This is a genomic window from Burkholderia sp. WP9 (assembly GCF_900104795.1).
Taxonomy (GTDB): Bacteria; Pseudomonadota; Gammaproteobacteria; order Burkholderiales; family Burkholderiaceae; genus Paraburkholderia.
The window spans coordinates 1,027,302-1,083,786 of record NZ_FNTG01000002.1 but is presented as its reverse complement, the minus strand read 5'-3'; the positions used below and the strand labels follow the sequence as shown (position 1 = coordinate 1,083,786).

Annotated in this window: 55 protein-coding genes and 2 pseudogenes (2 of these 57 only partly in view); 31 read left to right on the top strand and 26 right to left on the bottom strand. The window is 64.4% G+C overall.

Features of this window, described 5'->3' with window-relative positions:
• The 9 genes from pqqC to BLW71_RS26095 all read right to left on the bottom strand — a co-directional run.
• A protein-coding gene (gene pqqC, locus BLW71_RS26135) for a pyrroloquinoline-quinone synthase PqqC (RefSeq protein WP_091803606.1) crosses the window boundary here: on the bottom strand, positions 1-222 show its 5' portion. It extends 531 nt beyond the left edge of the window; 222 of the gene's 753 nt are visible here — the first part of the coding sequence; the start codon lies at positions 220-222; its stop codon lies off the left edge, out of view.
• Between the two features lie 78 nt (positions 223-300).
• Positions 301-1,221 (bottom strand): pyrroloquinoline quinone biosynthesis protein PqqB, encoded by a 921-nt coding sequence (gene pqqB / locus BLW71_RS26130; protein ID WP_091803603.1) that lies wholly within the window; start codon positions 1,219-1,221, stop codon positions 301-303.
• Complete coding sequence (locus BLW71_RS26125; protein ID WP_091803600.1) at positions 1,218-2,231, bottom strand: alpha/beta fold hydrolase; 1,014 nt, start codon at positions 2,229-2,231, stop codon at positions 1,218-1,220. The genes pqqB and BLW71_RS26125 overlap by 4 nt, the downstream gene beginning before the upstream one ends.
• On the bottom strand, positions 2,228-2,794 hold the full coding sequence (locus BLW71_RS26120; RefSeq protein ID WP_091803597.1) for a cytochrome b: 567 nt from the start codon (positions 2,792-2,794) through the stop codon (positions 2,228-2,230). The genes BLW71_RS26125 and BLW71_RS26120 overlap by 4 nt, the downstream gene beginning before the upstream one ends.
• A gap of 78 nt (positions 2,795-2,872) precedes the next feature.
• Positions 2,873-3,718: a formylmethanofuran dehydrogenase subunit C gene (locus tag BLW71_RS26115; RefSeq protein WP_091803594.1), complete on the bottom strand. Its 846-nt coding sequence runs from the start codon at positions 3,716-3,718 to the stop codon at positions 2,873-2,875.
• Entirely contained in the window at positions 3,715-4,674 is a 960-nt protein-coding gene (gene fhcD / locus BLW71_RS26110) for a formylmethanofuran--tetrahydromethanopterin N-formyltransferase (protein ID WP_091803591.1), read from the bottom strand. The genes BLW71_RS26115 and fhcD overlap by 4 nt, the downstream gene beginning before the upstream one ends.
• Before the next feature lie 21 nt (positions 4,675-4,695).
• On the bottom strand, positions 4,696-6,396 hold the full coding sequence (locus tag BLW71_RS26105) for a formylmethanofuran dehydrogenase subunit A (RefSeq protein ID WP_091803588.1): 1,701 nt from the start codon (positions 6,394-6,396) through the stop codon (positions 4,696-4,698).
• Complete coding sequence (locus BLW71_RS26100; protein WP_091803585.1) at positions 6,393-7,769, bottom strand: molybdopterin-binding domain-containing protein; 1,377 nt, start codon at positions 7,767-7,769, stop codon at positions 6,393-6,395. The genes BLW71_RS26105 and BLW71_RS26100 overlap by 4 nt, the downstream gene beginning before the upstream one ends.
• A gap of 286 nt (positions 7,770-8,055) precedes the next feature.
• Complete coding sequence (locus tag BLW71_RS26095; protein ID WP_091803582.1) at positions 8,056-8,814, bottom strand: HisA/HisF-related TIM barrel protein; 759 nt, start codon at positions 8,812-8,814, stop codon at positions 8,056-8,058.
• A gap of 14 nt (positions 8,815-8,828) precedes the next feature.
• Here BLW71_RS26095 and BLW71_RS26090 point away from each other — a divergent pair, with 14 nt between their 5' ends.
• The 3 genes from BLW71_RS26090 to BLW71_RS26080 all read left to right on the top strand — a co-directional run bounded on the left by BLW71_RS26090 (position 8,829) and on the right by BLW71_RS26080 (position 11,787).
• The gene (locus tag BLW71_RS26090; protein WP_091803579.1) at positions 8,829-9,908 is read left to right on the top strand and encodes an ATP-grasp domain-containing protein; all 1,080 of its coding nucleotides are present in this window, start codon (positions 8,829-8,831) and stop codon (positions 9,906-9,908) included.
• Positions 9,905-11,044: a hydantoinase/oxoprolinase family protein gene (locus tag BLW71_RS26085; RefSeq protein ID WP_091803576.1), complete on the top strand. Its 1,140-nt coding sequence runs from the start codon at positions 9,905-9,907 to the stop codon at positions 11,042-11,044. Before BLW71_RS26090 ends, BLW71_RS26085 begins: the two co-directional genes overlap by 4 nt.
• Before the next feature lie 152 nt (positions 11,045-11,196).
• Positions 11,197-11,787, top strand: a complete 591-nt coding sequence (locus BLW71_RS26080; RefSeq protein WP_091803572.1) for an amino acid kinase family protein — start codon at positions 11,197-11,199, stop codon at positions 11,785-11,787.
• 80 nt (positions 11,788-11,867) lie between these two features.
• On the opposite strand, the gene BLW71_RS26075 is transcribed toward BLW71_RS26080, so the two are convergent.
• The 3 genes from BLW71_RS26075 to pqqA form a co-directional block, all read right to left on the bottom strand.
• Positions 11,868-12,611, bottom strand: a complete 744-nt coding sequence (locus BLW71_RS26075; RefSeq protein ID WP_091803569.1) for a (5-formylfuran-3-yl)methyl phosphate synthase — start codon at positions 12,609-12,611, stop codon at positions 11,868-11,870.
• Positions 12,612-12,637: 26 nt separating this feature from the next.
• Positions 12,638-13,237: a DUF447 domain-containing protein gene (locus BLW71_RS26070; protein WP_091803567.1), complete on the bottom strand. Its 600-nt coding sequence runs from the start codon at positions 13,235-13,237 to the stop codon at positions 12,638-12,640.
• 101 nt (positions 13,238-13,338) lie between these two features.
• The gene (pqqA, locus tag BLW71_RS26065; protein WP_013342881.1) at positions 13,339-13,413 is read right to left on the bottom strand and encodes a pyrroloquinoline quinone precursor peptide PqqA; all 75 of its coding nucleotides are present in this window, start codon (positions 13,411-13,413) and stop codon (positions 13,339-13,341) included.
• Between the two features lie 473 nt (positions 13,414-13,886).
• Here pqqA and BLW71_RS26060 point away from each other — a divergent pair, with 473 nt between their 5' ends.
• From BLW71_RS26060 to rpe, 10 genes and pseudogenes are all read left to right on the top strand, one after another.
• Positions 13,887-15,386: a form I ribulose bisphosphate carboxylase large subunit gene (locus BLW71_RS26060; RefSeq protein WP_091803564.1), complete on the top strand. Its 1,500-nt coding sequence runs from the start codon at positions 13,887-13,889 to the stop codon at positions 15,384-15,386.
• A gap of 109 nt (positions 15,387-15,495) precedes the next feature.
• A complete protein-coding gene (locus tag BLW71_RS26055; protein WP_091803561.1) occupies positions 15,496-15,924 on the top strand; it encodes a ribulose bisphosphate carboxylase small subunit in 429 nt (142 codons plus the stop codon).
• 55 nt (positions 15,925-15,979) lie between these two features.
• Entirely contained in the window at positions 15,980-17,029 is a 1,050-nt protein-coding gene (gene cbbX, locus BLW71_RS26050; RefSeq protein WP_177205120.1) for a CbbX protein, read from the top strand.
• A 26-nt stretch (positions 17,030-17,055) separates the two neighbouring features.
• Positions 17,056-18,183 (top strand): class 1 fructose-bisphosphatase, encoded by a 1,128-nt coding sequence (locus BLW71_RS26045; RefSeq protein ID WP_091803558.1) that lies wholly within the window; start codon positions 17,056-17,058, stop codon positions 18,181-18,183.
• Between the two features lie 64 nt (positions 18,184-18,247).
• Entirely contained in the window at positions 18,248-19,120 is an 873-nt protein-coding gene (locus BLW71_RS26040) for a phosphoribulokinase (RefSeq protein ID WP_091803556.1), read from the top strand.
• A gap of 46 nt (positions 19,121-19,166) precedes the next feature.
• Positions 19,167-20,564 (top strand): annotated as a pseudogene (locus BLW71_RS26035) (transketolase family protein); the annotation flags it as partial.
• Positions 20,565-20,616: 52 nt separating this feature from the next.
• Positions 20,617-21,594, top strand: a complete 978-nt coding sequence (locus BLW71_RS26030; protein WP_091796501.1) for an IS5 family transposase — start codon at positions 20,617-20,619, stop codon at positions 21,592-21,594.
• Between the two features lie 133 nt (positions 21,595-21,727).
• Positions 21,728-22,390 (top strand): annotated as a pseudogene (locus BLW71_RS26025) (transketolase-like TK C-terminal-containing protein); the annotation flags it as partial.
• A gap of 64 nt (positions 22,391-22,454) precedes the next feature.
• Complete coding sequence (gene fba, locus BLW71_RS26020) at positions 22,455-23,492, top strand: class II fructose-bisphosphate aldolase (RefSeq protein WP_091808884.1); 1,038 nt, start codon at positions 22,455-22,457, stop codon at positions 23,490-23,492.
• A 29-nt stretch (positions 23,493-23,521) separates the two neighbouring features.
• Positions 23,522-24,241: a ribulose-phosphate 3-epimerase gene (gene rpe, locus BLW71_RS26015; protein WP_091803552.1), complete on the top strand. Its 720-nt coding sequence runs from the start codon at positions 23,522-23,524 to the stop codon at positions 24,239-24,241.
• Positions 24,242-24,263: 22 nt separating this feature from the next.
• Here the strand turns inward: rpe and BLW71_RS26010 are convergent, their stop codons facing one another.
• From BLW71_RS26010 to BLW71_RS26000, 3 genes are all read right to left on the bottom strand, one after another.
• Entirely contained in the window at positions 24,264-25,646 is a 1,383-nt protein-coding gene (locus BLW71_RS26010) for a DUF6513 domain-containing protein (RefSeq protein ID WP_091803548.1), read from the bottom strand.
• A 111-nt stretch (positions 25,647-25,757) separates the two neighbouring features.
• On the bottom strand, positions 25,758-26,336 hold the full coding sequence (locus tag BLW71_RS26005) for a flavoprotein (protein ID WP_091803545.1): 579 nt from the start codon (positions 26,334-26,336) through the stop codon (positions 25,758-25,760).
• Positions 26,333-28,423, bottom strand: coding sequence for a sigma-54-dependent Fis family transcriptional regulator (locus BLW71_RS26000; protein ID WP_091803542.1), 2,091 nt, complete (start codon positions 28,421-28,423; stop codon positions 26,333-26,335). The genes BLW71_RS26005 and BLW71_RS26000 overlap by 4 nt, the downstream gene beginning before the upstream one ends.
• Positions 28,424-28,862: 439 nt before the next feature.
• Here BLW71_RS26000 and BLW71_RS25995 point away from each other — a divergent pair, with 439 nt between their 5' ends.
• The gene (locus tag BLW71_RS25995; protein ID WP_091803539.1) at positions 28,863-29,387 is read left to right on the top strand and encodes a dihydroneopterin aldolase; all 525 of its coding nucleotides are present in this window, start codon (positions 28,863-28,865) and stop codon (positions 29,385-29,387) included.
• Between the two features lie 79 nt (positions 29,388-29,466).
• Here the strand turns inward: BLW71_RS25995 and BLW71_RS25990 are convergent, their stop codons facing one another.
• From BLW71_RS25990 to BLW71_RS25950, 9 genes are all read right to left on the bottom strand, one after another.
• Positions 29,467-29,874: a hypothetical protein gene (locus tag BLW71_RS25990; RefSeq protein ID WP_091803536.1), complete on the bottom strand. Its 408-nt coding sequence runs from the start codon at positions 29,872-29,874 to the stop codon at positions 29,467-29,469.
• 87 nt (positions 29,875-29,961) lie between these two features.
• On the bottom strand, positions 29,962-30,471 hold the full coding sequence (fae, locus tag BLW71_RS25985) for a formaldehyde-activating enzyme (protein WP_091803533.1): 510 nt from the start codon (positions 30,469-30,471) through the stop codon (positions 29,962-29,964).
• A 101-nt stretch (positions 30,472-30,572) separates the two neighbouring features.
• The gene (locus tag BLW71_RS25980) at positions 30,573-31,511 is read right to left on the bottom strand and encodes a triphosphoribosyl-dephospho-CoA synthase (protein WP_091803530.1); all 939 of its coding nucleotides are present in this window, start codon (positions 31,509-31,511) and stop codon (positions 30,573-30,575) included.
• Positions 31,504-32,538 carry an ATP-grasp domain-containing protein gene (locus BLW71_RS25975; RefSeq protein ID WP_091808882.1) on the bottom strand — a complete coding sequence of 345 codons (1,035 nt, stop codon included), beginning with the start codon at positions 32,536-32,538 and terminating at the stop codon, positions 31,504-31,506. The genes BLW71_RS25980 and BLW71_RS25975 overlap by 8 nt, the downstream gene beginning before the upstream one ends.
• Positions 32,535-33,575 (bottom strand): methenyltetrahydromethanopterin cyclohydrolase, encoded by a 1,041-nt coding sequence (gene mch / locus BLW71_RS25970; protein WP_091803526.1) that lies wholly within the window; start codon positions 33,573-33,575, stop codon positions 32,535-32,537. Before mch ends, BLW71_RS25975 begins: the two co-directional genes overlap by 4 nt.
• Positions 33,550-34,752 (bottom strand): ATP-grasp domain-containing protein, encoded by a 1,203-nt coding sequence (locus BLW71_RS25965; protein ID WP_091803523.1) that lies wholly within the window; start codon positions 34,750-34,752, stop codon positions 33,550-33,552. Before BLW71_RS25965 ends, mch begins: the two co-directional genes overlap by 26 nt.
• Before the next feature lie 43 nt (positions 34,753-34,795).
• Positions 34,796-35,737, bottom strand: a complete 942-nt coding sequence (locus tag BLW71_RS25960) for an NAD(P)-dependent methylenetetrahydromethanopterin dehydrogenase (protein ID WP_091803520.1) — start codon at positions 35,735-35,737, stop codon at positions 34,796-34,798.
• A 116-nt stretch (positions 35,738-35,853) separates the two neighbouring features.
• Positions 35,854-36,882, bottom strand: a complete 1,029-nt coding sequence (locus BLW71_RS25955; protein ID WP_091803517.1) for a beta-ribofuranosylaminobenzene 5'-phosphate synthase family protein — start codon at positions 36,880-36,882, stop codon at positions 35,854-35,856.
• Positions 36,883-37,061: 179 nt separating this feature from the next.
• The gene (locus BLW71_RS25950; protein ID WP_091803514.1) at positions 37,062-37,460 is read right to left on the bottom strand and encodes a 4a-hydroxytetrahydrobiopterin dehydratase; all 399 of its coding nucleotides are present in this window, start codon (positions 37,458-37,460) and stop codon (positions 37,062-37,064) included.
• 423 nt (positions 37,461-37,883) lie between these two features.
• Here BLW71_RS25950 and BLW71_RS25940 point away from each other — a divergent pair, with 423 nt between their 5' ends.
• From BLW71_RS25940 to BLW71_RS25870, 15 genes are all read left to right on the top strand, one after another.
• Positions 37,884-39,701, top strand: coding sequence for a methanol/ethanol family PQQ-dependent dehydrogenase (locus tag BLW71_RS25940; RefSeq protein WP_091803508.1), 1,818 nt, complete (start codon positions 37,884-37,886; stop codon positions 39,699-39,701).
• A 170-nt stretch (positions 39,702-39,871) separates the two neighbouring features.
• Positions 39,872-40,291, top strand: coding sequence for a c-type cytochrome (locus BLW71_RS25935; RefSeq protein ID WP_091803505.1), 420 nt, complete (start codon positions 39,872-39,874; stop codon positions 40,289-40,291).
• Between the two features lie 30 nt (positions 40,292-40,321).
• The gene (locus tag BLW71_RS25930) at positions 40,322-41,233 is read left to right on the top strand and encodes a substrate-binding domain-containing protein (protein WP_091803502.1); all 912 of its coding nucleotides are present in this window, start codon (positions 40,322-40,324) and stop codon (positions 41,231-41,233) included.
• An 11-nt stretch (positions 41,234-41,244) separates the two neighbouring features.
• Positions 41,245-41,994: a hypothetical protein gene (locus tag BLW71_RS25925; protein WP_408482406.1), complete on the top strand. Its 750-nt coding sequence runs from the start codon at positions 41,245-41,247 to the stop codon at positions 41,992-41,994.
• A gap of 15 nt (positions 41,995-42,009) precedes the next feature.
• Positions 42,010-42,972, top strand: a complete 963-nt coding sequence (locus BLW71_RS25920; protein WP_091803496.1) for a LysR family transcriptional regulator — start codon at positions 42,010-42,012, stop codon at positions 42,970-42,972.
• Complete coding sequence (locus BLW71_RS25915) at positions 42,969-43,553, top strand: DUF3280 domain-containing protein (protein ID WP_286162104.1); 585 nt, start codon at positions 42,969-42,971, stop codon at positions 43,551-43,553. Before BLW71_RS25920 ends, BLW71_RS25915 begins: the two co-directional genes overlap by 4 nt.
• A gap of 210 nt (positions 43,554-43,763) precedes the next feature.
• Complete coding sequence (locus tag BLW71_RS25910; RefSeq protein ID WP_091803493.1) at positions 43,764-44,783, top strand: AAA family ATPase; 1,020 nt, start codon at positions 43,764-43,766, stop codon at positions 44,781-44,783.
• 3 nt (positions 44,784-44,786) lie between these two features.
• The gene (locus tag BLW71_RS25905; RefSeq protein WP_091803490.1) at positions 44,787-45,650 is read left to right on the top strand and encodes a DUF58 domain-containing protein; all 864 of its coding nucleotides are present in this window, start codon (positions 44,787-44,789) and stop codon (positions 45,648-45,650) included.
• A 119-nt stretch (positions 45,651-45,769) separates the two neighbouring features.
• A complete protein-coding gene (locus BLW71_RS25900; protein WP_286162103.1) occupies positions 45,770-46,606 on the top strand; it encodes a calcium incorporation protein MxaA in 837 nt (278 codons plus the stop codon).
• Positions 46,603-47,589, top strand: a complete 987-nt coding sequence (locus BLW71_RS25895) for a vWA domain-containing protein (protein WP_091803484.1) — start codon at positions 46,603-46,605, stop codon at positions 47,587-47,589. Before BLW71_RS25900 ends, BLW71_RS25895 begins: the two co-directional genes overlap by 4 nt.
• Positions 47,586-48,170 (top strand): MxaK protein, encoded by a 585-nt coding sequence (locus BLW71_RS25890; protein ID WP_091803481.1) that lies wholly within the window; start codon positions 47,586-47,588, stop codon positions 48,168-48,170. Before BLW71_RS25895 ends, BLW71_RS25890 begins: the two co-directional genes overlap by 4 nt.
• Complete coding sequence (locus BLW71_RS25885) at positions 48,167-49,120, top strand: vWA domain-containing protein (protein WP_091803479.1); 954 nt, start codon at positions 48,167-48,169, stop codon at positions 49,118-49,120. Before BLW71_RS25890 ends, BLW71_RS25885 begins: the two co-directional genes overlap by 4 nt.
• A 271-nt stretch (positions 49,121-49,391) precedes the next feature.
• A complete protein-coding gene (locus BLW71_RS25880; protein ID WP_091803476.1) occupies positions 49,392-51,125 on the top strand; it encodes a pyrroloquinoline quinone-dependent dehydrogenase in 1,734 nt (577 codons plus the stop codon).
• Positions 51,126-51,127: 2 nt separating this feature from the next.
• The gene (locus tag BLW71_RS25875) at positions 51,128-51,748 is read left to right on the top strand and encodes a c-type cytochrome (protein WP_091808878.1); all 621 of its coding nucleotides are present in this window, start codon (positions 51,128-51,130) and stop codon (positions 51,746-51,748) included.
• A 15-nt stretch (positions 51,749-51,763) separates the two neighbouring features.
• Positions 51,764-52,426 (top strand): ankyrin repeat domain-containing protein, encoded by a 663-nt coding sequence (locus BLW71_RS25870; RefSeq protein ID WP_091803474.1) that lies wholly within the window; start codon positions 51,764-51,766, stop codon positions 52,424-52,426.
• A gap of 102 nt (positions 52,427-52,528) precedes the next feature.
• Here BLW71_RS25870 and BLW71_RS25865 read toward each other — a convergent pair whose 3' ends face one another.
• Both BLW71_RS25865 and BLW71_RS25860 read right to left on the bottom strand, forming a co-directional pair.
• On the bottom strand, positions 52,529-52,795 hold the full coding sequence (locus BLW71_RS25865; protein WP_091803471.1) for a hypothetical protein: 267 nt from the start codon (positions 52,793-52,795) through the stop codon (positions 52,529-52,531).
• A 383-nt stretch (positions 52,796-53,178) separates the two neighbouring features.
• The gene (locus BLW71_RS25860; protein ID WP_091796501.1) at positions 53,179-54,156 is read right to left on the bottom strand and encodes an IS5 family transposase; all 978 of its coding nucleotides are present in this window, start codon (positions 54,154-54,156) and stop codon (positions 53,179-53,181) included.
• Between the two features lie 182 nt (positions 54,157-54,338).
• Here BLW71_RS25860 and BLW71_RS25855 point away from each other — a divergent pair, with 182 nt between their 5' ends.
• Positions 54,339-56,381 carry a TonB-dependent receptor plug domain-containing protein gene (locus tag BLW71_RS25855; RefSeq protein WP_091803468.1) on the top strand — a complete coding sequence of 681 codons (2,043 nt, stop codon included), beginning with the start codon at positions 54,339-54,341 and terminating at the stop codon, positions 56,379-56,381.
• A gap of 1 nt (position 56,382) precedes the next feature.
• A protein-coding gene (locus tag BLW71_RS25850) for a YfiR family protein (protein WP_177205119.1) crosses the window boundary here: on the top strand, positions 56,383-56,485 show its beginning. Its footprint extends 428 nt past the window's final position; only the first 103 of its 531 coding nucleotides appear in the window; the start codon lies at positions 56,383-56,385; the stop codon falls past the right edge of the window.

The following is a 56,485-nucleotide window of genomic DNA, read 5'->3' as shown; positions in this document are numbered from 1 at the left end:
GATCTGATAATAAAAGCGGTTTGCGACCCAGCCGCGTATCTGCTCGCGGGAGCAGCCACCGCTATTCATCTTCACATTGAACGGATGATGAATATGGTAAGCGGTGCCTTTCGCCCGCAACTGTGCTTCGAATTCTTCGCGGGTCCAGGCGGGACTGTCGCCGCGTCCGTTCGTCTGCATGTCGTGCAGCGGCGCCGTGCCCAAAGTGTCTTTCGCGTTCATGCCGTCTCCGTTTTCTGCTTCATGGCTATGCTTTTGAATTGACGCTTCATAACCTGACTTTTGCAGTCATGCTTAACGTCATATTTCGAACGTCATTCCGTCGTACGCTACCTCGATGCCGTGTTCGGTCAGCGTGCGCCGTTCTGGCCCATCCTCGACGAGAATCGGATTGGTGTTGTTGATGTGAATCAGCACCTTGCGGACATTGTGCGCGTCGAGCGAATCCAGTACCTCGATCATGCCGCCCGGCCCCGACTGCTGCAGATGGCCCATATCGGCAGCAGTCTTCTTCGAGAGACCCAGGCGGATCATTTCGTCGCCGGTCCACACCGTGCCGTCGACTAGCAGCAGGTCAGCCTCCCGCATCGCGGCAAGCACGTGCGCTTCGATCGCGCCGAGTCCGGGCGCGTAGAACACGCGCTTGCCGGTCTGCCGGTTCGTGATGACGAGCCCGATATTGTCGCCGCGCTCGGGTGCGTTGCGATGCGGCGAATAGGGCGGCGCCTTGCTCGACAGCGGCAGCGCGTCGATCTGTACGCCGTTCAGTGCGTCCACGGCGAGCGGCGCGCCGTCGAGTGCGATACGGCGATGTTCGACGCCGCAATAGTGCGAGAGGATCGGCGCGACCGGAAAACCGCTGCACAGGTCCTGCCAAACGGCATCGGTTGCGTAGAGCGGCAGTGGCGTGTCGCGCTCGCGCAGCATCAGCAGGCCGGTGACGTGGTCGATCTGCGCGTCGATGACGAGCACTGCGGCAATGCCGCTATCGCGCACGCGGCGGGCCGGCTGCAATTCCGGATTGGCGGCGATCTGCGCGAGCAGATCGGGTGACGCGTTGACGAGCAGCCAGTCCTCACCATTCGCACTGACTGCGATCGACGATTGCGTGCGGCGCGTCGCCTTCAGCGTGCCGCGCCGCACGCCGTCGCAATTGCGGCAATTGCAGTTCCATTGCGGGAAACCGCCGCCCGCCGACGAGCCGAGTACCGTGATTTTCATGCCGCGCGGCGCAGAACGCGCCCCTCGTGAGCGGTTGGAAGGAACATCGTTGCGAGTGCGTGGGCAACACGTTCGTGCAGTCTCGGGTCGCTCGCGAGATGGCCTGCGCGCACGCATTCGACGTGGGCCGCGGGAACGGCACGCACGAGACGTCGCAGATTGCCCGGTGGGCAGACTGGATCGCGTGAGCCATGCACGGCGGCGAGCGGCACGCCGGCCGCGGCAGCTTGGCGCGCCAGCGCGAGCAGACGGGTTTCGCCGAGCCAGCAGCGATGCATCAGGTAGTGGGCCTGAATGCGGTATTTGCCGACCAGCTTGCGTACGTCTCGACGCGAAGTTCTTGCGGGCGAGTGTGCGCGGCGCGAGTCGGCGCTGGCGAGCACGGCATTTTCATAGCCGCGCCATGCGAGCGCGAGCGCATGCTGGGTCGCTTCCTTTGCATCGCCATCCCGTTGCAAGCGCTCATGGCAGCGGGCCAGCAACGCGGCGGGCCGGTCGCAATGCGCGGCCGTACAGAGCTGCGCCCATGCCCGTGGCGCGTGTTTGCGCGCCGTGACGAAGAGCCCGCGGACCTCGCGCAGCGAAGTGAGAAACAGTCCACGCATCACCACACCCGTCACCGACTGCGGATGCCGGCCGGCGTAAGCGAGCGCGAGCGCGGCGCCCCACGAGCCGCCGAGCACGCCCCAACGCTGCACGCCCAGGCGAACGCGGATCGCTTCAATGTCTTCGATCAGCCGATCCGTGCGGTTATGGCGCACGCTGCCGTGCGGCGTCGAGGCGCCCGTGCCGCGCTGGTCGATCAGCACGACCCTGAAGCGCGTCAGATCGAAAAGCCGCAGCGCGCCTGGCTGGCTGCCGCTGCCTGGGCCACCGTGCAATACGACGACCGGCACGCCGTCAGCTGCGCCCGCCACCGTGAACGACACACGATGCCCGTCGCGCGTACGCAGCGTATCGACCTTCAGCGGTGCAGGTGCCGACGCCTGCCGTGAAGCGCGCCGCGTCATGGCAACATCCTCGCGAGCAGATTGTCGCGATCGATCAACTGATGCTTGAGCGCACCCGCCACATGCAGCACGATCAGAACGATCAGCGCATAGCCGATCGCCTGGTGAAGCCCGAAGAAAAGTTCGCGCAAGCTCGCGTCATCCCAGCCCCACTTTGGCAGCGCAATGCCCCAGAAGCGCGTCCCATAACGGTTGAACGACGAACCGAGATAGCCGCACACCGGCATCGCGACCATGGCTACATATAAAAGGCCCTGCGTAGTGCGCGCGGCGGCGCGTTGCCACGGTCGCATCGGCGGCAAGGGCGGCCCTTTGAAGGCCGCACGCGCCATGATGCGCAGAAGCACCAGCAGGAAAACCGTCAGTCCGACCGACTTGTGAAGGTTGAGCAGCGTCGCCTTGAGAGGCAGCCCCTTCGGCAGTCCGACCATATACAGTCCAAGCGCGAGCAGGCCGATAATGCCGACGGCAATCAGCCAGTGCAACGCGATCATCGCGCCGGCATAGCGCGGTGCGGGTGCGTCGGCACCCGCAGATAGGTGGGGAGAATGCGCCATCGTCATGCCTGTCTCCTTCGTTATCCGGTGTTTCTGCCGAACACCGTTTGTCTGGCCGCTTTGCGGGCCGACCGGTTTCGGTGGCTAGCTCACGACCAGTATTTCGCCGCGTCCGTCGACTGCGAGATCACCCGTATGGCGCGCCGGCAAGCTCGCCGTGCGCCACTGTGAGAAGGGCGCGATTTCATCGGCGAGACTGCGCACGAGGAGCGCCCAGAACACGTCGAAACCGCGACCGCCGCCGGTAAACGTCGGCGGCAAGCGCGTGGGCCGCTGGGCAAGCACGAGCGTGCCGCGTCTCATACCATACGCATAATGCGCGCCCAGTTGCCCGGCGACACCAATGGTGCCGGCCACGAGCCGCGACGCGGCAAAATCGCCCGCATTGCCGCCGACCAGCACGAGGCCGCGGCGCATGCGATCAGCAAGCCGTGCGCCCGCGTTGCCATGAATCGTCAGCGTGCCGCCTGTCATGCCTTCCATGTCGCCGGCGAGTGCGCCGGCGGCAAAATCGCCGCTATGGCCGGTCACGGTGAGGCGGCCGCCGCGCATTTCGCATGCGGTGAAATGGCCGGCGTCGCCGTGAATCTGCAACGTGCCGCCCGCCATCTGGAAACCGCTAAAGTCGCCTGTCGAACCGTGCACGACGAGGTGCCCGTCCGCCATCCGCGCACCGATACGGTCGAGCCAGGGTGCCGCGTTCTCGATCACCAGCATGGCGCCAGCTTGAGGCGCCGCGGGTTCAGTGGCGGCCTCATGGCGCGACACGTCGAATATATCGCCCACGATACACCTGTCATTGCCCGCGGGCAGGGCGAGGCGCTCGATCTGCGCCACGCTCATCGCCGCGAGCGACGCCGGCAGCAGCGTCGAAGCGTCGACGCGGAAACCCGGGGCCGATTTCACGCGCAGCGTGGTGTGTTGACTCATGCGCGGCTCCCGTCGAGGCCTGCGGCAAGGCTGTGGAGATGAAAGTGGTAAGGCCCCAGCTTGCCGCCGTAGTTGCCCGCCGAAATCCGCAGCAGGCCCGCCGCCTGCCCGAGTCCGGTGGCCGCGGCGATCCCCGCGCTCATCGCGGCGCCGACATCCGCATCCGTGAGTCCGTCGATCACGATTTCGAGCACGCAGCCGACTTCCGCGCTCAGTTCGCTGCGCGGCGAGAGACCCGTGAGGGTGGGACAGAACGCGTCGTTGGTGGAGGCGCTCGCGCCTTTGTATCTGGAGCCGACCTTCGAACCCGAGCGCACCACGCCGCCCGGGAACGGCATGATCACATTCCGCAGCTTGCGCATGGCGGCGACCGCCGCTTCCGAGGCGGCGAGCGCGGCGTCGATATCGCGCGCGAGCAGGATCAGGTTGCCGCCGCCCACGGCCTTGACGGTCAGCGCGGTGTCTTCGCAGACGAACTCGCCGTCCATGACCGGCACGCGCCAGTAACGCGTGTCGCCGAGCATCTTCGAGATTTGCCAGCCATCGCCGAAAAAACGCAGCCCGCTGCCGAGCGACGCCCGATCGGATAGCGGCGCGCCGCTCGTGTCAGGATCGATGCCGCCATACACGGCGGTGGTCGGACACGTGAGCACGCATTGTCCGACGCGCCGCCCGATCTGTTTGGCCAATTCCTTCGACGACACCGCGAACAGCAGCACCGTCACACCCGGCCGGCCATCGGGCGTTTCCGCGGGCGGCAGCATGCGCTCGACGCCGGCCTCGCAGCCGCAGCCGATCACCGAGGTCGCGAACCCCGTCAGCGAGTTGGCGGCATGCATCGCCCACGCCGGCGTATGGGCGGTGATGACGAGCCGGGTCGCCTTCATCGGAAAAGCTTCCGCGAAGGTGGCGTCGATCGTGGTGCCGTTGATCTGCAGGGTCGCCGGTTCGCTCATTGTGTGCGCTTCACTTTGTGCTCAGCCGTTCGCGAGACTTTCGACCGGCAGCAATCTGCCGCCGCGGCAGCAATTGCAGATCTCGTCGTCGCTGATGGCCGCATGCGCGAAGTTGCTCGCGAGATTAGCGTCGCTGTAGGCGCGCAGCGTCTTCTCGATGCCGCGATCGAATTCGGGCGAGACGAAATGGATGCCGCCCGTGGGCGTGGCGACGAGCGTGCCGTCGCGCGCGACCAGTTCGCCGTCCTTGAACACATAAGCGGGCGACGTAAACATCCGCTCGCGGTCCGCGACATCGCGATAGACGGCAATATCCGCCGCGGCGCCCACGCCCAGATGGCCCCGGTCGCGCAGTCCGAGCAGGCGAGCCGGACCGGCGCGCGTGATGATGGCGATCTCGTACAGCGAGAACTCGCGTTGCAACTGCGGCAACGCGCTCGCCACTTGCGCGTCGGCATTGAGCTTCGCGAGCTGCTCGTCGCGAAACGATTTGTCCATCAGCAGACGGATCAGATGCGGATAGCTCGTAAACGGGCCGCCGTTCGGATGATCGGTTGTCATCGCGACACGCCACGGGTCGTCGACCAGCAAAAAGATTTCGAGCCCGATGATCCACTGCAATGCATTCACATAGCTCTGCTCGCGATAGCGGAACGGCACCACGCCACAGCCCGCGTCGCATTCGATATCGCCGACCACCCATTTGTGCGGCCGCGCGAGCGGCGTGTTGCGGAACTGCATCATGGTGTCACCGGAGGCCGTGACGGTCTGTCCGAAGATGATCTGGCCGACGTCGATCGACACGTTCGGCCGCGCGTTCACCGCTTCCGCGATCTGCCGCGCGCCCGATGAAAATTTTTGCGGACCCTCGGTGCCATAGCTATGAAACTGGATATGCGTGAGATGGATCGGCAGCCCGTCGGCGGCATCCATGGTGGCGATCGTCGAGTCGATATTGCCGGGCACGCCGAGATTGCTCGCGTGCACATGCAGCGGATGCGGCACGCGCAGTTCGGTCAACGCGCGCGACAAAGTGTGCAGCACATCGCGCGGCGTGATGCCGTAGTGCACGTGCGGCTCGTCGACGTTGAGCGAGCGCTGGTTGAATTTGAATGCGGAGATGCCGCCCGGATTGACGACCTTCACGCCGAGCGCCTTGCTCGAGTGAATCGTCCAGCCGATGTAGTCGCGCAGACGCTCGAAGTCATTGCGTGCAGCGAGCATCTGCAGGAACAGTTCGTCGTTGCCGAGCATCACATACGCGCCGTGGTCGATGATCGGCGTATCGCCCATTTCGAGGTGCGTGTGGCGTGCGTTGGACGGCATCATGGCCGGTTCGAACGCGGCCGTGTAGCCCATCTCGGCGTAGCGGTAGCCGGTCGCGAGCGTGCCGGGCGTGCACACGCCGCACGACGGCAGCCGCAGGTAGCGGCCGTTCGCGTCCTGTACCGCTTCGTAGGCGGCGTCCCGCACAGGATCGTCGCGATGATCCTCGGGTAGCAGCAGGCGCGAAAGATTGGTCTTGCCGCCGCCGATATGCGAGTGCATGTCGATACCGCCTGCCATCACGATCATGCCGGTGGCATCGTATTCATGATCGGCCGGCGTGGTGGCGGGCAGGTCGACAACGCGGCCGTCGCGGAACGTCAGATCGCGGCGCTCGCCGTCGACGCCGTTCGCCGGGTCGTAGATCGTGCCGCCTTTGAGCCGGACGAGACTCATGACTGCACCTGTGCGGCGGGCTCGGCGACGAGTCGCGCGGCCAGTTGCGAGACGATCGCCGCCACCGAGGGCAGCGCCGCGCCTCGCGCAGGAGAGAGCGGCATGACGACCGAGCCGTCGACACGAAACAGATGGCCGCCGCTATCGATGCCTGGCGTCGCGACCGGAATGAAGACAGTGGCGCCGCCGCGCGCTTTGGCGGCGTCGGCTAGAGCGGGATGGCCGAGCACGATCGCCGGCACGTTCTCCTCGAGCGCTTGCGGCCATGCCGGCGGCGCGAAGCTGGCGACCCACAGCAGGGCATCGATTTCGCCCTCGGCGAGCAGTCTGGCCGTGCGATAGCGATACGGATCGTAGTCGAGCGGCGCCGCGCCGGCGATGCGTGCGGGCGTCGAGACACGCGTGCGGAGCGGCAGACCCGAGAGCCAGGTCACGGTCTGGTTGACGGTCAATGCGCCGTCGTCGCCGCCGAGCGCGAGACAGCCGGCGCGTACCGTGCGGTTTGCCGCTTTGACGATCCGGTTCAAGGCTTCGATCAGCAATGCGGCGTGCGGGCCGGGCAGTGCGGCAGGCTCGTAGACGAGCACGGTGTAGTGCGCGGCGGCGATGCGTGCCTGCAGCGTGGCCAGTGCTTGTGCCGCACCCGTGCCGTTGTCTTGCAACGTGCCGGCTTCACGGCCTTCGGCTAGCGCGGACCAAAGCGCGAGCGTATCGAAAGGATCGGCGTGCGGCAGGAGCGCTTCGACGTGTGTATTCGCCAGGCCGCTCGCAGCCGGGTCGGGCGTGCAACCGACGAACACCAGCTCGCGTTGCTGCGGCGTGCCTTCCAGCGTACGCGCGAAAAATCGCGGATAACGCTGCGACGGCTGACAGCCGAAAAACACCAGCAGGTCCGCACGCGAACGCACTTCGGAAAGCGTCGTGAAGAACGAGCCGCGATCCTGCAATGACAGCGTGGCCGCGCTCATTGCATCGCCGTGCAGATGGTCGAGGATCGCGCCGCAGCCGGCGGCGAGCGTGTACAGCGCGCGGGTGCCCGCAACGTCCGTGGTCAGCGCACCGAACAACGGGCGGCGTGCCGACGACAGGATCCGCGCCGCGCTCGCCACTGCGGTATCGAGATCCGCGTCGTGTCCGTCGACGCTGTTGCGGCATGCTGCGTCCGCATTGCCGTAACACGCAAGCGCTTGCGCGAGCCGCGGGCATTCGGTATCCGGCACGGCGAGCGTGGCGTCTTCGCGCGACTCGACGACGAGGTCGTCGCACAGCAGTGGGCAGAACGGGCAGGTCCAATCGCGCGTCACTGTCGAGGCGGGCACGTTGGCCGCGGCCGACGGGTTCGGGGACGATGGATCATTGGGCGAGAGATGCATGGCCGCATTTTTAGCAAGCTCCATGCCGATCTGAATACAAGCCGGTGGCGCGGGTGTGCGACGCGTCGCGCGTGGCTTATGTGGCCCTGCGCTTAAAGCAATCGATACGGTCGCGGTTTTCGCCGCATTGCGCAGTCGTGGCGCTGATTCGGCGACGCGCCTGCCGGCTGCGCCGCACAGGTTGTGTGTCAACCTGGAGCAGAGTGTCACGAACTGCCACAACAGCTTGCCGTTCGTTTACATGCACACCCCCTGCGCCGATTGGCATGGAATTTGTATGGCTCGCTTAGGTGGACTCGGTGAGTGGCATGCCGATTCGGCGATCATGCAGCGCGGACGCCACGAGCCACGCAGAAGCGCCAGTGCGGGCTGCTGCCGCCATATCGTCGCGATCACGAATGCCGCCTGCTCCGATCACGGCGGTTTGCGCGGGTGCAGCGGCACGAATGCGTTCGACGGTGGCGAGATCGGGGCCGTCGTAGCTGCCCACCTGATCGAGTGTCATCGCGATCACTCTTCGAGGCCACCATGCGGCGGTGCGTTCGAATGCGGTAGCGGTGAGCAGTTGGCCGGCGCGATGGTCGAGCGAAAGGATCGGCGAGAGTCCGGCAGCGTCGGCGGCGCAGAGCGCGTCGAGGTCGTGGAGCGACTCGGTGCCGAAGACAGGTACGAGAGTCGCAAGATCGTGCGCAGGAGGTGGATTGCCGCTGTGGCTGTTGCGCTTGCCGGTGGCTTCGATGCGTTCGAACAGCGTATGCATCGACGAGTAGTCGGCATAGCCCGCGTCGAGCCAGATGTCAGTGCCGGGCAGGGCGGCACGCAATGCAGCGAGCGTCTCGACATGAGCGCCTTGCTGAAGGATCGCGCCGAGGTCGGCGATATAGAGCGTTCGTGCGCCGCTTGCGGCAAGCAGCGCACGAGCGATGTGAAGCGGCTCGCTGGTGGCGGCGAGCGACGAGCGGATCGGCCGATAAGCCGTGCGTTCGCCGCGCACCGCGCGCACCACGTGTCCGTCGAGCAGATCGAGAACCGGTATCACCTGCATAGGGGCGCGTTCCTTTGACCAAGATCTTTGTCTTCGAGTATCTCACCGGCGGCGGTATCGACCCGGCGCATGCCGGCGCGGCGAGTCTCGCCGACCTGAGCGCGCTGATCGTCGAAGGCCGGGTGATGCGCGACGCGCTCGCGAACGACCTGCGCGAACTCGACGGTGTGCGAGTGAGCTTCGCGAGTTCGCGCTTCGAAACCGTCGACCCGGCGCTCGCTCATTGTAGGGCCGCGCAAGGGGAGTCGATGACGGCTTTCGTCGCGCGTGCGGCGCGTGAGCACGATTACGCGTGGATCATCGCGCCGGAATGCGATGGGCTGCTGCTGCGTCTGTACGATGCGGTGGGCGCGGCGCGCTGGCTCGGCTGCGCGAAAGAAGCGATCCGCGTGGCGTCGAGCAAGAGCGCGACGGCGGCGTGCCTCGCGGCGCATGGCATCGCCACCACGCCTGCGATCGAACCCGGACAGATCGAACCCGGACAGGCCGAACCGGCACAGGCCGATGAGCGGCGCGGCGAGCGTTGGGTCGTGAAACCCGACGACGGCGCGGGCGGTCTCGATACCTTCGTGTTCGACAATTTCGTCGACGCCTGCGCCGAATACGAAGCCCGCGCGGCCGCCGCACGCAAACCCGTACTGCAGTCATGGGTCGAAGGCGAACCGCTCAGCCTTTCGCTCGTCTGCCGCGCCGAGGGCGTGGAACTCGTGAGCATCAACCGTCAGCAAATCAGCTTGAGCGCAGGCGATGCGGGGCAGCAACCGCGCATCGTCGAATTCGACGGCGTGACGGTTAACCAGATCGATCCGGCCGGCGACCAGGGCCGCATGCTCGACGTGCTCGCGCAACGCGTCGCGAAGGCGATGCCGGGCTTGCGCGGCTTTGTCGGCATCGACGTGGTGTGGCATCCGCAGCGCGGGCCGGTTGTGATCGAGGTCAATCCGCGGCTGACCGTCGCGTATGCCGGCCTTTCCGAGGCGCTGGGCGGCAATCTCGCACGCACGCTGCTCGATGCGCACGGCGTGCGCATCGAGCGATCCGGTCCGGCGGCGCGCAACCATGGCGCGCCGTGTGCCTGTGGAGCCCAGCCATGAGCGCCGCGCATGTCACGGTTAAGCATGCAACCCCCACGACGGAACAACGCGCGCCGATATTCGGCTGGGATGTCGGCGGCGCGCACGTCAAGGTTTCGATGACCGATGCCCACGGCGCCGTGCTCGACATCGCGCAATGGGCGTGTCCGCTGTGGCAGGGGCTCGACCATCTCGAGCGAACCATCGACCTCGTCTTCGAACGCTGGCCCGCCGCGCAGACAGCGGCCGCGCAACACGCGGTGACAATGACCGGCGAGATGGTCGACCTGTTCGAGGACCGCGCGCAAGGCGTGCGGGCGATCGCCGCCGCGCTGGCGCAGCGGCTCGGGCCGCGGCTGCGCTTCTACGCCGGCGACGCAGGCTGGCTTACGCCGCAGACCTGCGCGGCCGGCTGGCGCAGCGTCGCCTCGGCGAACTGGCTCGCGACCGCGCGCTGGGTGGCGGCACGCGTATCCGACGCGCTGCTCGTCGACATCGGCAGCACCACCACCGACATCATTCCGCTCGCGGGCGGCTGTGTCGTCGCGCGTGCCGCGACCGATGCCGGGCGGCTCGCCACGGGCGAACTCGTGTACCAGGGCGTGGTGCGCACGCCGTTGTGCGGTATCGCGCAGCGCATCGAATTCGCCGGGGCGGCCGTCAACGTGATGAACGAATGGTTTGCGACCACGGCGGACGTCTACCGGCTCACGGGTGAACTGGCGCCGCAGTACGACCTTTACCCGAGCGCCGACCAGGGACCGAAGACGCAGAGCGCAAGCCGCACACGGCTCGCGCGGATGATCGGCCGGGATGCCCATGAAGCGGACCCGGCCGAATGGCGCAGGTTCGCGCTCCGCTGGCGCGAGTTGCAGATGCGCGAAATCGGCGTGAATCTGGCGCGCGTGACGGCGGCGCACCCTGAACTCGCCGCCGCGCCGCTGGTGGGCGCCGGCTGCGGACGTTTTCTCGCGGCGGCGCTGGCGCGCGAAGAGGCGCGTGGCTACATCGATTTCGGCGCGCTGGCGGCGGTGCCGGCGAGCCGCCTGGACTGGGCCGCGACGTGCGCGCCGAGTGTGGCGGTGGCATTGCTGGCGGCGTTGCAGCAGAGCGATGCCATCGACGGAAACCGCGGCGCGGCGCCGCGGGCGGCGTGAGGCGAACGACTTGAGGCGAACGACTCGGCGTGGCGCAGGTTTGCCGCGCGAGGCGGAAAAGCCGCTGCCAGACGCGGCGCAACAGGCAGACGTGTCACGCAATTGAGCAAACAGCAGGCAAATGCAGTCAATCGGAAGCGAGGACAACGGTCATGTGGGTGGTCAAGATCGGGGGCAGCCTGAGTCACGAGCCGACGCTGCGCCACTGGCTCACCGAGCTCTGTGAAGTGGGGGGCGGGCGCGTGGTCATCGTGCCCGGTGGCGGCGATTTCGCGGACAAGGTGCGGCAATACCAGAGCGAGTGGCGCTTCGACGATCTGGCCGCCCATAACATGTGTCTGCTCGCCATGACGCAATACGCGATTCTCATGCAAGGGGTGTTGCCTGAACTCGTGCTCGCTTCGAGCGAGGCGAAGATCCGCCGCGCGCTGCGCGACGGCCATGTCGCCGTATGGGTGCCGACCGCGCTGATGCGCGACACGCCGGACGCGATGAGCAATTGGGACACCACCTCGGACAGCCTCGCCGCATGGCTCTCGACGATGCTCAACGCCGAGCGGCTGATCGTGGTGAAGTCATGCCCGATCTCCGAGGGCGAGCGGCTCGAGACGCTGGCCGCGAGCGGCGTGGTCGACCGGTGTTTCGTCGACTATGTGAACGAAGCCAACTACGTGGTCGAACTGCTCAACAAGGACAATGTCGCGTTGATGCGCGACCGGCTGCTGAATACGCCGGTGAGCTAGCGCCCGGCCGCGTTGCGTGTCGCCGTCCGTGCAGCGAAATGCGACGACTTGCAACGACATGCGCAAGCGGCAAGCGCGCCTTAGAAATGGGCCACGCCCGCGGCGCTCGCATCCGCTGCGGCAACGGCGCCGCTCACCTCGCCCGCAGGACGATGCAGCGCGGCGGCCCATTGCGCGACGCGTTGCGGATCGAGCCGCGAGCGCCGTCCATCGACACAGAGCGCCGTGCGAAAACCCGCCACATCCGGCGCGAGCGCACGAATCTGGTCGTACTGCGCCCAGCCGAGCGAACCGGCAATGCCGCTCATGGCGCCGCGCTCGCGTGTGATCCGCAGCCACTGCGCGAGCGTGTCGCTATCCACTTGGTCGAACAGCGTGCTGCCGTCTTTGCCGGACGTGTCGAACATCACGCCCACGAAGCCGAGCGTGGCCGCGTAAGCGACCAGCTCGCCGTCCATGCCGCCGTCGCACAGCAGCACGGGCACGACCGCCGCCGGCAGGCTGGCCAGTTGATCGAGGCAGCGCCGCGCGCCCGGTCCGGGCGTCACGCCCACTTTCACATAATCGACGCCCGCGCCGCTGACTTCGATGACGCGTGTGGCGATCTCGTCCAGTGCGGCCGACGGCACGTCGCCAATCGTCGCGCTGATCGGCTTGACCGGGTAATGGGCGCGCAGCCGGCGCGCGATCCGCGTGATGTCGCTAATCGACACACCGCCGAGCGCACCCGCGTTCGGCTCCTTCAGGTCGATCAGGTCGGCGCCGGCCTGGGCGGCGTCGAACGCCTCGTCGTCCGAGCGGACGCTCGCGAGCAATGCGGTCATCGAGATTCTCCGAAACACGGGAAGGGCTAGTGGGATACGAGTTCGGCGGCCGAACCGCCGGAAGCTGCGAGATTGTCGCGGTGCCGCGCGATCGCGGCCGTGAGCCAGCTCCAGGCGGTGAGTTCGACCTCGCCAGCGGTTTTGTCGATGGCGATCTGCAGGTAGGCCATTTCGCGGTCCACCTTGTCGGCGGGCAGCATGAAAAGCCGGCTGACGAGAATCGCACCTTCCACCACCGCGGCCTGGGCGCGGTTAAAGCCGCCGAACGGCGCATGGTTTTCGCGGTGCACGCATTTCATGCGCAGCACCGGGCGCTCCTTGTCGTCGCGCAGTTCGTCGAGTTCGAGTTCCGCATGCGCGAGCGATTCGGCGAGCCTGATGCTAGCCACGCGGCTTGCCGCGAGCGTCGGCCAATCGGTGGCGCAATGCGTGACGCAGCCGGCGAAGATGCGAACGTCCGTGGTGAAGTTCAGTACCGCCGCGCGCGATGCGACGATATTGTCGAGCGTCACCGAAGGACGAAAAGGGGAAAGGATGACGAAGTCGCCCTCATAACGGGCTCCCATCGGCGCGATATGAGGACGGCCATCGCACGCTGCCGTGGTGACGATCGTTTCGTGGATCATGGCTGGGAACGCGTGTCCTGGCAGCGCCGAAAGGCCGGCCGTCTAGCTAGGGATTAACCCACCAATCCGCAGAAGGGCCGCGTCTCGCGGCCCTTGCGGGCTTAACGCGTAGCGATATACATCGTGATTTCGAAACCAAAACGCATATCGGTGTAGCTCGGAGTCGTCCATTGCATATGTGCTTCCTCCATGTAGTGATACAGCGTTGCGCCGTCGGTCCGGCGTGATGCCGAACTGCATTGGCGTTCATTACCACGCAAGCTCCATGCCGGGTTTTCGACCACGCGGCGTGAACCGCGCAGTGACGCGCCGCAATACAGCGTTTGCCGAATTGCACCGGCGCGGCGACCGGGCGGGCGGCACGAAACTGTGACGCCGCGCACTGTTCCGGGAATGCAGCAAAGTGTTCCATGACGGGCAGACGCTTGCTGTCCTCCTGTCACGCCATGCTTGCAGTTCCCATATGAACCATTGTCCACCGTTCCGAGCGCGGGTGTTGAAAATTCGCTTCGCGTTTCCGTGATGGATAACGGATCGGTTAAGTCTGCCAAATAAAATCGTGAATTCTCAATGACTGCGTTCATGCCTACAGTGCACACAAGCGCTTCGTTCTTCCGGCAGCGCGCCTGTTCACACTCGAGGATACGTCATGAACGATTTCAGTCAACCGGTGATCGATTCCATACACAAGCCGCGCGATGCGGCGAACCCTCGCGAACGGTACGCCGCGGGCGTGATGAAGTATCGCGAGATGGGCTACTGGCAGCCGGATTACACGCCGAAAGATACCGACGTGATCGCGCTCTTTCGCATTACGCCGCAACCCGGCGTGGATCCGGAGGAGGCGGCGGCGGCCGTGGCTGGCGAATCGTCCACGGCGACCTGGACCGTGGTGTGGACCGACCGGCTGACCGCATGCGACATGTACCGCGCGAAAGCCTATCGTGTCGATCCGGTGCCGGCCTCGAACGCCGGCGAACCGCAGTACTTCGCATACATCGCCTATGAGCTCGATCTGTTCGAAGAAGGGTCGGTCGCGAACCTGACCGCGTCGATCATCGGCAACGTGTTCGGCTTCAAACCGCTCAAGGCGCTGCGTCTCGAAGACATGCGCATACCTGTTGCTTATCTGAAGACCTTCCAGGGGCCGCCGACCGGTATCGTCGTCGAACGTGAACGACTCGACAAGTACGGACGGCCGCTGCTTGGGGCCACCGTCAAGCCGAAACTGGGACTGTCGGGCAAGAACTATGGTCGCGTGGTGTACGAAGGATTGAGTGGCGGGCTGGATTTTCTGAAGGACGACGAGAACATCAATTCGCAGGCGTTCATGCACTGGCGCGACCGTTTTCTGTTTGCGATGGAAGCAGTGAGTCACGCGCAAGCGCAGACGGGTGAAGTGAAAGGGCATTACCTGAACGTGACGGCCGGCACGATGGAGGACATGTATGAGCGCGCCGAATTCGCGAAGGAACTGGGTTCATGCATCGTAATGATCGACCTGGTGATCGGCTGGACCGCGATTCAATCGATGGCGCGCTGGGCGCGCAGGAACGACATGATCCTGCACCTGCATCGCGCGGGACACAGCACCTATACGCGCCAGCGCAATCACGGCATTTCGTTTCGCGTGATCGCGAAGTGGCTGCGTATGGCGGGCGTCGATCACGCGCATGCGGGCACGGCGGTCGGCAAGCTCGAAGGCGATCCGCTGTCGGTGCAGGGCTATTACAACGTGTGCCGCGAGGCGCACAACGAGGTCGACCTGTCGCGCGGGATTTTCTTCGACCAGCCGTGGGCCGGCCTGCGCAAAGTGATGCCGGTGGCCTCGGGCGGTATTCATGCGGGACAGATGCATCAACTGCTCGATCTGTTTGGCGACGACGCGATCCTGCAGTTCGGCGGCGGCACGATCGGCCATCCGGCCGGGATTCAGGCGGGCGCGGTGGCCAATCGCGTCGCGCTCGAAGCCATGGTGAAGGCGCGCAACGAGGGCCGCGACATCGTTCACGAAGGGCCGGACATTCTCGAAGCCGCGGCGCGCTGGTGTACGCCGCTCAAGCAGGCGCTCGATACGTGGCGGGACGTGACCTTCAACTACGCGTCCACCGACACGCCGGATTTCGCCGCCACGCCGACCGCCGCTTGAGCGGCGGGTATTTGAAGATTCTCCGCGCAGGTCTGACCGCAGTGCCGCCGCACTGCGCGGGAGACTGTCGGCGCCGTTCCGAACGCTGCATTCATCAACGAGGTACGTCATGCGTATTACACAGGGCACGTTTTCCTTCTTGCCGGAATTGACCGACGAGGAGATCGGCTTGCAGATCGACTATGCGCTGCGCCAGGGCTGGGCCTGTTCGGTCGAATTCACCGACGACCCGCATCCGCGCAACACCTATTGGGAAATGTGGGGCCTGCCGATGTTCGATCTGCACGATGCGGCCGGCGTGATGCAGGAAGTGAAGGCGTGCCGCGAGGCGCAGCCGCAGCACTACATCAAGATCAACGCATTCGACTCGGTGCGCGGCTTCGAGACGATGCGGCTGTCGTTCATCGTCAACCGTCCGGACGGGGAGCCAGGGTTCCGCCTGACGCGTCAGGACGGCCCGGGACGGGTGCAGCGTTACGGGTTGTCGGGCTACGCGGGCGACCGGCCGTCGGGTGAGCGATACGGGCCGGCGCATTAGAAGATGGCCTCGCAATGCGAGGCTCGATGAACCGCCATGAGCAGAAGGAGTGGCCATGACCGAAGCTGCCGCCATCGACACGAACGCGCCGGACACGAACGCGCCGTTTTCCGCAGAGCGGGACGCTGCCGCTGTCGCGCTGCACGACAGGCGCGCGCCAGCGCCGCAGGTCGATCTCGCCGCGCTCTATCGCGATTCCGGCATCGGCGACGTGCTCGCCGAACTCGACCGCGATCTGGTCGGGCTCATTCCGGTGAAGACCCGCATTCGCGAGATCGCGGCGCATCTGCTGGTTGAGCGCGCGCGCGATTCGCTCGGTCTCGCGAGCGGCGCGCCCACCTTGCATATGTGCTTCTCGGGCAATCCCGGCACGGGCAAGACCACCGTCGCGCTGCGCATGGCCGAAGTGCTGCACCGGCTCGGCTACATTCGCCGCAATCATCTGGTTTCAGTAACGCGCGACGATCTGGTCGGCCAGTACATCGGCCATACCGCGCCGAAAACGCGCGATGTACTGAAACGCGCGATGGGCGGCGTGCTGTTTATCGACGAAGCCTATTACCTGTACCGCCCGGAAAACGAACGCGATTACGGTCAGGAGGCGATCGAAATCCTGCTTCAGACCATGGAAAACCAGCGCGACGATCTGGTGGTGATTCTGGCCGGATACGCGGATCGCATGGAAGTGTTCTTCGAGAGCAATCCGGGCTTTCGCTCGCGCATTGCGCATCACATCACGTTTCCCGACTACGACGGCGCGGAACTGCTCGACATTGCCGAGCGCATGCTCGCGACGATGCACTACCGTTTCGACGGCGATTCGCGGCGCGCTTTCGCGGACTATCTCGCCCTGCGCACCCGCCAGGCGAATTTCGCCAACGCCCGCTCGGTGCGCAATGCGCTCGATCGCTCAAGGCTGCGCCAGGCCAATCGTCTGTTCGCCACGGCGATGCAAGGCGGCGCGCCGATCGACGCAGCCGCGCTCACCCTGATCGCCGCAGCCGACGTGCGTGCGAGCCGCGTGTTCACTGAACCGCTCGCCGCAAACGCCGGGGCGCCTGCGTCCCCTCATGCAACGCGCGCCGTGCCGGCGCCGCCAGGCTAAACGAAAACAATCCTCAGGAGATCGCCATGCAAGACGGACGTACGACGCTTTCGAAGTTTCTGATCGACACCCTCGACCGCCAGCCCAGTTCGGCGGGGACGGTACGTAACGCCGGCCTCTCGGCGCTCCTGATCGACGTCGCCGCCGCGATCAAGTCGATCTCCGCGATGCTCACCAAAGGCGCGCTCGGCGGCAACTACGGTTCCGCGCAAAGTCTCAACACGCACGGCGAAGAGCAGAAGAAACTCGATGTCGCGACCAACGAAATCTTCGTGCAGCAATGCGAATGGGACGGACTGCTGGCGGCGATGGCGTCCGAGGAAATGGAGAGCGTCTATTCGATTCCGCCTGGCTACCCGCGCGGCGACTATCTGCTCGCCTTCGATCCGCTCGACGGTTCGTCGAATATCGACATCAACGGTGTGGTGGGGTCGATCTTTTCGGTGCTGCGCAATGGCGATGGCAGCGTGGACGGCAACGCGGGCGAGCCGCGCGGCACGATCGGCGAGTCCGCGTTTTTGCGGCCGGGCCGCGAACAGGTGGCGGCGGGTTACGCCGTCTACGGCCCATCGACCATGCTCGTGCTCTCGGTCGGCAACGGTACGCATGGCTTCACACTGGAGCGCGACATCGGCAACTTCGTGCTCACGCATTCGAATATCCGAATTCCCGAAGACACCGTCGAGTTCGCGATCAACGCGTCCAACGAACGGTTCTGGGAACCGCCGGTGCGCCGCTATGTGCAGGAATGCAAGGACGGGCGCAGCGGATGCCGCGCGAGCGACTTCAACATGCGCTGGATCGCCTCGATGGTCGCCGAGGTGCATCGCATCCTCATGCGCGGCGGCGTGTTCATGTACCCGCGCGACTCGAAGACGGCGGCTATGGAAGGGCGCTTGCGGCTTCTGTATGAAGCCAGCCCGATGAGCTTTCTCGTCGAACAGGCAGGCGGTCTGTCGATCACCGGGCGCGAGCGCATTCTCGACGTGGTGCCGCGCGCGCTGCATGGACGCGTGCCGGTGATTCTCGGCTCGAAGAACGAGGTGGAGCGCATCGGCCGCTATCACGGCGAATACGACCGTGGCGAGGATCAACCCTTCAGCTCACCGCTTTTCAGCCGGCGCTCGCTGTTCCTGCCGGGTTTCACCGCTTAGCGGTCCGAATACCCAGGCTCGCGAAGCGCGGCCGACCAGAACACTACTATCCGGAGACAAGCGCATGTCAGTCAAACACCCGATCATCGCGGTAACCGGTTCGAGCGGCGCCGGCACAACGACCGTGATGAAGAGCTTCACCCATATTTTCCGGCGCGAAAAGATCAACGCGCAGATCGTGGAAGGCGATGCTTTTCATCGTTATGACCGCAACGGCATGCGCGAGGCCATGAAAGAGCACGAGCGGGATGGCGCGCCGAATTTCAGCCATTTTGGACCGCAAGCGAATCTCCTCGAAGAGCTCGAGTCCCTGTTCGCCAGTTACGGCGAGAACGGCACCGGAAGGTTGCGCCACTACGTGCATGACGAACCCGAAACGCGGCTCTACAAGCAGGATGCCGGAACTTTCACGCCGTGGGAGGACGTGACGCCCGACACGGACCTGATGTTCTATGAAGGTCTGCACGGCGCGGTGGTGACCGACGATATCGACATTGCGCGGCACGCGGATCTGCTGATCGGCGTCGTGCCGATCATCAACCTCGAATGGATCCAGAAACTGCATCGCGACCAGACCATGCGCGGATACTCGCACGAGGCCGTGGTCGATACGATCCTGCGGCGTATGCCTGACTACGTGAACTACATTTGTCCGCAGTTCTCGCGCACGCATGTGAACTTCCAGCGCGTGCCGACGGTGGATACATCGAATCCGTTTATCGCGCGTGAAATTCCGCAGCCGGACGAGAGCTTCGTCGTGATCCGTTTCGCTCGCTCGAAGGGGATCGACTTCCAGTATCTGCTGACCATGCTGCACGACTCGTTCATGTCGCGCCCGAATGTGATCGTCGTGCCGGGCGGCAAGATGGGTCTGGCGATGCAGCTGATTTTCACGCCGATGATTCTGCAACTGGTCGACCGTCGGGCGCGCGCCTGAGGCGCCGCGCAACACGGTCCGTCCATTTCGAGCAAGGAGACATTCGATGAGTGCCGTCGCAGAATCCGTCGCACTACCCGTCCCACTACCCGCAACCCGGCTGATGGCCGACGCGCTGCGCATGCTCGCGATCGATGCGGTCGAAGCCGCAAAGTCTGGTCATCCCGGCATGCCACTCGGCATGGCCGAGATTGCCGTCGCGCTGTGGGACCGGCATCTGAAACACAATCCGCGTCATCCGGCGTGGCCCGACCGCGACCGCTTCGTGTTGTCGAACGGGCACGGCTCCATGCTGTTGTATGGGTTGCTGCATCTCACCGGCTACGACCTGCCGATCGAGGAACTCAAGCGGTTCAGGCAATTGCACAGCAAAACGCCCGGGCATCCTGAAGTGGGCGTGACCCCCGGCGTCGAAACGACCACTGGCCCGCTCGGGCAGGGATTGGCAAACGCGGTCGGCATGGCGCTCGCCGAGGCGCTGCTCGCGCGCGAATTCAACCGGCCCGGCCATTCCATCGTCGATCATCGCACGTATGTATTTGCCGGCGACGGCTGCATGATGGAGGGCATTTCGCACGAGGCGGCTTCGCTCGCCGGCACCTTGAAGCTCGACAAGCTCACGGTGCTGTACGACGACAATGGCATCTCGATCGACGGCCACGTCGCGCAGTGGTTCGGCGACGACACCCCGGCGCGTTTCGCGGCGTACGGCTGGCATGTCGTGCGCGAAGTGGACGGACACGACGTGGACGCGGTCGACCAGGCCTTGGCGCGCGCACGCGCAACGGACCGGCCGACGCTGATCTGCTGCCGCACGGTGATCGGCAAGGGGTCGCCGTCAAAAGCGGGTACGCACGATGTACACGGCGCGCCGCTCGGCGCCGACGAAGTCGCGAACATGCGGCGGGTGCTCGGTTGGCCGCATGCGCCGTTCGCGATGCCCGCAGAGGTTCGCGCGCTGTGGGACGCGAACGAGCGAGGCGCGAGCGCCGAAGCCGACTGGAACACGCGTTTCGCAGCCTATCGCCAGCACTATCCGCATGAAGCGGCCGAGTTCGAGCGCCGCACGCAAGGCACGCTGCCCGCGCAGTGGCGCGATGCGGTCCGCGCGATGGTGCGCGACGCGGACCACGCGGCCGAATCGATTGCAACCCGCAAGGCCTCGCAGCAGGCAATCACCGTGCTGGCTCGCGCATTGCCCGAACTGTTGGGCGGTTCGGCCGACCTGACCGGCTCGAACCTCACCAACTGGAAAACCTCGGTCGACGTGCACGCCGACGACAACGGACTGCGAGGCGGCAACTATCTGCACTACGGCGTGCGCGAATTCGGCATGAGCGCGGTGATGAACGGCATCGCGCTGCATCGCGGGCATATTCCGTTCGGCGGCACCTTCCTCACGTTCTCCGACTATTCGCGCAGCGCGTTACGCATGGCCGCGTTAAGGCTACGCTGAAAAAGGTCAACGGCATTGGGCGTTCAATCGTTAGATGTGCATGAAACAACAGACCCTTGCGATGGCGGCCGATCAAGGCGCCGGATTTGAACAGTACCGTCGGCCAACCAAACGCGATGTGTTCCTTGAGACGATGGAGCAGATCGTGCCGTGGGCGCAATTGTGCGAGGTTGTCGAGCCGTACTATCCGAAGGGTCAAGGCGGTCGCCCGCCAGTGGGTCTGGAGCGCATGCTGCGCATGCACTTTGTGCAGCACTGGTTCAACCTGGCGGATGAGGCGTGCGAGGAGGCGCTGCTGGACAGCACCGCATTGCGGCGATTCGTCGGGATTGACCTGGGGCGCGAGCGGGTTCCCGATGGCACGACGCTGTTGAAGTTTCGCCGGCTGCTGGAGCGCAACAAGCTCGGCGAGCAGTTGTTCTCCAAGGTCGGCGAAGTACTGCAAGGGCATGGGCTGAAGGTTGGCACCGGCACGATCGTGGATGCCACCATCATCGGTGCGCCCAGTTCCACGAAGAATGCGGACAAGGCACGAGACCCCGAAATGCATCAGACGAGGAAGGGCCAGCAGTGGTACTTCGGCATGAAGCTGCACATCGGTGTGGATAGCCAGACGGGACTGGCACACAGCGCGGTAGTGACGGCGGCAAACGTGCATGACAAGCATCCGCTGCCGGCGCTACTGCACGGCGACGAGCGGCGTGTGTACGGCGACAGCGCCTATGCGAGCCAGAAGGAACTCATCGCCAGCAAGGCGCCGAAAGCGAAGGACTTCACCAACCAGCGTGTGCGCAATCGCAGTGGTGAAGTCGATGAAACCAGGCGCTCGAAAAACCGCAACAAGTCGAAGATTCGTGCCCGGGTCGAACACGTCTTTGCGGTGGTCAAGCGGCTGTGGGGCTTCGGCAAGGTGCGCTATCGCGGCCTCGCGAAGAACGCCACGCGTGCCTTTACTGCACTCGCGCTGGCCAACATCTACATGAGCCGCGCGCGGCTGATGGCACAGGTGCGTCCATAAGCAGCCGAAATGGGTCGAGAGCCCCGCTTGCCAGGCCCTTCAGGGCCGGGAAATCGAACCGGTCGCATCGCTGATCTCACATTCCGGAATTCAGCATCAAGCTGTCGGCGAAAACGGTGGCTTCTTCAGCGTAGCCTTAATGAAGACCCGTTCGATTTTCGTGTTCACGCACGACTCGATCGGCCTCGGCGAAGACGGGCCGACGCATCAGTCCGTAGAGCACGCGGCGAGTTTGCGGCTGATTCCCGGACTCGATGTCTGGCGTCCGTGCGACACCGTCGAAACCGCTCGCGCGTGGGCGAGCGCGGTGGAACGCGAGGGCCCGTCGTGCCTGCTGTTGAGCCGCCAGAATCTGCCGTTCGCCGCACGCAGCGGCGAACAGATCGACGCGATCGAGCGCGGCGGCTATGTGTTGCGCGACTGGCCGGCGCAGGCTGGGCAAGCGCGGGTCGTGCTGATCGCCACCGGCTCGGAAGTCTCACTTGCACTCGATGCTGTCGTGCTGCTCGCCGAAGCGGGCATCGCCGCGCGGGTCGTGTCGATGCCGTCCACCAGCGTGTTCGACCGGCAGCCCGGCGCATGGCGCGACGCGGTCCTGCCGCCGGGTGTGCCGCGCGTCGCGGTCGAAGCGGGCGTGCGGGCGTTCTGGCGGCAATACGTGGGACTCGAAGGCGGCGTGGTGGGTATCGATACCTTCGGCGAATCCGCCCCCGCTGCCGCGCTGTTCGAGCATTTCGACCTGACCGCGCGGGCGGTGGTGGATGAAGCCCGCCGCGTCGCGCAACGCGCGCGATAACGCCGCCGTGCGGGACGCCGCGACCCAATACGTTCAGATCCGATTCGACTTCGAGGAGTTTGCGATGCCCTTCATAGCACTGCGGCAACTATTGGACCACGCGGCCGAGCACGGCTACGGCGTGCCCGCCTTCAACGTGAATAACATGGAGCAGATCCACGCGATCATGCAGGCCGCCGAAGCGACCGCCAGTCCGGTGATCCTGCAGGCGTCGGCGGGCGCGCGCAAGTACGCGGGCGAACCGTACCTGCGCCATCTCGTGCTGGCCGCGCTGGAGGCGCATCCGGATATCCCGCTCGTGCTGCACCAGGATCACGGCGCGAGCCCGGCGGTGTGTCAGCAGGCAATCCGCTCGGGCTTCACGTCGGTGATGATGGACGGCTCTCTGCTGCCCGACCAGAAGACGCCCGCAGCCTACGAGTACAACGTCGACGTGAGTCGCCGGGTCGTGGAGGCGGCGCATGCGGTGGGCGTTTCCGTCGAAGGCGAACTCGGTTGTCTCGGTTCGCTCGAAACCGGCACGGCGGGTGACGAGGACGGTGTGGGCGCCGAAGGCCAGCTCTCGCGCGACGAGTTGCTCACCGATCCGCGCGAGGCGCAGATTTTCGTGGAGGCGACCGGCGTGGACGCGTTGGCGATTGCGATCGGCACGTCGCATGGCGCATACAAATTCAGCCGCCAGCCGACCGGCGATATTCTCGCGATCGACCGGATCGTCGAAATTCATGAACGGATTCCGAACACGCATCTCGTCATGCACGGTTCCTCGTCGGTGCCGCAGGAGTGGCTCGCGGTGATCCGCGAATACGGCGGCGAGATTCCCACCACATACGGCGTGCCCGTCGAGGAAATCCAGCGCGGCATTGCGCATGGCGTGCGCAAGGTCAATATCGACACCGACATCCGACTCGCGATGAGCGGCGCGATGCGCAAGTCGATGGCGAATGCGCGCGCCGAATTCGACCCGCGCGCCGCGTTGAAGGCGGCGACGGCGGCGGCGAGCGCGATCTGCGTCGAACGTTTCGAGGCGTTCGGCTGCGCGGGCCAGGCGTCGCGCATCAAGCCCTTGCCGCTCGATGCGATGGCGCGCCGTTACCACTAAACCACTGACCTGTTTCCAAGGAGACGCCAATGCGTGATTTCCTGATCGCCCCATCGCTGCTGTCGGCGGATTTTGCCCGCCTGGCCGACGAGATTCGCGACGTGACCGCGGCCGGCGCGGATTGGATTCATCTGGACGTGATGGACAATCATTACGTGCCGAACCTCACGGTCGGGCCGCTCGTGTGCTCGGCCATTCGTCCGCATACGTCCGTGCCGATCGACGTGCATCTGATGACGATGCCCGTCGATTCGCTCGTGACCAGCTTTGCCGAAGCGGGCGCGAATACCATCAGCTTTCATCCGGAAGCGTCGCTGCACGTACACCGCACCATCGAGCTCATCAAGACGAGCGGCGCGCGCGCGGGACTGGCGCTCAATCCGGCCACGCCGCTCACGGTGCTCGACCATGTGATCGAGCGGCTCGACGTAGTGCTCGTGATGTCGGTGAATCCCGGTTTCGGCGGGCAGGCGTTCATTCCGCAAACGCTGGATAAACTGCGGGCGTTGCGCGAACGGGTCGATGCGGCGATGCAGCGGACCGGACGGCGCTTGCTGATCGAGGTGGACGGCGGGGTGAAGGCGGCCAATATCGCGCAGATCGCGGCGGCGGGCGCGGATGTATTCGTGGCGGGTTCCGCGGTGTTCGGCGCTGGCGACTACGCGCGGGCGATCGCCGCGATGCGCGACGAACTGGAGCAGGTAAACGAAGACAGCGAAGGCGCTGGCGCGTTGGCGATGGCGCAATGAATGGACGCTCGGGCGCCGGCCTTCAGCGCTTTTTCATCGTCTCGCCCGGCGCGTGCCACGCCGTGAGGTCCTGCTCGGGACGCTCGACCGCGCAGCCCCAGTCGAGCGGCTGGTCCTGATCGAAACGCTTGCCGAGCCGCCATGCGATCTCCGCGCGCGCGAGCTGGACGCCCATATAGAATGCGTGGCCGCCGTCGGCTTCGAGATGCAGGTCAGGGTAGAGCGCGAATGGGTCGCCTGTCTGGCGATGGCCGTCGCGGTTGTAGACATGAATGCCGTCGGCGCTGACCTGGACACGGAAGTTGGGGTCGCGCACGTCGCGGGCAAACTCGTCGATTTCGGCGGCGCTGTACGGAAACGGGCGTTTGGCATGAACGGTCGCAAGATCGCTGTTGATGCCTTTGGGCAGCACCTGCGCCTCGCGGGCGGCGTGCATCACCCGGCGGGCTACGTCGGCTTCGCGCACCGCGCGCCGCGCATGCAGGCTGACTGACGTGGTGAGCACCGCGCTCACGCGAAGCTCCACGGCCATGCCGAGCAGGACGGCGTTGATGCCGCTGGTGTCGGCCTCGGTCAACTCGGTGACATTGCCGATGCCCATCATGATGGCAATATCCGGGTAACGCTCGCGCAGCCGGACATAACGCGCAATCGACGCGGCAAGGCCGAATGGAATCGGATCGAGAATCGGGTCGGCGAGAAACGCGCGTCCGCGTGCGGCGAGCAGCTCGATCGCGGCGTCGAGCGAGGCCGGATCGCCCGGTTCGCGGGCGACGAGGATCGGCGTGGACGGCACCTCGTCGGCGATCCATAGCGTATCGAGGTTCAGGCTCATCAGATAGTCGGCGCCGGCGCGGCCGCCGCGCAGCAGTTCTTCGCTACGCATCGAATCGACGCTCACACGATACCCCTGGTCTTTCAGCAGGCGCACCGCGTCTTCCAGATGCGGAAACGGCGTTTCGGGCAGGCAACCAATGTCGATCACGTCTGCGCCCTGCGCGGCGTACTCGCGCGCCCGCGCGGCGATGCCGTCCAGGTCGAGCCGAGGCGCATCGACGATCTCGGCAAAAATGTCGGTCTCGTAGCGCGTCAGGTCGAAAGGCTGCGCCTCGCGGCCGAAGAATTGCGGCAGATCCTTGACCTCCTCCGGGCCGCGCTCGAACGGCACGCCGTAGTGTTCGGCCAGCGCGGCGAGATCGCCACGGCAGCGACCCGGCACGATCACGCGCTGTGCGACGAGCGGAACAGGCACCCGGCGGCGGATCATGTCGGCCGTCATGAGTGCCGCGACCTGCAGGCCGATTTCGCGAATCTCCCAACTGAACGGCGTCGGCGCCATGCTTTCGAGCACGCGGATCAGGCTCTTTTCGGCGAGCCGGCCAGTCAGGAAGACAATGTGGTCCATGTCAGTACGCGTCGGTCCGCGCAAGGCGTATTGATTCCCACTCGGCGAGCCGCGACCGCAAGGTGCGTGGGGGCTGTTTCATGCGAGATTCATGCGAGATTCATGCGAGATTCATGCGAGATCGAGAGTCGACAAGCGTTCAGCGAGCGCCGCTTTCAGTTCATCCAGCGAGCGGACGAGCGTCGTGTATTCGAAGCGCGACAGGCGCTCAACGTTGTCGAGTTCGATCGCCCGCGGACGCAGTTCGACCCATTCGTTCGGGCTTTGCGTGACCACGGTCGGTTCCGTGTCGCATGCAAAGACAATGCCCGGAATGCATTGCTTGCCCGCCTGCGCGTACATATTGGTCGGCAGCGTATCGGAGATGCCGAACGCGCATTTGGCCACCGTATTGCTGGTGGCCGGCGCGATCACGACCGTGTGATACATACCGTGATAGAGCATGCCGACCGGCACGCCGCTCGCGCTATTGTCGCGAAACACGCGGAAGTGCTTGCGCAAGGTCGGCAGCGGCCAGCCGTAAAGCGGCAGCACTTCTTCCGCGGCTGCGGAAAGGAAGAGGTCGACGCGCGGCAACTCAAGTGCGAGCGCAATCGACTCGTCGAGCAAGTGGCCGGAGCCGGTTACGCACCATGCGAAGCGCGCATCGGGCTTGAAGTCCGCGAGATTGCGAGCGGGCGCCTGGGTCATGCGTTACAGGGCGGCGATTCTTCGGATGGCGAATCGTCGGGTGACAGTCCGTCGGGCGGCGCGCCGTCGAGCGCCGAGCCGTCGTGCGACAGACGGATGTGCAGCCGGCGCATCTTCCGGTACAGCGTGTTGCGGCTGATGCCGAGCGCCTTGGCGACGTTGCTGACATTCCAGCGATGCTCGTCGAGCAGCGTGAGAACGGTTCCGCGTTCGTTCAACTGGATCGCATTGAGCGCGGAAAGATCCGCTTCGTCGGCGAGATGCGGTTCGGGGTCCGCTACCGCCGTGCGGGAAGCCGCCACCAGTCCGGTTTCCGGCCCACGTTGCGTGACTTCGGCAGGCAGGTCTTCGCAGCGGATCGGCTGCCCGTCGCACAGCGCGATAGCCATCTGCAACACGTGACGCAACTGGCGGATATTGCCGGGCCACGCATAGGTCAGCAACGCGTGTTCGGCTTCCGGGGTCAACTCGGGTGGTTCATCGTCGGATTCGTTTTCGAGCAGATGATGAATCAGCGCGAGCTTGTCGATCCGTTCCGCGAGCGGCGGTAGATTCAGTTCGACGCCTTTGAGCCGGTAATACAGATCCTCGCGGAATTGCCCGCTATGCACGAGTTCGAGCAGATTGCGGTGACTCGCGCTAATGAGCTGAAAATCGACCTTGATGGTCGTCTCGGCACCGAGCGGCGTGACCTCGTGTTCCTCGATCACGCGCAGAAGCCGCGCCTGCAACGAGAGCGGCATGTCGCCGATTTCGTCGAGAAAGAGTGTGCCGCCGTTGGCCTGCACGATCTTGCCGCGCCGCCCTTCGCGCTGCGCGCCGGTGAAGGCGCCGGCACGATAGCCGAACAGTTCGCTTTCGATCAGGTTTTCGGGCAGCGACGCGCAGTTCACCGGCACGAACGGGCCCGCCGCGTGCGGGCTGATGCTGTGCAGCGCCTGCGCGAAGACTTCCTTGCCGGTGCCCGTTTGCCCGCGGATGATGACCGGGATTTTGCGCTGGACCACGCGCGCCGCAAGCTGGATTTGCGAAGCCATGCGCGGGTCGCCGAATTCGAGGTGCGCGATTTCGTCGAGCCGGGCCGGCGCCGGCCGTTTGTCGACGGCGCTGGCGCGCGCGGCCGGCGCTGTCATCGCCACCCTGGTGCCGCGCCCCGCGCTGCTTTGCGGCGTTTGCGCGACGAGAAAGAAGCGGTTGGTCGCGTTCGCGCTATACACGGTAACAGGATGAAACGACCCGCGAATGCTGCGCGCGATCATGTCTTCGAGCGATGCATTGAAGGCTTCCTCGATGCGCCGGCCGCGCAATTCGCCGAGCGTGCGGAAACCGAGCTGAAAGAGGGCGCTGCGATTCGCGGCGAGCACCGTGCTGTCGTCCGCGACCGCCAGTTTGCCGCCGTGCAGCGTACCAACGAATTCCGGGCGGCTGTGGAAGTGGATCATGTTCGCGTGCCGGTAACGCGCATCCAGCAGGCGGTTTTCGATCATTTGCCGCGACATGCCCACGAGCACCAGAGAATGCTGCTGGAGCAGCTTCGAGCGGCTCGTCACGTCCAGCACGGCGGCAATCTCGCCGCGGTCGTCGAAAATCGGCGCGGCGGAGCAGGTGAGCGACGTATAGCGCGGATAGAAATGTTCGTGCTGGCACACTGCGATGCAGTCGCGTTCGGCCAGACACGTGCCCATGCCGTTCGTGCCGGCTTCGCGCTCGCTCCACAAGGCGCCGACGCGAAAGCCGTCTGCCGCCACGGCTTCAGCGAAAGGCACCGACGAAACCTGATGGACGATCATCCCACCCGCATCGACCAGCACGACCGCCAGTTCGGGATCGGCCAGTTGCTGATAAAGCGTGGTCATTTCGAGCTTCGAGCACGCGATCAGATCGCCCATGGCATCGCGGCGCGAGCTTAGTTCGTAGTCCGTCAGGACCGGGGGCGTGACAAAACGGGAAGGGTCGAGCTGGAATTCGTTCATGCAGCGCGCCCACGATTGAGCGACGGGTTCGCTCGTCGGTCGCGTTGCCAACTGATGGTTGACGACGTTCAGAACTTCACGGACGTGCAGCGTGCTGTCAGCAAGCAACGACATAGGGCCTGTCTCCGTTGCGTCAGTTCGTGCGCGCCGGTCCGCATTGCGTTGCATGAGTTCTGCTTCGCGATGCACGCCACGAGTGCCGCTTTATCGATACTGTCTTCCCCTCGCGCCGCGGCTTCTGCGGTCCGTATGCGCACCGAGTGATTCGCCGTTATGTCAGGCGTCGGCTTAAAACTGTACGCCGGATGTCGCTCCCGTTCAATAAGAAGTCGCCATAACCCTACATGGCGTGCCCGATTTTTGCTTTTCCCGAAGCCATGCCGTGAAGAACGTTTCCAGCTCGCCGGCAGCAGGGAGAGTGTTGCAGGTTCGGCGCAGAGTGCTGCGCGTGCTGTCACCCGACCTGCTTTATGTTTACCCGTTTGCGTTTACCCGAATCCCGTCGTCTAACTCGTCTTGCTCAATTTTTTGCCGCACTGCGGCGGAGTACACCATGGACCGTATCGATGCCGTTCGCCTTGCCAGTTTCTCCGCTGCCGGCGCGCCGGGCGCCACTGTCCCGTCCGATTCGCCGGCTACCGGCGCGCGGTCCGGGCGCATGGACATCGTTTTTATCGAGGAATTCATCGGTCAGACGATTATCGGTATCGACAGCAGCGAGCAACATGTGCTGCAGCCGGTGAGGATGAACCTCGCGATCGGGGTTCCCGCGATCCGTGCATGCACGACGGATCGTATCGAGGACACGATCAACTATGCGGCGGTACGCAATGCGCTGCATGCGCTGCTCGCCTCGCACGGCGTGCGCCTGCTCGAAGCGCTTGCCGAAGCGGTGGCGCGCCTGCTGATCAACGACTTCGGCGCTCATTGGGTGCGTGTGGCGCTCGCCAAACCCGCCAAGTTCGATGACGTGGCGGCCGTCGGCGTGCAGATCGAGCGGCAGCGCAGCGATATGGCCCAACCGGCCACGAGTCTCGTGGGGTATGCGTCGCTTGGAGCAGGGTTGATTCCGAACTGAGCGCGACAGAGCGGCGCGGCGCCGTTGCCGGCTCCGCGCGCCAAGGCCCTCACACGCCTCACACGCGTCACACGCTCGGCTATTTCGCCGACGCCGTTTTGTCGGAGCCTATTCCGCAACTGTGATAGGCCTCCGTCTGCAACGTGCGGAATTTCTTCGTCTGCGCCTTCGCGTGGTCGACCCGAAATTCCGAGCCGCCTTCGCCGCCCAAGGTTGCGTACTTCGAGAACGTCGACTGAGCGACGAAGTCATCGTAGGACAGCTTGGCGGCCATCTTGTCGATCACGCACGAGCATTTATAGACGTTCACGAAATCGTGCCCGTTGTCGTCCATGCAACTCAACACGTATTCGACGCGGCCCTGCGTCGGGTAGTTGTAGCCCCCCGCCGGGGCAGGCGCCGTGGGCGTGTCGCCGTCCGCCCAGGCGAGCGGTACCGCGAGCGCGATGCAGGCGAAGGCCGCCAGCGCACGACATCGTATGGTCATCTCATGCCTCTATCAAAGAGTTCGCGCTTCAGCCCGGGGCCCGCGTAACGGCGGGCGCCCGTCGCATTCACGCGAACTCGCGCACACTCAGTTCGGGGCAAACGGATGCGCGACGCTGCCCTTCTTCGCCACGACTTCCGCGGCAGTCGGTTCACCGGCAACCGCGCGCTGGATCGCCTCACGCGTTGCCTTGTAGTTGAACTCCTGAATCTTCTTGTCGTCTTCCGCCTGCCAGTGAATGAAGACGCCGACGCACAGGAACAGGTCGTCCGCCTCGTCCTTCGGGATCGTGCCGTCCTCGACGCTGTCCGCGACAGCGAGCGCAACGGCGTGCTGCGCGGGGCCGAACATCTGCACGGCCTGTTTGGCGCCCTTGATGGTCACCTTGTTGAACAGAATCGTGTTCGGCTTGGTGAGGAGGTTTGGTGCGATGACGGCAAGTAGAGATGTAAAGCCATCCTTATTATTGGTGAGCGCATTGCAGAATGCGGTTTCCGCAGCCGAACCCCGCGGTCCGATCAGCAAGTCGATGTGTGCGACCTCGTTGCCGTCGCCGACGAGCGACTCTCCTATCAGCACGCGATTGATCTTGGCCATTCTGTTCCTCCGATGAGTGGAATACGGACTTGCTGACTGACATGCCGCCGGTGGCGATCGTATTGCCCGATCGCCGGGCGGCTGGTTGATGCACGGTGGCACTAACTAACAGGATCCGTGCCAGTGCGCGGTTCGCGCCGCTCGCGTGGCGATGCGCCGGCGCTGCAGGCGCAGGCGAGGCAGCCGGCGACGAACAGCGTCGCCACGGTCAGGTCCGCGCTGGTGCCGGGGTTGATCGCGCTCGCCTTCAGTTCGGCATCCCATGCATCGAGCGGTTGAGCCGCCGCGTCAGGGTGCTTTTGCGCGAGCGCGAGGCGCCATTGCGCGTGCCGTTCGCGTGCCGCAAGCGTGACACTCTGCGCCACGGCGCGACCTTGCTTACGCACAATGTGAGAGTCGGGCCAGTGGCCGAGAAAGGTGAGAAACACATTGAGGGTCGCGACGTGCGGCTGATCGGCGGGCATCTCGCGATACGCGGCGAGCCCGGTTTCGAAGATGTCGCGAAAGCTCTCCGCGTATTGACGGGCGATGCTGTCGCGCCCGGCGGCGAGGGTCATCGCCTCGCGCAGGTTGACCGTGGGCGGCTCGTGGACCGATTGCTCGGGGGCTTCGCCGAGACCGCCGGGGTTGGCGAGCGCAATTGCGCGGTACGTGAGGCGCGCGTCGTCGATATCGAGCCGCGCGAGCACGCGTGTGGTCGCCGTGCGCCAGGCGTTGGCCGACAGCGGGCGCACGGTGTCCTCCAGCGCCGCGGCGAGCGGGGCGACGAGCAGCAGGATGCCGAGGTTCGTGTTGCAGCCGACCGCGTCGCGCGTGCGGGTCAGCGCATCGAGCACGCGCTGGCCGACCGGCGCGCCGCGTTTGAGCAGCGCATCGGCGGCGGCCTCTGCGCTGGTGATGAACTGCGCTGCTCGCATGCCGTGGCCTGCGCTTTGCACGCTGACGTTGCCGGGCTTGGGCGTTTCCACATCGAGCCGGCACGCCGCTAGGAAAGCGGCGTGAACGTCGTCGACTGCGACGGAACAGGGAGGCTCAGCCATGACGTCCATGCAACGCCACGACGGCGGCCTCGCCGGTTTGCGCGGGCTCACTGACGGCGCGGCGCTGCGCGGGCAGCTTGCGCTGCAGCAGGTCGTCGGCGAGCGCCGCGGCGAGATCGACCGGCGTGACAGACTGCAGGCCGCGCCATGCCGCCACGCCGTTCACTTCCAGCACGAGCGGCCGGGCAGCGTCTTGGGGATCGGGAATCAGGTCGACGCCCGCATAGTCGAGTCCGAGTGCCTCTGTGGCGCGCACCGCGGTTTGCGCGAGCGGCAGATCGAGTTCGGCCGCCTCGCATGTCGCGCCTTGCGCGAAGTTATGAATCCAGCCCTTGCCGCCGACCCGCCGCATCGCCGCCACGGCGCGGCCGCCGATCACCAGCACGCGCCAGTCGAAACCCGGGCGGCCGCCATCGATATAGCGCTGTAGATACGCAACCTGCTGATACGGTTTGAGCGAGGGCAGAGGGGCCAGCGCGCCAGAATGGGGGCCGCCCGCGCCGAGCCGTTTGAGTCCGTGGCCTTGCGAGCCGAACAGCGGTTTGAGCACGACCTGGCGTCCGGCCGCCGCTTCGCGCATCAGCACACGCTGCGCGAATGCCGCCGATTCGCCGGCCCATGTCGCGGGCGTCGGTACGCCGTTGCGGTGCAGCAGAAAACTCGTCATCGATTTATCGACGCTGCGCTCGATCGCGCGCGCGTCGTTGTAGACCGGCACGCCGGACTCGCGCAGCGCATGCAGGATGCCCAGCCGCAACGTGACCTGCTCGAAGGTGCCGCCGGCAATGCCGCGCACGAAAACCGCGTCCGGCAGCGTGTGACCGAAGCCCGGCAGCACCAGGCCATACGGCTCCCATGTCGTGTCGATCCGGCAATCCGCCAGATCGATGCAGCGTGCTTCCGCGCCGCGCGCGCGGAAGGCTTTTTTCAGACGTCCGGTATGCCAGCCCGTTTCGTCGGTCATGATCGCGATGCGCAGAGTCGCTCGCGGGGTGACGGAGTCGGCGTGAGGCTCGGGGACGCTCATGGCTTGCCGCCCCATTGGTCGTGCAGCAATGCCGCGTCGACGCGCCCGCCGTGATACGTCGCGCCGCTCTCAAGACTGCTCACCCACACTTCGGCGGGCGCGAACAGCGCGGGATCGATCTGATAGAAGTCGTAATTGAACGACGTGAAGATGTCCGCGAAAGGGCGGCCGTAATCGCGTGAAGTAGATGCGGGCAATTCCTCGGCGAGCTGTCTGGCCACGGCATCGTGCTTCACGGTGAGATGCACGCGGCCGCCGTACAGGATCGCGTCGTTGGTTCGCCCCATTGCCTGAATGCCGTCCGGCGCGGGTGGCGGCAGCGGCGCCGAGCCGCCGCCTTCCACCACCTCGTCCAGCGCGACGCCGAGCACATGCGTTTTGTGCAACGCAACCTCGACGACACGCGCCACCACCTGTACCGTTCCCGCGACAGAGTGTGTCGGCGTGGTAATGAGCGTCAACCGCTCAGGTGCGAGGCCGCAGTCGTGCAGCACCTTGTCGATCACGACCTGCGGCGGCAGGCGATCGACCTCGAGCACCAGCACGCCGCGCTCGTGCCGGTCGCGGTAGCCGAGTTCGGCGAACAGCGGCTCTTTCACCGCCAGCGCGCGCGCCGGACCCGAACCGAGCGAGAAGAACTTCTTGCCGCCGGTCTGTTCCTTCGTCGCCGACAGGCTCCAGCCGGCGTACTGGCTGCCGAGGCAGGCGAGCACCGGCCACGAGGTGCGCACTTCGATCATGCTGGGCCACAGCGGCTGCGCGTCCAGGCTTTCGCGCACCGTGACGTGGCCGAGGCCGCCCATGCAGATGCGCGCAATCAGCACGCCGGCCGCGACGCTGCCGGGCGCCGTGACGCCCGCGTCGACCAGCACGGTGCCGTGTTCCGTGTGGGTGATGGCCGCGCCGAAGCGCACGGCGTCCTCGACCAGACGGCTGACGAGACGCTCGCTCAGCGCGTTGACGCTTAGCGCGGCAGCACCGGCGAGCGGCGGCTGCGGAGGTTGCGGCGCGTCAGGAGTGGCATTGGATGAAGGCATAGTCGGGTTCATGACAGGTTTCGATTCGTTGCAGAACGAGCGCATGCTGCGCGGCGAGCGCGTACCGCACGGCGTCCACCGAAGTTGCGCGCACGAGCAGCGTGCAGACCGGGTCGCCGGCGTCGATCCGCATGCCGGGCATGGGCACGTCGCGGCAGAGCGGGTCGCGCAGGCAGGCGTCGCTGAAGGACGGGGAGACGGCGAACGGACGCGGCGCGAACAGCACCTGTTGACCCGCGCGCCACGGCGACGCAGTGGGCGCTGGCGGCAGACGGCCGTGGCGGCAGGCTTCGATATGACAGGCGAGCAGGCCGCGCGGCCACGCGTGCGGCGACGCGGTCTCGTAGAGCGTCATCGTCGACGAGGGGCGGGTGTTGATTTCGAGCAGTTCGAACGCGTCGCCGTCGAGCAGAAAGTCGCAGCTATTGATGCCGGTGAGGCCGGTCTGCGCGCTAAGCGCGGCGATGGCCGCGTGCACGCGTGCCACCACGCTCGGCGGCAGATCGATCGGACCGATCGATCCGGTATGAACGAAAGGCAGATGCCCCATTGCGCAGGTGAGTTGCTCCGCGAAGCCAAGCACGCGCGCACTGCCGCGAGCGGCAATGAATAGCGCCGATAGCGAGCGCCCGTCACGTCGGCGCTGGAAATAGGCTTGCGCGGGCACGCGCGCATCGCCGAACGCCGAGGCCGGCTCGATATGGGTGCCGCCGCAACCGTCCGCGCGTTTGACCAGCCATCCTTGCATGGTAGCGGGCGGCGCGAACGCGACCGGCGGATGCGGAATATCCAGCGCGTCCAGTAGCGCGAAAAACCGCTGCGGTTCGCGCACCGCGGCGCTCGCTTCCACAGGATTGCCAATGAAGCGGGGCAGGCCGGGCATCGCGCACAAGCGCGCGACGAACGGCTCGAGCCCGCTGCCGTCGATCCAGCCGATGAGGCCTGGCAAACGCGCGGTGCGTTCGAGCGCCGCGGCGAGTTGCTGCCCGTCGATCGCCAATGGCCCGCCGCCAATGTCGAACCACAACTCGGACGCTTCGCGGGTATCGCGGTCGCCGAACACATCGAGCGCGGCGACGCGCAGGCCGGCGCGCGCGGCGGACTGCGCGAGCATGCGGGCGGACAGTCCCGCCACGACGACGAACGGCGCGTGCGGGAGCAATGGGCGCGGCTTCATGGCGACTCGGGTCGTGGTAACGCGCGGGTGCGACGCAGCGCACTCAACCGAGGCCGGCCGCGACGACGCGGGCCTCGTCGAAGGCTTGCGGGAAACCCAGGTAGACCGGCTTGCCGCCGGTGCGCATGCGGATGAAGAGACGATGCTCCACCTGGTATTTGACATTGCCGATCGCCAGCGCGCCGATGCCGATGGCGCCGCCGGCCGTCGGCACGCCTTCGATCGGTTTGCCGTCGTTCATCACGTTGACGCCCGCAATGCCTTCCGGCGGCACGGCGTTCACATCAGCGGCAATCAGCAGATGCCGGGCATGCGCGAGATCCTCGGTGCCGACCACCTGCACGCCGGCGATGGCCGTGGCGAGCACGATTTCGGCCTCGCCCAACGCGGCGCGCAGTTCTGCCGGGGTTGCCGTGCCCACGCCCTTGGTGACGATGCCAAAGCGCTGATTGATGTCGTCGCTGACATGCATCGCACGCGCCGGGTCGCTGTGGCTTGCAATCGACACGTCGGCGCCGAGCGAGGCCGCCATGGCCGCGGCCACACGTCCCACCGCGCCGGTGCCGCCAAGAATCAGCACGCGCTTGCCGCCCAGTTCCATGCCGAAGGCCTTGGCGAGATGCCGCTCCACCAACGCGACGAGCGCGGCGGCGGTCGTGTACGAGCCGCTCGGATCGGCGAACACGGAGACTTCGAACGGCGGCACCATGGCTTTGCGCGCGCTGTCGAGCATGTCGGCCGCAAGCATGACGTCGCGTCCGCCGATGAAGATGCCGGTGCGCGACACACCCTTCGGACCACGCGAGAAAATCGCGTCCTGAGTGAGGTTCGCGACAATCCCCGCATCGACGCCGCAGTACGGCACGATGATCTGGTAGCCGGCGTCGGCGGCCATGTTCACGTCGAATGGACTCATCTGCGGCGTGGCCGTGAACATGTGCAGGATATAAGGTCTTTCAGCGGGCTTTTCAGTGGTGTCGGACATGGCGGAAGGCTCGTTTCAGTGATATTTCTCATGCAAGGCGCAGGGGAGGGCTCGTGGCGGCGCGGGGTTGTCCGCGGCTGGCGGATCGGCGGGCCGGAGCGCGGGACCGAGGCGCATCATGCGGCGTCGATGTGCTGCTGCTGCCGTGCTTCGGCGGAGCGCACCGTCGCGCCGCGATTGCGTCCGGTGACGATCGTGCATTCGATGTGCGGCAGTCCGCGCGTGGCCTCGCGTGCCGTGGCGAGCGCAGCTTCGGCCTCGCGCGCGTTGGCGACGATCGCAAAGCCCGTCGGTCCCCACGAGGTCTGGCCGATGCCCGCGGTTCGCTCGGCGGCCACGGCGCGCAGCGCGCGCTCGACATCGGGGCTCGCGAACACGCCGCCTTGCACGGGCGCGAAGTATTCGCCGATGGTTTGCTGCATCTGCGTCAGACCCTGCGCGAAGGGCACGATGTTGCGCTCCGCGGCGCCCGGCAGAATCTTCATCAGCACGAGGTGGCACAAATGCGCGGCGAGTTGTTGGGGAAACGGCGCGAGCGCGGCGAGGCCGCGGCGCTCTTCAGCACCGTGCAGGCCCTCGCGGGCGTTGTCGCTGACAAGCAGCACACGCCAGCTATCGGGAAACGGCTGGCGCGCGAGCAGAGGCGGCACGCCCGCATGCAGATCGCCGGACGGTCCGCCGTCCACCAGCAGGCCGCCGGAGTCGAAACCAAGTACGCCGATGCCCGAACGGGCGCCGCGTCCGAGCAGACTGGCAAGCTCGGCTGTGGTCGCCACGTGGCCGAGCAGACGAACGAAGGCGCTGCCCACGGCGAGCGAGAGTTGCGTGCCCGATCCCATGCCGCTGTGCGCGCGCGGCGTGCGGACCATCTCGATCGCGACGGGCGTCGGGTCGTAGGCCGCGTGCAGCCGTTCCAGACAGATCGCAATGCGCTCGCGTTCCGCATCGGTCACCACACCGTCGATCCGGTCGCGCTCGGCGAGCCGCGCTTCGACGCGGGTGCCCGCGCCGTCGATGACCAGCCCGAGACTGCCGAACGCGCGTCCGAGCGAGGCGTTCGGATCGAGAAACCCCAGATGCAGCCGCGCGGGCGCGTCGACCGACACGGTGGCTTGAGGCGGAAGGCGGCGAACGTGAAGCTGCATCGCGAGTGTCCTTGTTCGTGCTTGAGTGGCCGCGCATGACTTGCCGTGCATGAGTTGCCGTGCATGAGCGGGCATACCCGAAGAGGCCGCCGCGGCGACCGCGCGTGCCGCGGCGCGGCGGCCCGGCGGGGGACTTCAAGCGAAAGCCGTACCAGGCCCGCAGCACGCGGCGGCGCGCTTCAATCGCTCGGGGTGGTTTTCGGCTTGTCGTACTTGATATAGCGGAAGCGTTGATCGTCCGTCGGTGTGCCTTCGAGGGGGCCGCCTTCAGTGCCCGGCTGCCACTGAATGAACGACTCGATCTTGCTGGCGAGCGCGAAGTCCTTGTCCGTGATGCCTTTTGCGGAATGCGTCTTGAGCTTCACGGTGACGAATGCGTAGGAGACCGTGAGATCAGGGTGATGCCAGGCTGCTTCCGCGAGATGGCCCACCGCGTTCACGACCATCAAAGTCCCCTTCCAGCCTTCGGTGCGGTATTTGCGCCGCAGCCACCCGTCTTCCAGATACCAGTGCTGTAGCGGGCCGACGAGGCGTTGCTGGATCTCCTCGTCGGAGTAGACCTGTTCTGCGTTTGCCATGACCGTTGCTCCACACGTGTTGGAACCACCCTTAACCACATGATGCGCTGCAAATGACGAGCCAGTGAACGGGTCGCGCCCTGGGTGCGCGCGTTTTGTTGCTGCCTGCTTCGCGACGGACACGCTTCGTACCGGCGCGTGACACAGTATGTCCCACCCGGGGCGGCGCAGCCGTTGCGGCCACGCTGCCGATGCGCGGCACGCTTCGCCGCGCGGCGCACCCGGACGAGCTTCTGGCGGCGAAGGATGCGCACGGTGGTTCGATTCCGGCATGGAATATGCGTTGGCCGTCATGCGCCATAAAGCCCGGCAACGATCGGGAAGCGGCGCTGATCGTTACCCGCATTCGAGGAGGCGCGCCCGATGCGACGAGGTAGCGTGGGTCATTCGTGAGTTGAACAGCAAGACCATTCTGGAGGAGACATGAACTTACGCACCACGGTTCTTGGGCTCGCGATCCTCGCGTCGGCAGCCTTGAGTTCTTTCGTTGCACAGGCCGACTCGCAGCTCGACGGGCTCATGAAGAATCCGTCCAACTGGGCGGCGCAGGCGGGTGATTATGCCAACCGTCGCTATAGCCCACTCAAGCAGATCAACGAAAACAACGTCGGGAAACTACAGGTCGCCTGGACCATGTCGACCGGCGTGCTGCGCGGCCACGAAGGCTCGCCGCTCGTGATCGGCGACACCATGTATATCCACTCGCCGTTCCCTAACAAGGTCATTGCCATCAACCTGAAGGATCAAACGTTCATCTGGCAGTACTTGCCGAAGCAGGACGAGTCGGTGGTCTCCGTGATGTGCTGCGATACCGTCAACCGCGGGCTCGCCTATGGCGACGGCAAGATCTTCCTGCAGCAGGCGGACACCAAACTCGTCGCGTTGAACGCGAAAACCGGCGATGTGGTCTGGACCGCGCAAAACGGCAATCCCAAGGCAGGTGAAACCAACACCAACGCGCCGCACGTGTTCGGCGACAAGGTGCTGACCGGCATCTCCGGCGGCGAGTTCGGCGTGCGCGGGCGTCTCATTGCGTATGACATCAAGACCGGCAAGCCGGCCTGGACGGCCTACAGTACGGGTCCGGACAAGGACATGCTGATCGACCCCGACAAGACGACGACCTATGCCGACGGCAAGATGGTGCCGGTGGGCGCGGACTCGTCGCTGAAGTCGTGGAAGGGTGATCAGTGGAAACTGGGCGGCGGCACCACCTGGGGCTGGTACGCGTGGGATCCGAAACTCAACCTTGTCTACTACGGCACCGGCAATCCGGGTACATGGAACCCGACGCAACGTCCGGGCGACAACAAATGGTCGATGTCGATCTTCGCGCGTGATCTGAACACCGGTCAGGCCAAGTGGGTCTACCAGATGACGCCGCACGACGAGTGGGACTATGACGGCGTGAATGAAATGATCCTGTCCGACCTGTCGATCGACGGCAAGAAGGTTCCGGCTATCGTTCACTTCGATCGTAACGGTTTCGGCTACACGTTGAATCGCGAAACCGGACAACTGCTGGTTGCGCAGAAGTTCGATCCGGCGGTGAACTGGGCTGATCACGTCGATATGAAGAGCGGCAAGCCGATTCGCAACGCGGCCTATTCGACGCAGGCAGCCGGCTCGGATCACAACGTGAAGGGCATCTGTCCGGCGGCGCTCGGCTCGAAGGACCAGCAGCCGGCAGCGTTCGACCCGGGCTCGAGCTTGTTCCTCGTTCCGACCAACCACGTCTGCATGGACTACGAGCCGTTCGATGTCGACTACGTGTCGGGCCAGCCGTATGTGGGCGCCACGCTGTCGATGTATCCGGGCCCGAACGACAACAACTCGATGGGTAACTTCATTGCTTGGGATGCTTCGAAGGGCAAGATCGTCTGGTCCAAGCCGGAGCGGTTCTCGGTATGGTCGGGCGTGCTCGCGACCGCGGGCGGCGTGGCCTTCTACGGCACGCTGGAAGGCTACATCAAGGCCGTGCGCATCAAGGACGGCAAGGAACTGTGGCGCTTCAAGACACCGTCGGGAATCATCGGCAACGTGTTTACCTACGAGTATCAGGGCAAGCAGTTCATCGGCGTCTATTCGGGTATTGGCGGCTGGGCCGGTATCGGCATGGCGGCGGGCCTCGAGAAGTCGAATGAAGGCCTCGGCGCGGTGGGCGGTTATCGCGAGCTTGCGAAGTACACGGCACTCGGCGGCACGCTGTTTGTGTTCGCCATTCCCGGCGGCAACAGCTGAACGGCCGGGTCAGGTTGAAACGCGCGGCCGGTTTGCCCTGTGAAGGTTCGGGCAGCCGGCAGCGCCTTCGATCACACGAGTCGTCTACGAGTTATCCGGCCCGCGCCATTTCGTCTAAGCGTCGATGAAACGCGCGAGGCGCGGCCCCACTTTGAAGGAGACATGTGCATATGAAAGGCCGATCAATCTTGTTGCGGGCGGCTCTGCCCGCCTTTTTCATCGTACTGCCCGCTGCGTTCGCCCAGACCAATCCCGCGATTGCCCAGGTGGCGTACAAGGTGGTCGATGGCAGCAAGGTCGACAGCAATACGCTGCAAGGATGGAAGACCTGGCGCGCGCTGGCTTGCGAACGCTGTCACGGCGCGCAGCAGCAGGGCATGGTCGGACCGTCGCTGGTCGAAGCGTTCAAGACGCTGGACAAAACGGAGTTTCACCGCACCGTATTCGGCGGCCGGGTCGACAAGGGCATGCCCGACTTCAGTTCGAGCCAGATGATGCAGAAGAACTGGGAGAACCTTTACGCCTATCTGAAAGGGCGCTCCGACGGCCAGATCAAGCCCGGCGATCTGCAGGCCATCGACGCGAAATAGCGCCCGCGTCTCTACTTCAGGAGGTTATCGATGCGTCATGGCAAACGAATGCCCACGCACGTCGCGCTCGTCGCCGCCGCGCTGTGCTACGCGGTGATTGCAGGCGGCGCGGTGCGTGCCGAAGGCGAGGCAATGCCGAATAACGATGGCGCCGACGGCGTGCTGCGGGTCTGTGCGGACCCGAACAACATGCCTTTGTCCAACAACAAAGGCGAAGGTTACGAGAATCGGATTGCAAGCCAGATGGCGAGCGATTTCGGCTACAAGCTCGAGTACACCTATTTTCCGCAGCGCATGGGCTTCGTGCGTCACACGTTGCGCGAGAAGGTGCCCGAAACCGAGCGCTACAAGTGCGACCTGATCATCGGCGTGCCGAAAGGCTACGACATGACCTCCACGACGCAGCCCTACCTGCGTTCCACGTATGCGATGGTGTTTACCAAGCGGCCTGAACTCGCCGGCATCAACACGCCGGACGATCTGCTCAAGTTGCCGCCGGACCAGTTGCACAAACTGCGCTTCGGCATTTTTTCGCAGACGCCCGCGGTCGACTGGCTGCTCAGTCATGACCTGATCGATCAGGCGGTTTCGTATCAGGTGCAAAGCGGCGATCCGCAAGAATATCCCGGCCAGATGATCGAAAAGGATCTGCAGGCGGGCAATGTCGATGTGGTGTTCCTGTGGGGGCCGATTGCGGGTTACTTCGCCAAGCGTTCCGGCGATACGGTCAAGCTCGTGCCATTCCCCGCCACGCCGGGGATCCGCTTCGACTATACGATCTCGATGGGCGTGCGCTACGGCGAGAAAGCGTGGAAGGACAAGGTCGATCAATGGATCGGCGCGAACCACGACAAGATCGACAGCATCCTCACGAGCTATGAAGTACCGCTTCTGAAGCCCGTCGATACGCCGGCCGGCAAGCCCGCGGACGGGTCGCCATGAAGGGTGCGCGAATGCGGTTGCGCCGCGCGTGGCGGCATGTACTTACTGTGGGTGTCGCGTGCGTGGCGTGTGGGATGCATGCCGCGGCGTTTGCCGCGAACGCCGATGAAATCTCGGCCGCCGAGCGGCTCATCTTCACGACGGATCATTTGCAGGGCGTACAGCAGCAAACCGAGCTCGACTACACGTTCCTCAGCTCGAATCAACCGGCGCACAGCACGGACGTCGTCAAGGTGCTGGTGCTCAGCGCGGACAATGCCAAAGGCGATGCCCAGGTGTCCGATCACAGCGGAGCGGTGCCCTTGCCGAATGCCGGGTTGCAGTGCAATCCGGTGATCATCTATTTCCTCGAACGCGATATCACGGAGATGCAGAACCTGACCGGCGGGCAACGGCGCTACTTCCAGCAGCGTCTGCGGCTCGCGCTCGCCGCTGGGCCGAAGATCGAGACGGTGACCAGTCAGATCGGCGGCAAGACGGTCAAGGCTCGGCAGATCGTCGTGCAGCCGTATCTGGGAGACCCCAATGCTGAACGCTTCGCGCAATACACCGGCAAGCGCTATACGTTCCTGATCGCGGATTCGCTGCCCGGCCGGGTCGCGCTGATCCGCACCGACGTGCCCGGCGCGAACAACGATTTTGCACATCCGGTGCAGACCGAGACGCTCAGCTTCCAGGCGGCGTTGCAAAAACTGCCGTCGCCGCCGCACGCGCCGCATGCGCCGGTGAAGCCTTCCGACGCGCCTCGTGCGAGCCGTTAGCGAGGCCGCGCCAAGGTGAATTTCATCCGCTCGCTGACCTTGCGTCAGTTGCAGATCTTTGTGGTGGCGAGCCGGTACACGAGCTTCGCACGGGCCGCGGAGGAACTGCATCTGACTCAGCCGGCGGTGTCGATGCAGATTCATCAGCTCGAAGAGGCGGTGGGTCTGCGGCTGTTCGAACGCATTGCGCGCAAGCTCACGTTGACCGAAGCGGGTGAAATGCTCAGCCACCACGCGAGCCGCATTCTCGGCGAGATCAAGGATGCCGAAGACGCGATGACCTCGCTGAAGCAGGCCGATAGCGGCTCGATCGCGGTGGGTATAGTCAGTTCCGCGACATACTTCGCGCCGAAGCTGCTCGCCATGTATTCGCACCTGTATCCCAAGGTCGATGTGCACTTTTCCGTCGGCAATCGCGACGCGCTGCTACGCCTCTTGCAGGACAATGCGATCGACCTCGCCATCATGGGTCGGCCGCCGCCGGAACTCGACACCACGACCGAGCCGCTCGCGTGGCATCCGCAAGTGGTGATCGCGCCGCTCGACCATCCGTTATGCGGCGCGCGGCGCTTTGATCTGCAGGAACTGCGCGGCGATACGTTCCTGCTGCGCGAGCCCGGTTCGGGTACGCGCATGGCGGCCGAGGAAATGTTCAGGCAGCATCTCTTCACGCCCGCGAAGGTCGTCACGCTCGGCAGCAACGAAACGATCAAACAGGCGGTCATGGCCGGCATGGGGGTGAGTCTGATTTCCCTGCATACGCTGCTGCTGGAACTGCGTACCAAGGAAATTGCGTTGCTCGACGTGAACGGCACGCCGATCGAACGGACGTGGCAAGTCGTGCATTTGCGGGCCAAACAACTGTCGCCGACCTGCACGGTGTTCCGGCAGTTCCTGCTGGAGCAGGCCGCCGTTTATCTGGAGCGCGAGTATGCGCCATACACCACGTTGCCCGCGAAATCAGGAGTGGTGAGATGAGCATGACAGGACGTGGGGCGTTTGTGCGATACGTGCAGTACGTGCGATACGTGCGGACCCTCGGCGTGATCTGCGTGGCGCTCGCGTGCCCGCAGGCGTTCGGTGCGCCGACCTCGATCGCGGTCATGGATTGCGTGCTGATCGACGATAACGCGGCCTATAACGATGCCGCGACCAACCGCATCCAGCAAGCGCGTATCGAGATGGTCAGCGAGGCGCTGCGCGAGCAGTTGCGCGGCACCCAGCGCTATCGTGTCGCCGACAATGCGCCCGCCACCGGTCTGATCGCCGAACTCGGCGCGTCGCAAGATATGAACGCGTGCGCTGACTGTGCGCGGCAGGTGGGACGCAAACTCGGCGTCGAACAGGTCGGCCGGTGCTGGGTCCAGAAAGTCAGCAACCTGATTCTGAATATCAACCTGCATGTCGAAGATGTCGCGAGCGGCGCAACCGTCTTCCAGCGTTCGGTCGATATCCGCGGCAATACCGACGTATCCTGGCGCCGCGGCGCAGCGGCGCTGGCCGGACTGCTTGCCGGCAGTGCGGCGGCGGGTTCGGCAGCGAGCAGCATTTCACCGTGAGAGGGTCCGGGATTCTTCAGCGGCGGCACACTGTGTACTCGAATACGTGACACGTTGACATCGTTCCTCGCGCGGGCGCGCCTGCTGCGCCCGGCAGCGTACTGGCACAGAGTATGCGGCGACGTCCGCGCATAGCCATGAGAAGCACATTCATTTGGTGGGTTCATGACGAGCCCGCGCCTGAATTGTCTGCTATAGGGGATTGCATCGATGGGTGCTGGCGAATTGCTTCAGGACTGGCGCGTGCATGCGCTGCAGATCGAAGATGAAGTCTCGCGCGTCGTGATCGGCCAGCCGCAGATCATCCGTCTCATCACCGTCGCCCTGTTTGCCCGCGGTCATGTGCTCCTCGAAGGCGGAGTCGGTGTCGGCAAGACAACCGTATTGCGCGCGTTTGCGCGGGTGGTGGGCGGGGAGTTCGAGCGCGTGGAAGGCACCATCGATCTGATGCCGGGCGATCTCGTCTATCACACGTACGTCGACGCCGAGGGCAGGCCGCGCATCGACCCCGGTCCGCTGCTTCGACACGGCGAGGGGCTGAGCACGTTCTTTTTCAACGAGATCAATCGCGCGCGCCCGCAGGTTCAGTCGCTTCTGTTGCGCGCGATGGCGGAGCGTTCGGTGTGGGCGTTCGATCGCGAATTCCGCTTTCCGCATATGACGGTCTTCGCCGACCGCAACAAGGTCGAGAAGGAAGAGACCTTCGAGCTTGCATCGGCCGCGCGAGATCGCTTCCTGTTCGAGTTGGGCATGCCCACGCCGACCGAGCCCGACGTGCGGCGGGCGCTGGTATTCGATCCGACGTTCCATGACGTCGACATGCTGCTTGCGCGACTGCCGCCCGCGATCGTTCCATGGGAACAGTTGAACCAGGTCGGCGCGGTCATTCAGGAGAGTGTGCAGTCGAGCGAGACGATCGAGCGCTACGTTCTGGATATCTGGCAGGCAACGGAAACGCCACAGCGTTTCGGCATTGCGCTCGACGGTGTCGACATGGATCGCCTCATTCTGGCGGGCGCGAGCCCTCGCGGCATGAGCGCGCTGCTGCGCGCCGCGCGCGTGGTGGCGTGGCTGGCCGGCCGTACGCATCTGGTGCCGGAGGATATTCATGCGGTGCTGATGCCGGCGCTCGGGCATCGCGTGTTCTTCACGCCGATCTACGAACTGCGCCGCCAGGAGCTCGCCGAAGCGCTCACGGCGCAAATCATGAACAGGCTGGCCGTACCCTGAGCCATGAACGCGACCCCCGAATTTCACTACCGTTTGCCGATGCGCGCAGGCGGTTCTCGTCCCGGCTCGCATCCGGGATCGAGCTTCGGCGCCGGCCAGGAATTCGCAATGCACGGCCGCCTTTTCGACTACCCGGATCCGCGCCGCCTGGATCTGCGCGCCAGCGTGCGCGCCGCACGCTCCGAATGGCTGGTGCGGGTTCACCTGCAGCGCGCTGCGGTGCCGGTGCAGGTGATCGTCGATGTTTCCGCTTCCATGCACTTCGGCACGCGCCAGACGAAATTGCAGGTTGCCGCCGACTTTGTCGAGGCGTTGGGATACAGCGCGTTTCGCGTCGGCGATCAGCTGGGCATGCTCGCCTTCGATAACGCCGCGCGTGACGATCTATTCATGCCGGCGCGATACGGCCGGGGCGTCGGCAACCTGCTCGCGACGATGTTGCGTGACAGCACGAGCGACACAGCCGGAAGCGGCGGCATTGCCGGGCTGCAGCGCGCCGCTTCGACGCTGGCCGGGCGGCGCGCGCTGATCTTCCTTGTTTCGGATTTTCACTGGCCGCTCGCGGAATTGCCCGCCGTACTCGACCTGCTGGTTCATGCGTGTGTGGTGCCGATGGTGGTCTGGGATGCCGCTGAGATCGCACCACCGCACGGCGCGCCGCTGCTTGCGGTCCGTGACGCCGAGTCCGCCCGGCAGCGCACGCTATGGCTGCGTGGCAGCGTGCGCGCGCGTTGGCGCGAGGCTGTCGCGCGGCGGCGTGCTGAACTCGCGACGATGTTCGGCAAGCGTGGCATGCAGCCGTTTTACATCGAGAGTGCTTTTGATCCAGAGGCGATGTCGCGCTATTTTCTGGAGACGATCGCATGAGACTCGATGGGCGCTGCGCTGGCAGATCATATAGTTCGCTGCGCGGGACATCTGTAGCGAAGAGGTTTGTCTCTTCGCTAGCGTGGTTGTTGGTGGTGGTGTTGGCACCGATGCCGTTAATGAGCGTCGCCGCAGGGCCGGCCGTTGTGTCTCAGCCAACGGTTCAACAGCCGCGCGCATTCGGCCACCTGCTCGGCGATATCCTCACGCAACGCATTCTGCTGTCCGCCGGCGATCACGATGCGGGTTCGGTGGCGCCGCCTTCCGTCGGCCGCACTGACGAGTGGCTGGAACGGAGGGCCGCCCGGTTCGAAACCGATGCCGACGGCCGCCGCTGGATGGTAATCGACTACCAGATCGTCAACGTCGCGCCCACGCTCACCAGGATTGCTCTGCCGGCGTTGACATTGACCTCGGCGTCCGGCGCGACGCTGCAGGTCGCGGAGTGGCCGCTCAGCATCGGCCCGATGACACAGGTCGATGCCTTCGATGCCGGTGACCTGCAACTGATGCGGCCTGACCGGCAGGCTCCTGCGCTACCGACCGCGCCGCTGCGGCGGCAGGCGAGTTTCGCGCTTGGCCTGCTACTGCTGACGCTGCTGTCGTGGGCGGGTTGGTGGCGGTGGCGCAACTGGCGCGAGTCGGCGCGGTTGCCGTTTGCGCGCGCGTGGCGGCAGATGCGGCGGCTGAACCCGCCGAACGCGGACACGTCTGCCGATGCATGGCTCTGCCTGCACCGCGCACTGAATGAAACAGCGGGCCATGTCGTTCACGCGGGTTCTTTGCCCAGCCTGTTCGCGCGAGCGCCGTATTTGCAGCCGCTACGCACGCAACTCGAACAGTTCTATCAGCAATCGACCGAGCGTTTCTTCACGCCTGCACCGGCGCTCGCCCGTTATCCGCTACGAGGGCTGTGCCGCGCACTGTATCGCGCAGAGCAGCGCCATCAGCGATGAACACGGCATTCGATTTCGCCTATCCGTGGCTGCTTGTTCTCGTGCCGTTAGCCGCGCTGCCGTTGTTGCCGCGACGCGGCGACACGCTGGCCTTCTCCTGGGTCGCATGGCTTCCGGAGGATCGCGTCGGGCAATGGCTCGGCTTCGTCGTGCGGGGCAGTGCCGTGCTGGCGATGGCGGCGATTGTCGTTGGCCTCGCCGGCCCGGGACGCTCGCAACGACAAGTGCTGCGTACCGGCAGCGGAGCCCAGATCCTGATCCTGATGGACCGCAGTGCGAGCATGGACGAAACGATGAATAGCAAAGGCGTGGAGTCGCCGGCGGGTGAATCGAAAAACAAGGTGGCGCGCGCTTCGTTGACGAACTTCCTGGCTCAACGGCCCAACGACCGGCTTGCGTTCATGATGTTCGGCACGAGCTCGGTGCTGGCGATGCCGTTTACCTACGACTCCCGTGCGATCGAAGCCGCGATTGCAGGTACGGCGGTGGGTCGCGGCATGCCGGACACGCAACTCGACCATGGGTTGCTGGCGGCCATCGGCGAGTTCAATGGCTGGGCATCGTCGGGGCGCCGGGCGATCGTGCTCGTCTCGGACGGTGGTGCGAGACTCGACGCGGAAGTACGGCGCCTCATTCAGGATGGACTGATGCGCAACCAGATCGCGCTTTACTTTATCTACTTGCGCAGCGGCACCTACAGTCCCGATCTGAACGCTGCGGTTCCCGCGAGTGAGTCTTCGGCCGAAGCCGAGTTGCATCGCTTCTTCCTCTCGCTGAAGACCCCGTACCGGCTTTTTCAGGCCGGCGATGCGCGAGCGATGAAGGACGCGATGGCCGAGATCAATCGCCAGCAAAACGCGCGGACTTCGTTTGTCGAGCATTTGCCACGGCAGGATCTCAGCCCGTATTGTTTCGCGCTCGCGCTGGCCGGTTGTGCGCTGTTGCTGGCTTTGCGGCTGCTTCAGGTGCGGGCCTGGTCATGAAGCGCGCGTCGATTCATCTCATCTTCGCGGCCGTCGCGCTGTGTTGCGCCGGTGTCGCGGCGTATGACGGGGTTCGCCTGCGGCACGCGCAGCACGTCAATGAGGCCGTCGCGGCAGTCGCGGCTGAAACAGCCAAAACAGCCGGCAAAGCGGCCGCGACAGGCGCTCCGCGCGACGAACAGGGTCGACGCGAGGACGGCCAGGTTCGACTCGCGCGCGCCATCGCGTTGTCGAACGCGGGTGCCTACGACAGGGCAGGTCCGCTCTTCGAAAACCTGATCCGCGACGCGCAATCTGGCGACGTAGGGCGCGCGGCACTGTTCGATCTTGGCAACATGTACCTGCGTGAGAGCATGGGCGACAGCCGGTCCGGCACGATTCGCTCGGCCGCCATGATCGAGGAGGCCAAGGCGCGCTACCGGACTTTGCTGCGTGCCGCGCCGGACGATTGGGATGCGCGCTATAACCTCGAACGGGCGCTATGGCTCGCGCCTGAAACGCACTCCACGGCGGAATCGCCGGAGGTCAAGTCGCAGCACAACGTCAAGGTGAGCGATCCGCAGAGCAAGGATCTGCCATGAGATTCGGCGCGCCGAAGCGCGGGCTTTCCGGACGGCGGCACTGGACGACGCCCGTGGCGCTCGTGTTGCTGATCGCCGCGGTCGCCATGCCTCGCGTGATACTGCCGCGCAATACGTTCAGCTACATCGTCACCTTCGACATTACGCAGAGCATGGATGTCGAGGACATCGCACTGAATGGCGCACCGGTGAGCCGCCTGGCGTTCGCGCGGGCTGCGGCGCGCGACGCGCTGGGGCGATTGCCATGCGGGTCGAAGCTTGGGTGGAGTGTGTTCACCGGTCAGCGGACGTTGCTGTTGCTGCCGCCCGTCGAAGTCTGCAGCAACTACGATGCGTTGCTGTCCTCGCTCGACAGGATCGACTGGCGAATGCGCTGGACCAACTGGAGCCGCATTGCCGAGGGCGGCGTCTATTCCGCGGTTCGCGTGGCGCAGGATATCGGTCATGGCGCGGCTGTCGTGTTCGTCACCGATGGACAGGAGGCGCCGCCAATCCTGCCTTCGGATGCGCCGGCGCGGGACATCAACCCCGCTCAGATCAAGGGCTGGCTGATCGGCGTTGGTGGCGATCAGGCCGCGCCCATTCCGCGCACCGATTCCGACGGTCGGCGTGACGGCTACTGGCAGGCAGAGGACGTGATCCAGGTGCCTACGCGGCCGGGATCCGAAACGCGGGCGGAAAGCCACGAGGAGCTGTCCGAATTGCACGGGCATTACCTTGCCGCCGTGGCCGAACAGATCGGCTTCGGATATCGCCGCCTGTCGAGCACTGCGTCCTTGAGCGAGGCCCTGCTCGATGCGCGATTCGCTCACCGCGAACCGGTGCCGACGGATTTGCGCTGGTGTCCCGCGCTGCTTGCGCTGCTGTTGCTCGCCTGGCGATTCGCACCGGAGTTTCACTCGGCCACGCGTCCCGTGAGCGCCGGACGTGCGAACTCGTCATACGGGTAAGTCCGCTCTGCTCAATACCTGTCGAGGGTCTGGAAAATTTGGAGCGTATCGCCTACGCTTAAGCGAGCCGGCCTTTTGGGGCGAGGGCATGACCTTCGCCCGTCTGTGCGCAGCCGACCCATTCTGACAAAGCAATCAACGGTTCTAAATCGTACGCTTTTGTTGTTTGAGAGGGTTGTGCCATCCTGCTTTTCTACGCCATTGCTGGCGTGGATGAATGCCGCACTCCAGCGCTGAAATTCTTGAACAATAAAAAGCCAAGGAGACGCTCATGCCATTCGTTCGCATTCCAGATGCTATTGGTCTTTCCCTGCTCGCCATTGCATTCGGCCTACCTTCTGCTTTTGCCGCCGACGAAGTTCAGAACACTTCGACTACGACGAGCTCACCCGTGCCGTCGACGCTGCAGCCCGTGAGTCAGGATCAACTCGACAAGGCGGCCACCACGTCGAACGACTGGTTGCTTTCGAACGGTTCCTACGCGCAGACGCGCTACTACCGCGGCGCACAAATCAACAAGACGAACGTGGCGAAACTCAGACCGGCTTTCATCTTCCAGACAGCCGTCAACGAGTCGATGGAAACGGCGCCGATCGTATCGAATGGTGTGATGTTCATTACCACCTCGTTTAACCACGTGTATGCGGTCGACGCGGTCACGGGCAAGGAGTTCTGGCATTACAAGCACAAGATGGGCTCGGTCACGACGTTTTGTTGCGGGCCCAACAATCGCGGCGTGGCCATAGCCGGCGACCGGCTCTTCATGGGCACGCTCGATGCGAAACTCGTCGCGCTCGACGCGAAAACCGGCAACGTGCTGTGGCAAACGCAAATTGCCGATCCCGATCAGGGCTACTCGGAAACGATGGCGCCGACGGTCGTCGACGGCAAGGTGCTGATTGGCACGAACGGCGGCGAATATGGCATTCGCGGGTTCCTCAAAGCGTTCGATGCAAACTCCGGTCAATTGCTGTGGACGTTCTATACGATTCCGGAAACCGGGCAGGAAGGCGTGTGGGCCACGAAAGATGCGACTGGCCGCGACGAGAAACGCGATATCGACGCGGAGAAAAAACAGCTCGCCGCGAAGGGGGGCGATTTCTACAAAACGCTCGGCGGCGGTGTGTGGATGGCGCCCGCCGTCGATCGGCAAACGCATACGGTGTTCTTCGTGGTGGGCAATCCCTCGCCGGACCTGTATGGCGCAATCCGCCCGGGAGACAACCTCTATACGGATTCACTCGTCGCGATCGATCTGGACAGCGGCAAGTACAAATGGCACTACCAGTATGTGCCGCATGACGTGTGGGATCTCGACGCCGTGAGCCCGCCGATGCTGATCGACGTGCGCGACACCAACGGCAAGATGATTCCGGGCGTGGTGCACGGCGGCAAGACCGGCCACGTGTACGTTCACGATCGCGCCACCGGGCGGCTGATCCGCTATTCGCAGGCGATGATTCCCCAGGAGAACATGTGGACGTTGCCGACAGCCGCGGGCGCGCGGATGCTGCCCGGCGCGAACGGCGGAGTCGAGTGGTCGCCAATGGCGTTCGATCCGCAAACGCGCCTCGTGTATGCGGCCAATCTGCATCAACCGATGACGTATCAGGTCGAGGACGCGGCCTATCCGGGTGGCAGCAAGCTTTGGCTGGGCGGCGCGTTCAAGACGATCGCGGCCGAACAGCAATGGGGCAAGCTCTCCGCGGTCAACGTCGATACGGGTAAGGTGGCGTGGGACTTCAAGACCGAACAACCGCTGATAGGCGGCGTGCTGGCGACGGCGGGCGGTCTCGTATTCAACGGCGAAGGCAACGGCCTGTTCCGCGCATTCGATTCCGCCACCGGCAAGAAGCTCTGGGAGTTCCAGTGCGGCGCAGGCGTCAATGCGCCCGCGGTGTCGTACATGGTGCACGGTAAGCAATACGTCGCGGTCGCGGCGGGCGGCAATACCCAGCTCGACTTCAAGCGCGGCAACACCGTGGTGGTTTTTGCGCTGCCATGACGATGCGCATGCCGATGCTACGGGAAACCCGGGGAGTGGTGCGCCGCTCATGGACGGCATGGCTGTGCGGCTGGTTCGCCGCCGCATGGCTGCCGTTGAACGCGCACGCCGACGCCGAGGCGGGCAAGGCAAAAGCGCAGGTGTGCGTGGCCTGTCATGGGCCTATGGGCAATTCGACGAATCCGGACTATCCGATTCTCGCGGGTCAGAGCGCGCGCTATCTCTATCTGCAACTCAAGGACTTCAAGGAAGGGCGGCGCAGCGACCCGCGCATGTCGCCGATGGCGGCGAACCTTTCGCGCGACGACATGCAGGATCTGGCCGACTACTTCGCCGCGCAAAAGCTGGTGTCCGTTCCATTCAAGGCGGATAGCGCCAGCATCGAAGCCGGAAAGAATAAAGCTGCAGAGGTGTTATGCACGATGTGCCACCTGGGCGGCTTTTCTGGTCAGAACGAGATTCCGCGCGTCTCGGGTCAACTGTATCCGTACATCGTCAAGCAAATGCAGGACTTCCGTTCGCATACGCGGACCAACGACGCCGGCAACATGGCCAGTGTGACCCGCAATCTGACAGACGACGACATTCGCAATCTCGCCGCATACATCAACAATCTCCAGTAGCAGGGAGGCGATGCCGTGAAACAAACTCTCATCCGTACCACTGCTGTTGTCGTGTTGCTTGCGGGCGCATTCGGCGCATGCATGCCCGCGCATGCGCAAGGCGACGGAGAAACAAACAGGCAACTGCTTGCAGCCGCGAAAGACGGAGACGAGCCGTCGGCTCTCGCGGCGCTTCAGCGCGGGGCCGCAGTGGATGCCATGAACCGCATCGGCGACACTGCGCTAATTACCGCGTGCAAAAAAGGCGACGTGGGAACGGCGCGCATGCTGATCGAACATGGCGCGAACGTTCAGCACGCCAGCGCGCCGGGCGTCACACCGTTGATGGCCGCGGCGTACGGCGGCTTTGATGAAATCGTCGCGCTGCTGCTGGCGCACGGCGCCGATCCTCTTGCCACGGATCGCATCGGCAAGACTGCGATGGAGTATGCGGCCGGCCAGGGACAGTCGAAAGTGGTGAGTCAACTGCTCGATGCCGGGGTCGACGTGAATCGTCCTTATAAGAACGACCTCACTGCGCTGATGTGGGCGGCGGGATACGATCGCGCGGATACCGTCCGGCTGCTGATCGCACGCGGCGCGAATCGGGCGCTCAAGGATAATCGGGGATTGACGGCGAAGGATATCGCGGTGCAGACGAAGTCGGACCAGGTGGCTCGTCTGTTATCTGCCGGATAGTGCGGGAATGAGTCCGGCATGCGCGGACGCACATGCGTCGAGAAGAGTGAGCGCCTTGACGCTGAAGTTAGGCGGCGCTCATCGTTCGAACTAAGCGCTCGCTCACCGAATACGGAGCTTGAATTCAAGCACGGCCAACGAAGCGTCGGGCTGACCTTGCCGTTGCAGATCTTCTGCAAGAAGCTTTTGAAACAAGGCTAATTCTCGATCTCCATATAGTTCGACGAATTCGGCGAATACTTCGGTAATGGCATTGCTGCGTGTCGCCGGCGTCAGCGTACTGCCGATGTATGAGCGCCCTCTTGCAAGCTCGAGCGCATACGCAGAGCGAGCATTCCCGACGGCCGCGCTAATTTTTCCCCTTGCCATCTAATCTCTCTTTTTTTGTGGGCCGACCGCAGGCCTTTTTAGGTCCGTTCATGCGAACCGGGAAAACGGTCTACCTCGAATTTAAGGGGAAATGCTGAAGGAAATCTTAAGGGAGCGGGATAGAGCAGACATGACGTGCCCCCTCTAAAACCGGAGGCCAGAAATCAGGGTGCACATTTTTCTTCGTCAGCGAATTCACGCGCGAAGAAGTTACCGATCGGATATCGGCATCAGTATCAACCCTTAGGGCTACGCTGAAGAAGCCACCGTTTTCGCCGACAGCTTGATGCTGAATTCCGGAATGTGAGATCAGCGATGCGACCGGTTCGATTTCCCGGCCCTGAAGGGCCTGGCAAGCGGGGCTCTCGACCCATTTCGGCTGCTTATGGACGCACCTGTGCCATCAGCCGCGCGCGGCTCATGTAGATGTTGGCCAGCGCGAGTGCAGTAAAGGCACGCGTGGCGTTCTTCGCGAGGCCGCGATAGCGCACCTTGCCGAAGCCCCACAGCCGCTTGACCACCGCAAAGACGTGTTCGACCCGGGCACGAATCTTCGACTTGTTGCGGTTTTTCGAGCGCCTGGTTTCATCGACTTCACCACTGCGATTGCGCACACGCTGGTTGGTGAAGTCCTTCGCTTTCGGCGCCTTGCTGGCGATGAGTTCCTTCTGGCTCGCATAGGCGCTGTCGCCGTACACACGCCGCTCGTCGCCGTGCAGTAGCGCCGGCAGCGGATGCTTGTCATGCACGTTTGCCGCCGTCACTACCGCGCTGTGTGCCAGTCCCGTCTGGCTATCCACACCGATGTGCAGCTTCATGCCGAAGTACCACTGCTGGCCCTTCCTCGTCTGATGCATTTCGGGGTCTCGTGCCTTGTCCGCATTCTTCGTGGAACTGGGCGCACCGATGATGGTGGCATCCACGATCGTGCCGGTGCCAACCTTCAGCCCATGCCCTTGCAGTACTTCGCCGACCTTGGAGAACAACTGCTCGCCGAGCTTGTTGCGCTCCAGCAGCCGGCGAAACTTCAACAGCGTCGTGCCATCGGGAACCCGCTCGCGCCCCAGGTCAATCCCGACGAATCGCCGCAATGCGGTGCTGTCCAGCAGCGCCTCCTCGCACGCCTCATCCGCCAGGTTGAACCAGTGCTGCACAAAGTGCATGCGCAGCATGCGCTCCAGACCCACTGGCGGGCGACCGCCTTGACCCTTCGGATAGTACGGCTCGACAACCTCGCACAATTGCGCCCACGGCACGATCTGCTCCATCGTCTCAAGGAACACATCGCGTTTGGTTGGCCGACGGTACTGTTCAAATCCGGCGCCTTGATCGGCCGCCATCGCAAGGGTCTGTTGTTTCATGCACATCTAACGATTGAACGCCCAATGCCGTTGACCTTTTTCAGCGTAGCCTTAGCGCTTGTCATAACGGGCCCACGGCTGAACGCGGCGCTTTGCGCCCGATTCAAGTTTGCGCCGGAAAAGCCGATAAGAAGCTGGATGAATGCACCATTTCATGCGCTACGTTAGTAAGTATTACTCCCATGTCCGATTTGCGTAACTTTGCGCGCGGTGTTAAGTGCACGTTGCGCCTCACCTTGCTAGCCGCAGCGTCTGCTGTTATTCCGGCACACAACGCTCGAGCGGCCGCGCAGGCGAACCCGGAGCTATCCTCTAGCGAGCATGCGCCGGGTGATCTGACCGCGATACCGCTGGAAGCGTTGATGCAGGTCACGGTGAGTAGCGCCAGCCGGCTTGCCCAGCCGATATCCGACGCACCGGCCGCGGTCTTCATTCTGACGGCCGCCGATATCCGCGATTTCGGATGGAAGACCCTCGCGGATGCGCTCGCGTCGCTTCCCGGACTCTACACAACCTACGACCGGACCTATTCGTATCTCGGCGCACGGGGCTTTCAGCGCCCGGGCGACTACAACAGCCGGTTTTTGCTGCTGATCGACGGAGTACGAACCAACGACTCGGTATTCGACCAGGCTGCCATTGGCACCGATTTTCCGGTAGACCTGGATCTTGTCGAGCGTATTGAGTATGTGCCGGGTCCAGGATCGGCTGTGTACGGTTCGAACGCGCTATTTGGCGTCGTGAACGTGATTACAAAGACCGGCGAAAGTCTCCGCGGTGCTCAGGTCGCAGTCGCAGCAGGGAGTTTTGGCGAGAAGCAGGCGCGCGCATCCTACGGCTGGCATGGCACGAATGGCGCGGACGTACTGCTGTCGGCGAGTTCTTTTGTCAGCAACGGGCAGAGCCTGTTTTATCCGGAGTTCGATACGCCCGACCAGAACAATGGCGTGGCACAAGGACTCGACTACGATCGCAGTCAGAAGTTGCTCGCCAAGTTCACGTACGGCGAGTTCGGCCTTAGCATGGGCTATGGCAACCGGACGAAGGGCGTCCCCACCGCGCCGTATGGCGCGATATTCAACGCGCCGTTCAGCACGACCGATACGCATAGTTTTATCGACGGCACTTTTCAGCACACAATCGCGGAAGGCATACAACTGGCGTCGAGCGCGTACTGGGGACGTTACGACTATCGCAGTCCGAGTCTTTATGCGCCAGGGCCGGTGGAGAACGTCGATGGCGACCACGCGCTCTGGTACGGCGTCGACGTTCACACCACGTTCACGTCCCTTCCGAAAAATAGAGTCGTGCTGGGTTTCGACTATACGCGCGACGCTCATCGCGATCAGTACAACTTCAACGTCGAACCCTACGAGAGTTTTCTCGACGACCGGCGCTCCGGTAACCGCACCGGAATCTACGGTGAAGACGAACTGCAATTGCCCGCGAATTTTTCGCTCAATGTCGGACTTCGTTACGACGTGGAGACAGCGGCAGGCGGCAACGTGAGTCCACGCGTGGCGCTCGCCTACAAGCCGACCAACAGCGACACAGTGAAACTGGTGTACGGTCGCGCCTATCGCGCGCCGAACGCCTATGAACTCTATTACGCTGTACCGGGGGTGGGTGGACAGTCCGCGAATCCTTCATTGAAGGCTGAGCACATCACGACCACCGAACTGATCTACCAGAGACAGTTTGGCGCGACGGGTCGCGCGACACTTTCTCTGTTCCATTACGACATTCGCGACCTGATCTCGGAAACGACTTCGCCGGCCGGGCTGTACGTTTTCGAGAACCTCGACCGGGCGAAAGCGAACGGCGCTGAAATAAGCTATGAGCAACGATTCGGTGAAACCCGAGTCCGGGCCAGCTATTCGTGGCAGATCGCCCGAGACGGCGCCACCGGAGACATTCTGCAAAATTCACCGCGGCATCTCGCGAAACTCAATCTGGTACTGCCGCTCTTTGGCAATGCGGCGCGGCTCGCCACCGAACTGCGCTGTGTATCAAGCCGACTCGCCGAAAGTGGCCACGCAGCAGGGTACTGCCTGGGCAATCTGTCCGTCGGCTCGACGCGCCTGATCCAGCATGCCGACGTGTCGTTCTCGGTGTACAACGTAGCCAACACACAGTATGCGGATCCGGCGGGCCCCGGCTATACGCAGGAGGTCATTGCGCAGCAAAGCCGCACCTTCCTCGTCAAAATGGTGTACGGATTCTAGTATGCGGTTCAATCGCACACTCCGCACATTCACCGTGTTGGGCTCGTTAGTCCTCGCGGTCATTGCCGGGCCGTCGAACGCACAGGTTGACGAAGCGATGCTGA

Bases quoted from the DNA above. Each gene is read 5' to 3' on its own strand.
- pqqB (WP_091803603.1), bottom strand. From the start codon at position 1,221: ATGAAAATCACGGTACTCGGCTCGTCGGCGGGCGGCGGTTTCCCGCAA.
- BLW71_RS26125 (WP_091803600.1), bottom strand. From the start codon at position 2,231: ATGACGCGGCGCGCTTCACGGCAGGCGTCGGCACCTGCACCGCTGAAG.
- BLW71_RS26120 (WP_091803597.1), bottom strand. From the start codon at position 2,794: ATGACGATGGCGCATTCTCCCCACCTATCTGCGGGTGCCGACGCACCC.
- BLW71_RS26115 (WP_091803594.1), bottom strand. From the start codon at position 3,718: ATGAGTCAACACACCACGCTGCGCGTGAAATCGGCCCCGGGTTTCCGC.
- fhcD (WP_091803591.1), bottom strand. From the start codon at position 4,674: ATGAGCGAACCGGCGACCCTGCAGATCAACGGCACCACGATCGACGCC.
- BLW71_RS26105 (WP_091803588.1), bottom strand. From the start codon at position 6,396: ATGAGTCTCGTCCGGCTCAAAGGCGGCACGATCTACGACCCGGCGAAC.
- BLW71_RS26100 (WP_091803585.1), bottom strand. From the start codon at position 7,769: ATGCATCTCTCGCCCAATGATCCATCGTCCCCGAACCCGTCGGCCGCG.
- BLW71_RS26095 (WP_091803582.1), bottom strand. From the start codon at position 8,814: ATGCAGGTGATACCGGTTCTCGATCTGCTCGACGGACACGTGGTGCGC.
- BLW71_RS26085 (WP_091803576.1), top strand. From the start codon at position 9,905: ATGAGCGCCGCGCATGTCACGGTTAAGCATGCAACCCCCACGACGGAA.
- BLW71_RS26080 (WP_091803572.1), top strand. From the start codon at position 11,197: ATGTGGGTGGTCAAGATCGGGGGCAGCCTGAGTCACGAGCCGACGCTG.
- BLW71_RS26075 (WP_091803569.1), bottom strand. From the start codon at position 12,611: ATGACCGCATTGCTCGCGAGCGTCCGCTCGGACGACGAGGCGTTCGAC.
- BLW71_RS26070 (WP_091803567.1), bottom strand. From the start codon at position 13,237: ATGATCCACGAAACGATCGTCACCACGGCAGCGTGCGATGGCCGTCCT.
- BLW71_RS26060 (WP_091803564.1), top strand. From the start codon at position 13,887: ATGAACGATTTCAGTCAACCGGTGATCGATTCCATACACAAGCCGCGC.
- BLW71_RS26055 (WP_091803561.1), top strand. From the start codon at position 15,496: ATGCGTATTACACAGGGCACGTTTTCCTTCTTGCCGGAATTGACCGAC.
- cbbX (WP_177205120.1), top strand. From the start codon at position 15,980: ATGACCGAAGCTGCCGCCATCGACACGAACGCGCCGGACACGAACGCG.
- BLW71_RS26045 (WP_091803558.1), top strand. From the start codon at position 17,056: ATGCAAGACGGACGTACGACGCTTTCGAAGTTTCTGATCGACACCCTC.
- BLW71_RS26040 (WP_091803556.1), top strand. From the start codon at position 18,248: ATGTCAGTCAAACACCCGATCATCGCGGTAACCGGTTCGAGCGGCGCC.
- BLW71_RS26030 (WP_091796501.1), top strand. From the start codon at position 20,617: ATGAAACAACAGACCCTTGCGATGGCGGCCGATCAAGGCGCCGGATTT.
- fba (WP_091808884.1), top strand. From the start codon at position 22,455: ATGCCCTTCATAGCACTGCGGCAACTATTGGACCACGCGGCCGAGCAC.
- rpe (WP_091803552.1), top strand. From the start codon at position 23,522: ATGCGTGATTTCCTGATCGCCCCATCGCTGCTGTCGGCGGATTTTGCC.
- BLW71_RS26010 (WP_091803548.1), bottom strand. From the start codon at position 25,646: ATGGACCACATTGTCTTCCTGACTGGCCGGCTCGCCGAAAAGAGCCTG.
- BLW71_RS26005 (WP_091803545.1), bottom strand. From the start codon at position 26,336: ATGACCCAGGCGCCCGCTCGCAATCTCGCGGACTTCAAGCCCGATGCG.
- BLW71_RS26000 (WP_091803542.1), bottom strand. From the start codon at position 28,423: ATGTCGTTGCTTGCTGACAGCACGCTGCACGTCCGTGAAGTTCTGAAC.
- BLW71_RS25995 (WP_091803539.1), top strand. From the start codon at position 28,863: ATGGACCGTATCGATGCCGTTCGCCTTGCCAGTTTCTCCGCTGCCGGC.
- BLW71_RS25990 (WP_091803536.1), bottom strand. From the start codon at position 29,874: ATGACCATACGATGTCGTGCGCTGGCGGCCTTCGCCTGCATCGCGCTC.
- fae (WP_091803533.1), bottom strand. From the start codon at position 30,471: ATGGCCAAGATCAATCGCGTGCTGATAGGAGAGTCGCTCGTCGGCGAC.
- BLW71_RS25980 (WP_091803530.1), bottom strand. From the start codon at position 31,511: ATGGCTGAGCCTCCCTGTTCCGTCGCAGTCGACGACGTTCACGCCGCT.
- BLW71_RS25975 (WP_091808882.1), bottom strand. From the start codon at position 32,538: ATGAGCGTCCCCGAGCCTCACGCCGACTCCGTCACCCCGCGAGCGACT.
- mch (WP_091803526.1), bottom strand. From the start codon at position 33,575: ATGCCTTCATCCAATGCCACTCCTGACGCGCCGCAACCTCCGCAGCCG.
- BLW71_RS25965 (WP_091803523.1), bottom strand. From the start codon at position 34,752: ATGAAGCCGCGCCCATTGCTCCCGCACGCGCCGTTCGTCGTCGTGGCG.
- BLW71_RS25960 (WP_091803520.1), bottom strand. From the start codon at position 35,737: ATGTCCGACACCACTGAAAAGCCCGCTGAAAGACCTTATATCCTGCAC.
- BLW71_RS25955 (WP_091803517.1), bottom strand. From the start codon at position 36,882: ATGCAGCTTCACGTTCGCCGCCTTCCGCCTCAAGCCACCGTGTCGGTC.
- BLW71_RS25950 (WP_091803514.1), bottom strand. From the start codon at position 37,460: ATGGCAAACGCAGAACAGGTCTACTCCGACGAGGAGATCCAGCAACGC.
- BLW71_RS25940 (WP_091803508.1), top strand. From the start codon at position 37,884: ATGAACTTACGCACCACGGTTCTTGGGCTCGCGATCCTCGCGTCGGCA.
- BLW71_RS25935 (WP_091803505.1), top strand. From the start codon at position 39,872: ATGAAAGGCCGATCAATCTTGTTGCGGGCGGCTCTGCCCGCCTTTTTC.
- BLW71_RS25930 (WP_091803502.1), top strand. From the start codon at position 40,322: ATGCGTCATGGCAAACGAATGCCCACGCACGTCGCGCTCGTCGCCGCC.
- BLW71_RS25925 (WP_408482406.1), top strand. From the start codon at position 41,245: ATGCGGTTGCGCCGCGCGTGGCGGCATGTACTTACTGTGGGTGTCGCG.
- BLW71_RS25915 (WP_286162104.1), top strand. From the start codon at position 42,969: ATGAGCATGACAGGACGTGGGGCGTTTGTGCGATACGTGCAGTACGTG.
- BLW71_RS25910 (WP_091803493.1), top strand. From the start codon at position 43,764: ATGGGTGCTGGCGAATTGCTTCAGGACTGGCGCGTGCATGCGCTGCAG.
- BLW71_RS25905 (WP_091803490.1), top strand. From the start codon at position 44,787: ATGAACGCGACCCCCGAATTTCACTACCGTTTGCCGATGCGCGCAGGC.
- BLW71_RS25900 (WP_286162103.1), top strand. From the start codon at position 45,770: ATGAGCGTCGCCGCAGGGCCGGCCGTTGTGTCTCAGCCAACGGTTCAA.
- BLW71_RS25895 (WP_091803484.1), top strand. From the start codon at position 46,603: ATGAACACGGCATTCGATTTCGCCTATCCGTGGCTGCTTGTTCTCGTG.
- BLW71_RS25890 (WP_091803481.1), top strand. From the start codon at position 47,586: ATGAAGCGCGCGTCGATTCATCTCATCTTCGCGGCCGTCGCGCTGTGT.
- BLW71_RS25885 (WP_091803479.1), top strand. From the start codon at position 48,167: ATGAGATTCGGCGCGCCGAAGCGCGGGCTTTCCGGACGGCGGCACTGG.
- BLW71_RS25880 (WP_091803476.1), top strand. From the start codon at position 49,392: ATGCCATTCGTTCGCATTCCAGATGCTATTGGTCTTTCCCTGCTCGCC.
- BLW71_RS25875 (WP_091808878.1), top strand. From the start codon at position 51,128: ATGCGCATGCCGATGCTACGGGAAACCCGGGGAGTGGTGCGCCGCTCA.
- BLW71_RS25865 (WP_091803471.1), bottom strand. From the start codon at position 52,795: ATGGCAAGGGGAAAAATTAGCGCGGCCGTCGGGAATGCTCGCTCTGCG.
- BLW71_RS25860 (WP_091796501.1), bottom strand. From the start codon at position 54,156: ATGAAACAACAGACCCTTGCGATGGCGGCCGATCAAGGCGCCGGATTT.
- BLW71_RS25855 (WP_091803468.1), top strand. From the start codon at position 54,339: ATGTCCGATTTGCGTAACTTTGCGCGCGGTGTTAAGTGCACGTTGCGC.